The 57,671-nt window shown below is 67.4% G+C and carries 42 protein-coding genes, 1 tRNA gene and 1 pseudogene (1 of these 44 running past the window's edge); 23 read left to right on the plus strand and 21 right to left on the minus strand.

The window, feature by feature from the left end; translation table 11 throughout:
- A pseudogene (locus WJU27_RS18485) lies at nt 1-602 on the minus strand (phosphomethylpyrimidine synthase ThiC); the annotation flags it as partial.
- A 402-nt stretch (nt 603-1,004) separates the two neighbouring features.
- Here WJU27_RS18485 and WJU27_RS18490 point away from each other — a divergent pair.
- The 3 genes from WJU27_RS18490 (at nt 1,005) to WJU27_RS18500 (ending at nt 4,662) form a co-directional block, all read left to right on the plus strand.
- Nucleotides 1,005-2,201 (plus strand): porin, encoded by a 1,197-nt coding sequence (locus WJU27_RS18490; RefSeq protein ID WP_081629110.1) that lies wholly within the window; start codon nt 1,005-1,007, stop codon nt 2,199-2,201.
- Nucleotides 2,202-2,279: 78 nt separating this feature from the next.
- Complete coding sequence (locus tag WJU27_RS18495; RefSeq protein WP_341423040.1) at nt 2,280-3,971, plus strand: pyrroloquinoline quinone-dependent dehydrogenase; 1,692 nt, start codon at nt 2,280-2,282, stop codon at nt 3,969-3,971.
- Nucleotides 3,972-4,239: 268 nt separating this feature from the next.
- A complete protein-coding gene (locus tag WJU27_RS18500) occupies nt 4,240-4,662 on the plus strand; it encodes a c-type cytochrome (RefSeq protein WP_296813104.1) in 423 nt (140 codons plus the stop codon).
- Nucleotides 4,663-5,052: 390 nt separating this feature from the next.
- Here WJU27_RS18500 and WJU27_RS18505 read toward each other — a convergent pair whose 3' ends face one another.
- On the minus strand, nt 5,053-7,164 hold the full coding sequence (locus WJU27_RS18505) for a sigma-54-dependent Fis family transcriptional regulator (protein ID WP_341423041.1): 2,112 nt from the start codon (nt 7,162-7,164) through the stop codon (nt 5,053-5,055).
- A 298-nt stretch (nt 7,165-7,462) separates the two neighbouring features.
- Between WJU27_RS18505 and WJU27_RS18510 the strand changes: the two genes are divergently transcribed.
- The 8 genes from WJU27_RS18510 to WJU27_RS18545 all read left to right on the plus strand — a co-directional run bounded on the left by WJU27_RS18510 (nt 7,463) and on the right by WJU27_RS18545 (nt 14,598).
- Nucleotides 7,463-8,542: an ATP-NAD kinase family protein gene (locus tag WJU27_RS18510; RefSeq protein WP_341423042.1), complete on the plus strand. Its 1,080-nt coding sequence runs from the start codon at nt 7,463-7,465 to the stop codon at nt 8,540-8,542.
- A 139-nt stretch (nt 8,543-8,681) separates the two neighbouring features.
- A complete protein-coding gene (locus WJU27_RS18515) occupies nt 8,682-9,656 on the plus strand; it encodes a thiamine pyrophosphate-dependent dehydrogenase E1 component subunit alpha (RefSeq protein WP_304000568.1) in 975 nt (324 codons plus the stop codon).
- A 32-nt stretch (nt 9,657-9,688) separates the two neighbouring features.
- Nucleotides 9,689-10,699, plus strand: a complete 1,011-nt coding sequence (locus WJU27_RS18520; protein WP_304000567.1) for an alpha-ketoacid dehydrogenase subunit beta — start codon at nt 9,689-9,691, stop codon at nt 10,697-10,699.
- The gene (locus WJU27_RS18525; RefSeq protein WP_341423043.1) at nt 10,699-11,811 is read left to right on the plus strand and encodes an acetoin dehydrogenase dihydrolipoyllysine-residue acetyltransferase subunit; all 1,113 of its coding nucleotides are present in this window, start codon (nt 10,699-10,701) and stop codon (nt 11,809-11,811) included. The genes WJU27_RS18520 and WJU27_RS18525 overlap by 1 nt, the downstream gene beginning before the upstream one ends.
- A 55-nt stretch (nt 11,812-11,866) precedes the next feature.
- Complete coding sequence (gene lipA, locus WJU27_RS18530; RefSeq protein WP_020166040.1) at nt 11,867-12,817, plus strand: lipoyl synthase; 951 nt, start codon at nt 11,867-11,869, stop codon at nt 12,815-12,817.
- Nucleotides 12,810-13,028, plus strand: a complete 219-nt coding sequence (gene thiS / locus WJU27_RS18535; RefSeq protein WP_019916557.1) for a sulfur carrier protein ThiS — start codon at nt 12,810-12,812, stop codon at nt 13,026-13,028. The genes lipA and thiS overlap by 8 nt, the downstream gene beginning before the upstream one ends.
- 3 nt (nt 13,029-13,031) lie before the next feature.
- Entirely contained in the window at nt 13,032-13,838 is an 807-nt protein-coding gene (locus WJU27_RS18540; protein ID WP_020166039.1) for a thiazole synthase, read from the plus strand.
- 19 nt (nt 13,839-13,857) lie between these two features.
- Nucleotides 13,858-14,598, plus strand: coding sequence for an SDR family NAD(P)-dependent oxidoreductase (locus WJU27_RS18545; protein ID WP_341423044.1), 741 nt, complete (start codon nt 13,858-13,860; stop codon nt 14,596-14,598).
- 28 nt (nt 14,599-14,626) lie between these two features.
- Here the strand turns inward: WJU27_RS18545 and WJU27_RS18550 are convergent, their stop codons facing one another.
- Nucleotides 14,627-15,397 (minus strand): YdcF family protein, encoded by a 771-nt coding sequence (locus tag WJU27_RS18550; protein ID WP_341423045.1) that lies wholly within the window; start codon nt 15,395-15,397, stop codon nt 14,627-14,629.
- Nucleotides 15,398-15,508: 111 nt separating this feature from the next.
- Between WJU27_RS18550 and WJU27_RS18555 the strand changes: the two genes are divergently transcribed.
- The 4 genes from WJU27_RS18555 to recG all read left to right on the plus strand — a co-directional run bounded on the left by WJU27_RS18555 (nt 15,509) and on the right by recG (nt 19,345).
- Nucleotides 15,509-15,967, plus strand: coding sequence for a DUF2802 domain-containing protein (locus WJU27_RS18555; protein ID WP_341423046.1), 459 nt, complete (start codon nt 15,509-15,511; stop codon nt 15,965-15,967).
- On the plus strand, nt 15,964-16,770 hold the full coding sequence (locus WJU27_RS18560) for an SPOR domain-containing protein (protein ID WP_341423047.1): 807 nt from the start codon (nt 15,964-15,966) through the stop codon (nt 16,768-16,770). Before WJU27_RS18555 ends, WJU27_RS18560 begins: the two co-directional genes overlap by 4 nt.
- A gap of 116 nt (nt 16,771-16,886) precedes the next feature.
- A complete protein-coding gene (locus tag WJU27_RS18565) occupies nt 16,887-17,267 on the plus strand; it encodes a Rid family detoxifying hydrolase (protein ID WP_020166034.1) in 381 nt (126 codons plus the stop codon).
- A gap of 41 nt (nt 17,268-17,308) precedes the next feature.
- Nucleotides 17,309-19,345 carry an ATP-dependent DNA helicase RecG gene (gene recG / locus WJU27_RS18570; RefSeq protein ID WP_341423048.1) on the plus strand — a complete coding sequence of 679 codons (2,037 nt, stop codon included), beginning with the start codon at nt 17,309-17,311 and terminating at the stop codon, nt 19,343-19,345.
- A gap of 129 nt (nt 19,346-19,474) precedes the next feature.
- Here recG and WJU27_RS18575 read toward each other — a convergent pair whose 3' ends face one another.
- From WJU27_RS18575 to WJU27_RS18635, 13 genes are all read right to left on the minus strand, one after another.
- Nucleotides 19,475-20,863, minus strand: coding sequence for an alkaline phosphatase PhoX (locus WJU27_RS18575; RefSeq protein ID WP_341423049.1), 1,389 nt, complete (start codon nt 20,861-20,863; stop codon nt 19,475-19,477).
- Between the two features lie 178 nt (nt 20,864-21,041).
- Entirely contained in the window at nt 21,042-22,169 is a 1,128-nt protein-coding gene (locus WJU27_RS18580) for a response regulator (RefSeq protein WP_296813114.1), read from the minus strand.
- Entirely contained in the window at nt 22,162-23,268 is a 1,107-nt protein-coding gene (locus WJU27_RS18585; protein ID WP_020166030.1) for an HDOD domain-containing protein, read from the minus strand. The genes WJU27_RS18580 and WJU27_RS18585 overlap by 8 nt, the downstream gene beginning before the upstream one ends.
- The gene (locus WJU27_RS18590; protein ID WP_296813116.1) at nt 23,259-24,368 is read right to left on the minus strand and encodes a sensor histidine kinase; all 1,110 of its coding nucleotides are present in this window, start codon (nt 24,366-24,368) and stop codon (nt 23,259-23,261) included. The genes WJU27_RS18585 and WJU27_RS18590 overlap by 10 nt, the downstream gene beginning before the upstream one ends.
- A gap of 2 nt (nt 24,369-24,370) precedes the next feature.
- On the minus strand, nt 24,371-25,483 hold the full coding sequence (locus tag WJU27_RS18595; RefSeq protein ID WP_020166028.1) for an FIST N-terminal domain-containing protein: 1,113 nt from the start codon (nt 25,481-25,483) through the stop codon (nt 24,371-24,373).
- A gap of 78 nt (nt 25,484-25,561) precedes the next feature.
- Nucleotides 25,562-26,002 carry a DUF2721 domain-containing protein gene (locus WJU27_RS18600; protein WP_020166027.1) on the minus strand — a complete coding sequence of 147 codons (441 nt, stop codon included), beginning with the start codon at nt 26,000-26,002 and terminating at the stop codon, nt 25,562-25,564.
- Nucleotides 26,003-26,011: 9 nt separating this feature from the next.
- A complete protein-coding gene (locus WJU27_RS18605) occupies nt 26,012-26,857 on the minus strand; it encodes a 23S rRNA (adenine(2030)-N(6))-methyltransferase RlmJ (protein ID WP_296813118.1) in 846 nt (281 codons plus the stop codon).
- 49 nt (nt 26,858-26,906) lie between these two features.
- Nucleotides 26,907-28,610: a diguanylate cyclase gene (locus WJU27_RS18610; RefSeq protein ID WP_020166025.1), complete on the minus strand. Its 1,704-nt coding sequence runs from the start codon at nt 28,608-28,610 to the stop codon at nt 26,907-26,909.
- Nucleotides 28,611-28,635: 25 nt separating this feature from the next.
- Nucleotides 28,636-30,669 carry a methyl-accepting chemotaxis protein gene (locus WJU27_RS18615; protein WP_341423050.1) on the minus strand — a complete coding sequence of 678 codons (2,034 nt, stop codon included), beginning with the start codon at nt 30,667-30,669 and terminating at the stop codon, nt 28,636-28,638.
- Between the two features lie 92 nt (nt 30,670-30,761).
- Nucleotides 30,762-31,640 carry a TraB/GumN family protein gene (locus tag WJU27_RS18620; protein WP_341423051.1) on the minus strand — a complete coding sequence of 293 codons (879 nt, stop codon included), beginning with the start codon at nt 31,638-31,640 and terminating at the stop codon, nt 30,762-30,764.
- 3 nt (nt 31,641-31,643) lie between these two features.
- The gene (locus WJU27_RS18625) at nt 31,644-32,594 is read right to left on the minus strand and encodes a Nudix family hydrolase (protein ID WP_341423052.1); all 951 of its coding nucleotides are present in this window, start codon (nt 32,592-32,594) and stop codon (nt 31,644-31,646) included.
- Nucleotides 32,594-33,472, minus strand: coding sequence for an ATP-binding protein (locus WJU27_RS18630; RefSeq protein ID WP_020166021.1), 879 nt, complete (start codon nt 33,470-33,472; stop codon nt 32,594-32,596). Before WJU27_RS18630 ends, WJU27_RS18625 begins: the two co-directional genes overlap by 1 nt.
- Nucleotides 33,459-33,665 carry a hypothetical protein gene (locus WJU27_RS18635; RefSeq protein WP_296813123.1) on the minus strand — a complete coding sequence of 69 codons (207 nt, stop codon included), beginning with the start codon at nt 33,663-33,665 and terminating at the stop codon, nt 33,459-33,461. Before WJU27_RS18635 ends, WJU27_RS18630 begins: the two co-directional genes overlap by 14 nt.
- Before the next feature lie 44 nt (nt 33,666-33,709).
- Between WJU27_RS18635 and mltA the strand changes: the two genes are divergently transcribed.
- The gene (gene mltA / locus WJU27_RS18640; RefSeq protein WP_341423053.1) at nt 33,710-35,008 is read left to right on the plus strand and encodes a murein transglycosylase A; all 1,299 of its coding nucleotides are present in this window, start codon (nt 33,710-33,712) and stop codon (nt 35,006-35,008) included.
- Between the two features lie 144 nt (nt 35,009-35,152).
- Here the strand turns inward: mltA and WJU27_RS18645 are convergent, their stop codons facing one another.
- Together WJU27_RS18645 and WJU27_RS18650 are read right to left on the minus strand one after the other, a co-directional pair.
- Entirely contained in the window at nt 35,153-36,076 is a 924-nt protein-coding gene (locus tag WJU27_RS18645; RefSeq protein ID WP_232416084.1) for a ZIP family metal transporter, read from the minus strand.
- A gap of 49 nt (nt 36,077-36,125) precedes the next feature.
- On the minus strand, nt 36,126-37,394 hold the full coding sequence (locus tag WJU27_RS18650; protein ID WP_341423054.1) for a dicarboxylate/amino acid:cation symporter: 1,269 nt from the start codon (nt 37,392-37,394) through the stop codon (nt 36,126-36,128).
- 117 nt (nt 37,395-37,511) lie between these two features.
- On the opposite strand from WJU27_RS18650, the gene WJU27_RS18655 reads away from it, so the two are divergent.
- From WJU27_RS18655 to WJU27_RS18675, 5 genes are all read left to right on the plus strand, one after another.
- Nucleotides 37,512-38,174 (plus strand): S1 family peptidase, encoded by a 663-nt coding sequence (locus WJU27_RS18655; RefSeq protein ID WP_020166016.1) that lies wholly within the window; start codon nt 37,512-37,514, stop codon nt 38,172-38,174.
- 128 nt (nt 38,175-38,302) lie between these two features.
- Nucleotides 38,303-43,879: an excinuclease ABC subunit UvrA gene (gene uvrA / locus WJU27_RS18660; RefSeq protein ID WP_341423056.1), complete on the plus strand. Its 5,577-nt coding sequence runs from the start codon at nt 38,303-38,305 to the stop codon at nt 43,877-43,879.
- A gap of 244 nt (nt 43,880-44,123) precedes the next feature.
- Nucleotides 44,124-44,645, plus strand: a complete 522-nt coding sequence (locus WJU27_RS18665; RefSeq protein WP_341423057.1) for a hypothetical protein — start codon at nt 44,124-44,126, stop codon at nt 44,643-44,645.
- Between the two features lie 207 nt (nt 44,646-44,852).
- Nucleotides 44,853-45,374 carry a PepSY domain-containing protein gene (locus WJU27_RS18670; protein WP_296813129.1) on the plus strand — a complete coding sequence of 174 codons (522 nt, stop codon included), beginning with the start codon at nt 44,853-44,855 and terminating at the stop codon, nt 45,372-45,374.
- 215 nt (nt 45,375-45,589) lie between these two features.
- Nucleotides 45,590-48,112, plus strand: a complete 2,523-nt coding sequence (locus WJU27_RS18675) for a chemotaxis protein CheW (RefSeq protein ID WP_341423058.1) — start codon at nt 45,590-45,592, stop codon at nt 48,110-48,112.
- Between the two features lie 61 nt (nt 48,113-48,173).
- Here WJU27_RS18675 and WJU27_RS18680 read toward each other — a convergent pair.
- Nucleotides 48,174-48,250 (minus strand) — tRNA-Met (locus WJU27_RS18680).
- Nucleotides 48,251-48,352: 102 nt separating this feature from the next.
- Here WJU27_RS18680 and WJU27_RS18685 point away from each other — a divergent pair.
- Together WJU27_RS18685 and WJU27_RS18690 are read left to right on the plus strand one after the other, a co-directional pair.
- Nucleotides 48,353-49,519, plus strand: a complete 1,167-nt coding sequence (locus WJU27_RS18685) for a UbiH/UbiF family hydroxylase (protein ID WP_341423059.1) — start codon at nt 48,353-48,355, stop codon at nt 49,517-49,519.
- Nucleotides 49,520-49,567: 48 nt separating this feature from the next.
- Nucleotides 49,568-50,281 carry a DsbC family protein gene (locus WJU27_RS18690; RefSeq protein WP_020166010.1) on the plus strand — a complete coding sequence of 238 codons (714 nt, stop codon included), beginning with the start codon at nt 49,568-49,570 and terminating at the stop codon, nt 50,279-50,281.
- Between the two features lie 55 nt (nt 50,282-50,336).
- Here the strand turns inward: WJU27_RS18690 and WJU27_RS18695 are convergent, their stop codons facing one another.
- Together WJU27_RS18695 and WJU27_RS18700 are read right to left on the minus strand one after the other, a co-directional pair.
- Nucleotides 50,337-51,116: a FecR family protein gene (locus WJU27_RS18695; protein ID WP_304011504.1), complete on the minus strand. Its 780-nt coding sequence runs from the start codon at nt 51,114-51,116 to the stop codon at nt 50,337-50,339.
- An 11-nt stretch (nt 51,117-51,127) separates the two neighbouring features.
- A protein-coding gene (locus WJU27_RS18700) for a filamentous hemagglutinin N-terminal domain-containing protein (protein WP_341423061.1) crosses the window boundary here: on the minus strand, nt 51,128-57,671 show its 3' portion. Its footprint extends 13,337 nt past the window's final position; the window shows 6,544 of its 19,881 coding nt (coding positions 13,338-19,881); the start codon falls outside the window, past its right edge — the gene reads right to left on this strand; the stop codon is at nt 51,128-51,130.

Genomic DNA, 57,671 nt, shown 5'->3' on the forward strand with positions numbered 1-57,671 from the left:
TCCGCGGGGATCGACGCGCCGAAGCTCTGGCCCGGGTGCTGGCGGGTGAGCAGCTTGGCCATCTTCTCGCCGGTCGGACCGGTCGCGCGCAGACTCTCGACGTAGGCGGCGCGGTTCATGTTCTCGCGAATGGCGATGAACTCCATCTCCGGCGTGATGATGCCCTGACGGGCGTAGTGCATCTGGGTCACGTTGCGGCCGGCCTTGGCGCGGCGCGGGTGGCGGTGCAGGCCGGGGAAGCGCAGGTCGTCGAGCGCGGCATCGGCGGCACGGATGCGGCCGAACTCGGAAGAGAGGTCGGTGAGCTGCTCGGTGTCGCCGCGTTCTTCGATCCAGCGGGCGCGCAGCGCGGGCAGGCCACGGCGGATGTCGATCGAGGCCTTGGGGTCGGTGTAGGGGCCCGAGCAGTCGTAGACGAAGACCGGCGGGTTCTTCTCGCCACCGAAGCCGGTGGGCGTATCGGCCTGCGAGATCTCGCGCATCGGCACGCGGATGTCCGGGCGGGAGCCTTCGATGTGGATCTTGCGCGAATTGGGCAGCGGCGCGATCGCCGCTTCGTCGACGTGCGCCTGGTCGGCGAGGAAGGTGTCTTTGGCGTTCATTGAAACTCCTGTTCTTGCTGCAGTCCGGTTTTTCTTCGACTAGGTATGCGAGGGGTGCGTCTACCGCACCTCGTCGGTACGACAACGCAAGTTCCAGGCCACGCGACGTGGCCCGACCGTCGTGCCCGTAAGCCCCAGCCTGCGGCGCGTGCGCCGGCTGTCTCAACTATCTCACCACCGCCCCCTTCGATGTCGAGACAGCTGTCGCAGCTTTCAGGCGTCTCACCCGTACAGCTGTCGCAGCCCTCCGCGATCTCGTAGGCATACCACCAGTGTCCATGCGGGTTTGCGGGCAATTGCTTCAGTGGCATGAATGCTGCCTTAAGCCCTCCGACGGTGACCCGAACATGCAGGCGCCGCATTCAACCAGGACCAATCAACAGCATCACCTAGGAGGGGAACATGACAAGAACTGGACGCAAGTCGCTGAACAGCACCTTTACCCAAACCCGCAAGCTCACGGCTGGCGCTGCCGCCGTGGCTGCACTCTGTGTGATGTCGACGCCGGCGATGGCCGACATCGTCATTGGCGAATTCGGTGGTACCAAACTGTCGATGTTCGGCATCATCGACGTCGGCATGCTCTATAACAGCGATGCGAACGCGACCGGTGACAGCAAGACGTCGATGGAAACCAGCGGTCTGCGTCAAACGGTCATCGGCTTCAAGGGTGAGCGCGAGCTCGACGTGAACCTGACCGCCTTCTTCAACCTCGAATCGCACTTCGACACCAACAACGGTTTCCTGCACGGCACCGGCGACGCATCGGGCACCGGCCCCGGCGGCATCAACACCCCGCTGTTCCGTCGTCAGGCCAACCTGGGTGTGCGCGGTGACTGGGGTAGCCTGACCCTCGGCCGTCAGTACGGCCCGGCGCTGCTGGCCCACATCGGTACCGAACCGCGCGCGTTCAAGGAACAGTTCTCCAACCTGTACGCCTGGGCCTACGGTCAGCTGTTCACGACCTTCAACCCGAACAACGGCAGCGGTCGCAACACGAACAACGACGTCGGCATCTTCATGAACAACGCCGTGCAGTACCGCAACACCTGGGGTCCGGTCACCATGGGTGTGCTGTATTCCTTCGGCGGTCAGGCCGGCGACTTCAAGGACAATAGCGCCTACGCGCTGGGTCTGACCTACAACGGTCCGATCACGCTGTCCGGTTCCTACCAGGCCTTCCACGACGAGCAGTCCGGCAAGAAGGTGGTCGATCACACCTCGCTCGGCTTCGCCATTCCGTTCGGCGACTTCACCTGGAAGAACAACTGGATGAACGCCAAGAACGACAACACGGCGGGCAACCAGCTGTTCGACGTCAATGGCTTCGGTACCGGTCTGGACTGGAAGTGGAGCGCCAAGAACTCGGCTACGCTCGCCTTCTATCTGAACAAGGACGACGCCAACAAGAGCGATGAAACCAAGTTCATCGTGATCAGCAATGACTACCAGTGGCGCCCCGACACCACGCTTTACATTCAGGCCGCCTTCGCCGATGCCGACCCGGGCGCAACGCTGCGCACCAGCATCGTCGCAGCGGGCGTGACGGCGGGTGAGAAGAGCACGCTGCTCAACGTCGGTCTGAACTTCATGTTCTAAGGCGCTCGCGTCTGCAGCAAACGGCGGCAGGGTGTGGAAACCCGCCGCCGCATTCTAAAAACCAAGGAGACCTGATCGATGAATTCGATTCGCAAGCAGTTCCGCCTGACCGCATCCGCCGCCGCCGTAGCCGCTGCGTCGATGCTGTCGGTGTTTGCAGTGAGCCCGGCCGTTGCGCAGAGCGGCCCCGGCTTCGAAGATCCGAACAACTGGCCGCAATACCACCGCACCAGCAACGCCTGGCGCTTCAGCCCGCTGAACCAGATCAACCGTGACAACGTGAAGAAGCTCAAGGTGGCGTGGATCCACCAGCCGGGCACCATCACGCACGGTCTGCAGGCCACGCCCATCGTGATCGACGGCGTGATGTACTCGATCTCGGCCAACAACAACGTGTGGGCCATCGACGCGGCCACCGGCAAGACCATCTGGCAATACGCACCCAAGCTCGACAAGATCGTCGACCAGGTGTTCTACGGTGCGGCCAGCCGCGGCGTGACCGTGGGCCGCGGCAAGGTGTACGTCGGCACGCTGGACGGCCGCTTCATCGCGCTCGACCAGAAGACGGGCAAGGAAGTGTGGTCGACCCAGCTCACCGATCCGAAGAACCAGTACGGCGCACTGTTCTCGGCGCCGCCGCAGCTGGCCGGCAACGTGCTGTTCGGCGGCACCACCGGCGGCGACCAGCCGATCTCGGGCAAGATCTACGCGGTGAACGCCGACACCGGCAAGCCGGTGTGGACCTTCGACGTGATCAAGAACGATCCGAAGAGCTGGCCGGGTGAAAGCGGCAAGGTCGGCGGCGGCAGCGCCTGGATGCCGGGCACCTACGACGCCAAGACCGACACCATCTACATCGGTACGTCGAACGCCGCACCCGACTACTACAACTACGATCGCAAGGGCGACAACCTCTACACCGCCACGCTGCTCGCGCTCGATCCGAAGACCGGCAAGGTGAAGTGGCACCGTCAGGAAGTGCCGAACGATTCGTGGGATTACGACTCGGCCTACGAGGCGCTGGTGGTGCAGAAGGACGGCAAGGACGTCATCGTGCACCTGAACAAGGGCGGCTTCGTGTTCGTGATGGACAAGAAGGACGGCAAGCTCGAGAACGTGTGGCAGTTCGCCGAGAACGTGAACTGGGTCAAGGGCATCGACCCGAAGACCGGCGCACTGATCGATCCGATCTACCCGGAAGTCGACAAGGTGAAGACCTTCTGCCCGAATCTGCTCGGCGCGCGCAGCTGGAACCACGGTGCCTACAACCCGGGCACCGGCCTGTGGTACTCGCACGCGATGGAAGTGTGCAACGAAGTGGTCGCCGGCAAGGACGATCCGGACAACCTGAAGGCCGTGTCCTCGCTGTCGCTGGGTATCGAATCGATCAAGCTGGTGTCGCCGCCGAACAGCAAGCCGCACGGCCGTCTGGATGCGCGTGACCCGATCACCGGCAAGCGCAAGTGGTCGATCAAGTACGACCTGCCGCCGCTGTCGTCGGTGCTGACCACCGCCGGTGGCCTGGTATTCACCGGCGACATGGAAGGCAAGATCTACGGCTACGACGCCGACACCGGCAAGGAACTGTGGACCTTCAACGCCGGCTCCGGCCTGCGTGGCGGCCCGGTCAGCTACTCGGTCAAGGGCAAGCAGTACATCGTCTTCCCGACCGGTCTCGGTTCGCATGCCCCGGGCTTCCTGGCCGGTGCCTTCCCGCAGATCAAGGATCTGCCGGGCGGCGCGGCGATGGTGGCCTTCACGCTGGAGTAAGGAAGTAAGTGCGTCACCCACCCCGTCGTGCGGACACACGGCGGGGTGTTGTAAGTCTCCTCATTTACGGGCGGTAACGGGAGTGACCGCCTGTCTTTTTTTGTGCAGACTCCCTCGTCGCATACCCAGATTCAACCCTCCCGTCGTCCCGCGCGTTGAGCCTGCAGACAGGTTCGAGCGGATGGCGCATCCCGGTCTCGGGACGGGTGGGTTCAATGTGCGCATGAAAATCAGAACCATTGTTTCAACCGGGCAGGAAAGCAGAACCATGACTACACGCAAGCTCAGCGGCACGACCCGTGCCTTCTCCATCTCCGCCGGTCTTCGGACGGTCGTTTTTGCGGGCAGCGCACTCGTGCTGCAGACCCTCAGCGCGCCGGTGCTCGCCAATGCCGAAGCTGCCGCCGAAGCGCTGCCGCAACCGTCGTTCGAACTGACCGACCCCGAGCGCATCGCCGCCGGCAAGAAGCGTTTCAACAAGACCTGTGCCGGCTATTGCCACGGCTCCGAAGGCGTCGGCGGGCGCGCTCCCGACTTCAAGGGCCGCAAGGATCTGCCGGACGCCGAGGCCTTCAAGACGATTTTCCATGGTCGTCGCGGCTCCGACATCATGCCGCCCTGGGGCCAGGCCTTCTCGCCGGACCAGATCTGGGAACTGGTTGCCTACATCAAGTTCCTCGGCACGCAGTGATCGCCGGCGTTCACGGAACGCGAGAGCCTGTGGAAGCGGTCGCCGAATCTGCGGACGGTTTTCCGACAGCGCGCGGCATCCAGGACTGCGGCCCGCAAGCGCCGCGTCGCGGCCAAGGCCGCTCCCACAGGGGTCGCCTCTGATCCGTGACCGAGGCCCAGGTCGGGATTCTGTGGGAGGGGTCTTCTGACCCCGACTGCGGCCAATGCCGAAGCCGGCGGCCAGCAATCGCCGCGTCGCGGCCAAGGCCGCTCCCACTGGAGCACGCGCGCCAACTCGGACGTCATGCGGAAGCGGTCCTCTGACGCATGAAGCAGTGAGGCCTCACTCATCCAGATGCAAAAGAAAAGGGGCGCCTGATGCGCCCCTTTTCTCGTCCGTGCCGCGGACTCAGCCGTTCTCGATCATCCGCTCCTCACCGTCCAGATAGTTCGGTGCGACGATGCGCAGCCGTGCCATCTTGCGGTAGAAGGTGGCGCGCGACATGCCCAGCTGGCGCGCCGTTTCGGTCACCCGCCAGTGGTTGCGACGCAGCGCGTCGAGCATCTTCTGGCGCAGCTGCAGGCAGGCCTCGTTCAGCGGCTCGCCGTCGCGCAGTTCGCACGGATCGGGTACTGCACCGCCGACGCTGCGCGGTGCGGCAGGCTGCGAGGACGCGGCCGTGGGCGTCTGCTGCGCCGGTTGCGGAATCTGCTGCTGCGGTGGCGGCTGCAGCGTGGCGCGCGGGCTGTGGTTGTTGGTGCGCAGTTCCTGCGGGAAATGCTCGATCGTGACCTGAGTGCCGTCGGCGATCGCGCAGGCGTAGCGGATGGCGTGGCGCAGCTGGCGGATGTTGCCCGGCCAGTCGTAGCTCAGCAGCCGCGACATCGTCTCTTCCGCTATGCGCAGTTCCTCGCGGCCCATCGCCGCACATTCCTCGCGCAGCACCAGCTGTATCAGCTCGCGCTTGTCCTCGCGGTTGCGCAGCGGCGGCAGCATGAAGCTGGCGCCGTTGAGGCGGTAGAACAGATCTTCGCGGAAGCGTCCCTGGCGCACCAGCTCGGGCAGGTCCTGGTGGGTGGCGCAGACGACGTGCAGATTCACCGGCGTCGGCTGCTCGGCGCCCAGCGGCACCACTTCGCCTTCGGCCAGCACGCGGAGCAGGCGGCTCTGCAGCGACAGCGGCATGTCGCCGATTTCGTCGAGGAAGAGGGTGCCTCCGTCCGACTGCAGGATCTTGCCCTTGGCGCCCTTGCTGCGGGCGCCGGTGAAGGCGCCGTCGCGGTAGCCGAACAGTTCACTCTCGATCAGGCTTTCCGGAATGGCTGCGCAGTTCAGCGCCACGAAGGGCTGCTTCGCGCGGTCGCTGAAGTCGTGGATGGCGCGCGCGAACGCTTCCTTGCCGGTGCCGGTCTCGCCCAGCAGCATGACCGGGATGTCGCGGTTGGCCACCTTCACTGCGCAGGCCACGTTGGACTTGACCCGCGGATCGCCCAGCGCCAGGTGACGGAAGCCACGCGGTGCGGTCACGTCGTCGGCGGTGATGACCGGCTTGGCCTGCGTGACCTGGGCCAGGGAGCGCGCGTTCGGCGCGCGCAGCACGGCGAACAGGCGCCGCCCGGTGGCCATCATGCGCAGCGGGAAGGGCGTGCCCGGGCTGGCGTGCGCCGACACCATGATGTCGCTGGCGGTGCACTCGAACAGGTCGTGCAGGAACTCGGCGTGGCGACCGTTGTGATTGATCAGCTCCTGGCGGGCGCGGCGGTTGCCGCCGACGATGCGGCCGTCGTCGTCGAAGGCGATCAGGTAGTCGGTCTCGACCGGCATGAATTCGGCGACCTGGCCGAGCTGCAGTGTCCAGTAGGTGCGCAGGCTGTAGTGCGCGTAGGCGTCCTCGATCAGGCGCGCCTTGTCGCACACCATGCGGAACACCAGCAGCTGGCTTTCGCGGGCGTCCGGCGAATACAGCGCCGAGGCATCGAGCACGGCGATCGGCTCGTCCTGCAGCCCGAGTATCGGTGCCGAACTGCAGGTGAATTGCGTGTTGTGCGAACGGAAGTGCTCACCACGGTGGACCAGCGTGGGCTGACGGTCGGCCAGCGTGGTGCCGACGCCGCAGGTGCCCTCGTGTTCTTCCGCCCAGCAGGTGCCGTTGCGGAAGCCTTCGTCCTTGAACTCCTTCTCCAGCGCCGGCACGGTGCGGTAATCGACAGTGACGCCGGTGGCGTCGGTCAGCAGCACGCAGTAGTTGGCCGGCAGCAGTTCGTGGTGCAGCCGCTCCACGCCCTCACGGGCGATGCGCATGAAGGTTTCGATGCGCTCGCGGTGTTCGCGCAGCTCGTAGGCGGTGACCACCTTGGGAACTGAGGACAGACCCGGATCGATCGAGTGCTTGTTGAGCGACCTGCGCCAGGAGCGCGCAAGGCGCTCATAGGCCGGGTCGGTTTGAGTCGGGCGCGTTCGTCCTTCGACGATGTTCATCACGCGTCCGACATGATCGGCGATTTCTCGTCCTTGTCTCATGTCCGTCTCCTCCTAGGTGGACTTCTCGGTACCCCCGTCACCGGCGTGTGCCGTGTGCGGGATGGTTTCCCTTTTTGTTGCGTGAGGTTAGGCCCTGCGGCGTCCGAAAGCAACGCGACGAATGTCTCCAAAACGTGAGACAGCTGTCTCACTGCGCCGGATGTCCGGCGTCTCACGCCTGGGCGTCTCGTCCGGCTGATTGCGGTGCGTATGACGAAGGCGTCCGCAGACTGCTTACGAATCATCGGCTTGAGCGGACGCGCCCGACGATGGACGGGGCGCTGGCACGACAGATGCAATGAGGGCTCAAACCTCGTTCAGGAGTCGCATCGTCGTGTCGCCCAGTTCTTCCCCCCCGGTCAGCGTCGGCATCATTGCCAACCCGGCATCGGGCAGGGACATCCGTCGTCTGACCTCACGCGCCTCGGTATTCCCGAACGCCGAGAAGGCCAGCATGATCGTGCGCGCCATCGCCGGCCTCGAAGCGGCCGGTGTCGAGCACGTGCTGCTCATGCCGGACAAGGGCTCGATCTCCGGCCTGGTGTATCGCGCGCTCGGCCTCGACGGCCGGTCGACCGAAGGGCAGCGCGTGCGCTTCCTCGACATGACCGTGTCCGAATCGATCGACGACACGCTGCATGCCACCGAGGCGATGTGCGCGGCGGGTGTGTCCGCCATCATCGTGCTCGGCGGCGACGGCACTCACCGCGCGGTGGCCAAGCGCTGCGGCCAGGTGCCGCTGCTGGCGCTGTCCACCGGCACCAACAACGCGTTTCCGGAAATGCGCGAAGCCACGGTGGCCGGGCTGGCCGCTGGCCTGATCGCCACCGGCGCGGTGCCGGCAGCGGCCGGCCTGCGTCGCAACAAGGTGCTGCGCGTGCGCTGCGACGACCGCGACGACATCGCGCTGGTCGACGCCTGTTTCACCGGCCATGAGTACGTCGGCTCGCGCGCCGTCTGGGACAGCGCGCTGGTCGAGGAACTGTTCGTCACCTTCGCCGCCGCCGACGGCATCGGTCTGTCGGCCATCGCCGGGCAACTCGAACCGGTCACGCGCGCAGCAGCACATGGCCTGCATGTGCGCTGCGCGCCGACCGGCGACACGCCGCGCCGCGTCCATGCGGCGATCGCGCCCGGCCTGGTGGCCGAAGTCGGCGTGCGCGACTACACGCATCTGTCACCGCACGAACCGGTGGTGCTGACCGGTCGCAGCGGAACCATCGCGCTCGATGGTGAGCGCGAGATCGAGTTCCACACCGGCAGCCGCATCGAAATCAGTCTTGACCCGAACGGCCCGCAGACCATAGACGTCGCCGCCACGCTCACCCATGCCGCGCAGCACCGCTTGCTGCGCCACTACGCGGGAGGTGCCGCATGACGCGCGCGCTCCCCTTCATCGCTCTCCACGGAGCCGGCGCCAACGACGGCGCCGCACTCCGCCCCAGGCTCGATCAGCCATCCGCCCGCAGCTGCCGGAGAACCGCGGGTATTTCTGTCCACAACAAAGAGGAGCACTCATGACCAGTCCTTTGAACAGGGAAGCCCTTCTGCAGGCTTACCGGACCATGCGCACCATCCGCGATTTCGAGGAGCGCGTGCACGTCGATTTCGCCACCGGCGAAATCCCCGGTTTCGTCCATCTGTATGCAGGCGAGGAAGCTTCGGCGACCGGCATCTGCATGCACCTCAACCGCAACGACTACATCGCCTCGACCCACCGCGGTCACGGCCACTGCATCGCCAAGGGTGTTGATCCCGTCGGCATGATGGCCGAGATCTGGGGCAAGGCCACCGGCACATGCAAGGGCAAGGGCGGCTCGATGCACATCGCCGACCTCGAGGTGGGCATGCTCGGCGCCAACGGCATCGTCGGTGGCGGTGGCCCGCTGATCTGCGGTACCGCACTGGCGTCCAAGATCCGCGGCGAGAACAACGTCGGCGTGTGCTTCTTCGGTGACGGCGCATCCAACCAGGGCACCATTTTCGAAGCGATGAACCTCGCTTCGGTGTGGAAGCTGCCGGTCATCTTCGTGGCCGAGAACAACGGTTACGCCGAAGCGACCTCCAGCACCTTCTCGGTGGCTGTCGAGAACATCGCCGACCGCGCCAGTGCCTTCGGCATGCCGGGCGTCATCGTCGACGGCTTCGATTTCTTCGCGGTGTACGAAGCGGCCGGCGAGGCGATCAAGCGTGCCCGCGAGGGCGGCGGTCCGACCCTGCTCGAAGTGAAGCTGTCGCGCTACTACGGCCACTTCGAAGGCGACCAGCAGACCTACCGCGCACCGGGCGAAGTGCAGAAGCTGCGCGAAACCAAGGACTGCCTGATGCAGTTCGCCAAGCGCGTGACTTCGCGCGGCGAACTGACCATGGCTGACATCGAAGCCATCGACCGCGAAGTGAAGACGATGATCGACGACTCGGTGGTGAAGGCGAAGTCGGATCCGCTGCCGCCGCCCGAGGCCCTGATGGCCGACGTCTACATCTCTTACTGAACCCGCGCCATACGCCGACAGGAGAAAACAGAATGGCAAGAAAGATTACTTACCAGCAGGCCATCAACGAGGCGCTGGATCAGGAAATGTCGCGTGACCCGAGCGTCATCATCATGGGTGAGGACGTCGCCGGTGGCGAAGGCTCGCCCGGCGAGAACGACGCCTGGGGCGGCGTGCTCGGCGTGACCAAGGGGCTGTACGCGAAGCATCCGGGCCGCGTGCTCGACACCCCGATCTCGGAATCGGGTTATGTCGGCGCCGCCGTCGGTGCGGCCTGCAACGGCCTGCGTCCGGTCGCCGAGCTGATGTTCATCGACTTCATGGGCGTCTGCTTCGACCAGATCTTCAACCAGGCTGCCAAGTTCAAGTACATGTTCGGCGGCAAGGCCAAGACCCCGGTCGTCATCCGCGCGATGTATGGCGCCGGCTTCCGCGCCGCCGCCCAGCACTCGCAGTGCCTGTACAACGTGTTCACGCACATCCCCGGCCTGAAGGTGGTCATCCCGTCGAACCCGTACGACGCGAAGGGTCTGCTGATCCAGTCGATCCGCGACAACGACCCGGTCATCTTCCTGGAGCACAAGGCGCTCTACACGATGGAAGGCGACGTGCCGGCCGAGAGCTACATCGTCCCCTTCGGCGAAGCCGCCGTGGTGCAGGAAGGCGATGACGTGACCATCGTCGCGATGGGCCGCATGGTCCATTACGCGAAGGAAGCCGCCGGCAACCTGCGCAAGAAGGGCATCCAGTGCGAAATCATCGATCCGCGCACGACCTCGCCGCTCGACACCGACACGATTCTGGAAAGCGTCGAGCGCACCGGCCGCCTGGTCGTCGTCGATGAGTCCAACCCGCGCTGCAGCATGGCGTCCGACATTTCCAGCTTCGTTGCACAGGAAGCTTTCGGCGCACTGAAGGCGCCGATCCAGATGGTGACTGCACCGCACGTTCCGGTGCCGTTCGCCGCTTCGCTTGAAGATCTTTACATCCCCAGTCCGGCACGCATCGAAGAAGCCGTGATGAAGGTCAAGGAGTATCGCTGATGTCCGCAATCCATACCGTCACCATGCCCAAGTGGGGCCTTTCCATGCAGGAGGGGAAGGTCAACCTGTGGCTGAAGGAAGTCGGTGACACGATAGACCCGGGTGAGGAAATCATCGAGGTCGAGAGCGAGAAGATTTCCGGCGCCGTCGAGGCGTCGGTGTCCGGCGTGCTGCGCCGTCAGGTCGCCCAGCCGGACGAAGTGCTGCCGGTCGGCGCGCTGCTCGGCATCGTCGCCGACAAGGGCGCGTCCGATGCCGACATCGACGCGGTGATCGCCCGCTTCCAGGCCGAGTTCGTGCCGCCGTCCGCCGATGACGCTGACTCCGGTCCGCAGACGCAGACGGTCAAGGTCGGCAATGTCGAGGTGCGCTACCTCAAGCTGGGCGAGGACGTGGCCGGCAAGGACCCGCTGCTGCTGGTCCACGGCTTCGGTGGCGATCTGAACAACTGGCTGTTCAACCACTCGCCGCTGTCCGAGTCGCGTGCGGTGTATGCGCTCGACCTGCCGGGTCACGGCAGCACCACCAAGGTGACCGGCATCGCCTCGCTCGACGGTCTGGCTGAAGTCGTCATCGGCTTCATGGACGCAGTCGGTCTCGAGTGCGCCCACCTGGCCGGCCACTCGATGGGCGGCGGCGTCTGCCTGGCGATCGCCAAGCGCGCGCCGAACAAGGTGAAGTCGCTGTCGCTGATCGCCAGCGCCGGTCTGGGCAACGAGATCAACGGTGCCTACATCGACGGCTTCGTCGCCGCCGCTTCGCGCAACGCGCTGAAGCCGGTGCTGGCGCAGCTGTATTCCGACGAGTCGCTGGTCACCCGCTCGATGATCGACGACATGCTCAAGTTCAAGCGCCTCGAAGGCGTCGACAGCGCGCTCGCCACGCTGGCCGGCGGCCTGTTCGCCGGCGGCCGTCAGGCCGAGCAGCTTGCTTCGGCCGCGGCCGGCAAGCCGACGCTGGTGATCTGGGGCGAAAACGACCGTGTCATCCCGTCCTCTCACGCCACGGCGATCCCGGGCGCGACCGTGAAGGTGATGCCGGGCCAGGGCCACATGGTCCAGCTCGAAGCGGCAGGCGAAGTGAACAAGCTGATCGGCGAGTTCATCGGCTGATGCACCACCGGCCGCCGCAGCCTCTCCTGCGGCGGCCATTTTTACGGATTCCATCATGAGCACAGCTGTTGCAGGCGAAGGCCTGCGCGGACGCGACAAGCTCGCCCGCATTCCGGTCAAGGTGCGCGAGGATGTCGCCTCGCCGACCAAGCCCGCCTGGCTGCGCGGCCGCGACCAGGACACGCCGGCGGTGCGCGCGCTGCAGGGCGTGCTGCGCGAACACGCGCTGCACACCGTGTGCGAGGAAGCGGCCTGCCCGAACATCGGCGAGTGCTTTGGCCGCGGCACGGCGACCTTCATGATTCTCGGCGCCATCTGCACGCGCCGCTGCCCCTTCTGCGACGTGTCGCACGGCCGGCCGCTGCCGCCCGATGCCGACGAACCGCAGCGCCTGGCGCGCACGGTGGCGGCGATGAAGCTGCGCTACGTGGTCATCACCTCGGTGGACCGCGACGACCTGCGCGATGGCGGCGCGGCGCATTTCGCGCAGTGCATGGCCGACATCCGCGCATTGAGCCCCGACATCACGATCGAGGTGCTCACCCCCGATTTCCGCGGCCGCGAGGCGGCCGCACTGGACGCGCTGGCGGTGTCGCCGCCGGACGTGTTCAACCACAACATGGAAACCGTGCCCCGCCTCTACCGCGAGGTCAGGCCGGGCGCGAACTACGAAGGTTCGCTCAGGCTGCTGCGCGACTTCGGCCAGCGCTTCCCCGGCGTGCCGACCAAGACCGGCCTGATGCTGGGGCTCGGCGAAACCGAGGCGGAAGTGGTCGAGGTGATGCGCGACCTGCGCGCGCACGGCTGCGACCTGCTGACGCTGGGCCAGTACCTGCGACCGTCGCCGGCCCATCTGCCGGTGATCGAGTACATCACGCCGGAGCGCTTCGATGCGCTGCGTGCCATCGCGCTCGAACTGGGTTTCAGCGAAGTCGCCGCCGGCCCGCTGGTGCGCTCGTCCTACCGCGCCGACGTGCTGCACGCCGCGCATGAGCACCATGGCTGACGCCAGCGCCCACACCGTCATCGTGAACGGCCAGCACGAGCCGCTCGACGATGCGCGCACGGTGGGCGATCTGCTCGACCGCATGGCCTTGCGCGGCAAGCGCATCGCGGTCGAGCGCAACGGCGAAATCGTGCCGCGCAGCGTGTTCGACCATGCGGCGCTGAGCCCGGGCGACCGCGTCGAAATCGTCATCGCCGTCGGAGGCGGCTAGACCATGAATTCACCCGCTGCTACACCGCTGACCGATCCGCTCGTGATCGGCGGCCAGCCCTTTGCGTCGCGCCTGCTGGTCGGTACTGGCAAGTACCGCACGCTGGACGAAACCGCCCGTGCGCTCGACGCCAGCGGCGCCGACATCGTCACCGTGGCGATCCGGCGCACGCCGCTGAACCGCAACAACGGCGAACCCGGCCTGCTCGACGTGCTGCCCACCGGGCGCTACACGCTGCTGCCCAATTCGGCCGGCTGCTACACCGCCGACGACGCGGTGCGCACGCTGCGCCTGGCGCGCGAACTGCTCGACGGCCACGACCTGATCAAGCTCGAAGTGCTGGGCGATCCGAAGTCGCTGTACCCCAACATGCCGGAAACGCTGCGCGCCGCCGAAACGCTGATCCGCGACGGCTTCCGCGTCATGGTCTATTGCTCGGACGACCCGATACAGGCGCGCGTGCTGGAAAGCATGGGCTGTGTGGCCATCATGCCGCTGGCCAGCCTGATCGGCTCCGGCATGGGCATCCTGAACCCGTGGAACATCGGAATCATCATCAACGACGCCAAGGTGCCGGTCATCGTCGATGCCGGCATCGGTACCGCGTCGGACGCCGCGGTGGCGATGGAACTGGGCTGCGACGGGGTGCTGATGAACACCGCCATCGCGCACGCGCGCGACCCGGTGCGCATGGCCGCGGCGATGCGCCACGGCGTCATCGCCGGCCGTGAGGCCTTCCTCGCCGGCCGCATGGAAAAGCTGCCTTACCGGGCCGCGGCCTCGTCGCCGCAGACCGGCCTCATCCAATAAACATAAGGGAGGAATCACCATGTCTGCATCGAAGAAGCGCCGTGTCGCGCTGGTCACCGGCGCCTCGCGCGGCATCGGCGCGGCGATTGCGCAGCGGCTGGCACGCGACGGCTTTCACGTCGTCGTTCATTACGCCCACGGTGCCGCAGAGGCGCGCGACGTGTGCGCGGCGATCGAACGCGCAGGCGGCAGCGCCACGCTGCTGCAGGCCGATCTGTCGATGTCCGACGGGCCGCAGTATCTGGCGGACACGCTGACCGAACCGCATATCGACGTGCTGGTGAACAACGCCGGCATCGCGCCCTTCGAGGCGATCGAGGACATGAGCGAAGGCAGTTACGACCGCCTGTCGAACGTGAACATGCGCTCGCTGTTCTTCGTCACCAAATACCTGTTGCCCAAGCTGCGCGATGGCGGTCGCATCGTGAACCTGTCCAGCATCGTCGCCCGCACTGCCTTTCCTGGCATTCCGGCCTACTCGGCGACCAAGGGCTTCGTCGATGTGCTGACGCTGCAACTGGCGGCGTCGCTCGGCGAGCGCGGCATCACGGTCAATGCGGTGGCGCCCGGCGTGATCGAGACGCGGCTCACCACCGGTCTGCTGGAGAATGGCGGCGCGGAGGCGGTGCAGTCGATGCAGGCACTGGCCGGCGTCGGCACGCCCGACCGCGTGGCCGGCGTCGTGTCCTTCCTGGTCGGCCCGGATGGCGCATGGACCACCGGTCAGGTGATCGACGTCAGCGGCGGGACGAAGCTCTAATTAGGAGCTGGGGGCTAGGGGCTAGGGGCTAGGGGCTAGGTGTTTGGGGCTGGGGGCGCAGTTTCTGCGCCAGCCAGCCCAGCCACTCGTGCAGTGCCCAGCCGGACTGCTGCAGCGCGCGCGACGATGGGATGAAGTCGCTGAATTCCCATGTGCCGGGGCGGCGGATCATCGTTGGCGCAGCGACCGGGTCCAGTCCGGCACGACGGAATTCCTCCATCGAACGACGCATGTGCATCGCATGCGTCACCAGTGCGACGCGGGTGATCCCGGCGTCGCGCAGCAGCAGCGCCGACAGCCGCGCGTTGTCGGCGGTGTCGCGCGAGGCCGATTCGACCCAGCGCACGTCCACGCCGAAGTCGCTCATCGCTTCGCGCATCAGTTCGCCTTCCGGGCGTCCGTCCCACACCACGCCGCCGCTGACCAGCACCGGCAGGCCGGTGCGCTTCGCCAGCCGCGCACCGGCGCGCACGCGCTCCAGCGCCCAGCCATTCACCGTCTGTCCGTCATAGTCCACCAGGTTGTCGGCGGTGCCTGCACCGAGTACGACGATGGCGCCGGCTCCGGTCAATGGCTGTGCCGCGCCGCTGTAATAGGTGCTGCGCTCCAGCCATCCGGCCAGCGCCGGCAGGCACAACGCATACAGCGTCAGTACACCGGTGGCGGCCAGCGTCATGCCGGCCCGGCGGTGGCGGCGCATCAGCAGCAGGCCGAGCACGGCCATCAGCAGCAGGCTGGTCGGCGGCAGCAGCAACACCGCCACGGTCTTCTTCAGCAGGAACAGCAAGGAACTCGGCATGGGCGCGTGCCAGTGAAAAAGCCTTATTATCCGGGCCAACACGCCGCACGGCGGCGTTGCATGCACGCAGCGACGCGCCGGACGCGCGCGCAGACCACACGGAGCGGGGATTTGATCGATCTGTCGGCAATCGGCTGGAAGGAAGCAGCGCTGGTCGCGCTCGTCATTCTTGCCGGCTACATGGGCTATGCGCTGGTGCGCCTGTCCATGCTCAACGCCCGCCGCACCGCCGAAGCCGCACCGCCGCCCGTACCCGAGGCTCCCGTGCCACCCCCACCGGTGGACCTGCAGGCCGAACTCGACATGCTGCTCGATGCCCGGCTGGCGCCGCTGATGCAGGCGCTGGAAACCCGGCTCGACCTGATCGAGGACAGGCTGGACGGCGTCAGCCGCCGGCTCGAAACCGTCAATCAGCTGCCGCCGGTCGCGCCGCAGTACAGCGAGGCGCTGTCACTGGCGGCGCGCGGCCTCAGTGCCGAGGACATCGCGGAGCAGTGCGACATGTCGGTCGGCGAGGCCGAACTGGTACGTACGCTGGCGCAGAGCCGTGGCATGGGAGACAGGACATGAGTGCGACCGACAGCGTGACCGTGCGCGGCAACGACGAACAGGAGGCGGCCGAACAGCGCAGTGCGCTGCTGCGCCGGGTGATCGTTGCCGGCGGCCTGATCGCGATGCTGATCGGCGGACTGGCCCTGTTCGACGCCAGCCGCCGCGCCCCGGAGACCGACGACGAACCGGTGGCCGCGGTCACGCCGCCGCCCGCCGAGACGCCGGCGGCCGAGGAGGCCACCGCCCTGCCGACGCTGCCGCCCGCCGAGACGCCGGCGGCCGAGGAGGCCACCGCCCTGCCGACGCTGCCGCCCGAGGAAACGCCGGCGGTCGACGCGACGACGGCGTCCATGCAGGACGCGCCGCCGCCGCCGCCGCTGCCCGATGCCGCCACCGATGCGCAGCCTGCGCCGGCTGCGCAGCCGGAACCGGCGGTGCCCGAATCGACCGCGCGCCCGGGTGCTCCGATGCCGCCCCGTGCCGCGCCCTCCGCTGCAGCGCCCCCTGCCGCGGCGCCGTCCAGGCCGGCCGCCGCGCCGGCCGACGCCGCGCCGCAGCCGGCACCGGCCATCGCCCGTTCGCCGGCGGTCGCCGGCTCCGGTTATGTCGTGCAGGTGGGCGTGTTCAGCAACGTCGCCAACGCCGAAGAGATCCGCGCCCGGCTTGCGCTGAACGGCATTCCGTCGCAGATCGAGGCGCGCGTGCACATCGGGCCGTTCAAGTCGCGCGCCGAGGCCGACCAGGCACGGCAGCGCCTGCGCGCGCTCGGCATGGACAGCGGGCCGCCGACCGCGCTGCGGCCGGCCTCGGCGCCGCGCTGAGTGCCGACGCCCCCGTCGCCACCGAATCCGCGATAATCCGGCGACGTCCGGCACACTGGCCTTCCGCGGCCGGTATGCCGCGCAGCATTCACCCACAACGCTTCCGGAGACTTCACATGTCGCGCACCATTGTTTCGACCCCCGACGCACCCGCCGCGATCGGCACCTATTCGCAGGCGGTCAAGGTGGGCAACACCGTCTACATGTCGGGCCAGATCGGCCTCGATCCGGCCACCATGACCATGGCCGACGGCATCGACGCGCAGATCGCCCGCGTGTTCGACAACCTGAAGGCGGTCGCCGCGGCGGCCGGCGCCACGCTGGATAACGCGGTCAAGGTGAACGTGTTCCTGACCGACCTCGGCAACTTCGCCAAGGTGAATGAGGCGATGACCCGCTACTTCAACCAGCCCTTCCCGGCGCGTGCCGCGGTCGGCGTGGCGGCGCTGCCACGTGGTGCGCTGGTCGAGGTCGATGCGGTGCTGGTGATCGACTGACACTGCTTGGCCAGGCCTGTCCCGGCCGTCCTGCCCTCCGCATGAGTACCCGCAGCGAAGCGCTTTCGGCCGCGCTCGACAAGATGGGCCTCGGCTCGGATGCCGCGCTCGTCCTGCATTTCCCGCTGCGCTACGAGGACGAGACGCGCATCACGCCGGTGGCGCTGGCGCGCGCCGGCCAGCCGGTGCAGGTCGAGGTCGAGGTGACGCAGGCGGAAGTGAAGTTCCGGCCGCGCCGCCAGTTGGTGGTGACCGCCGCCGACGACAGCGGCACCGTCACGCTGCGCTTCTTCAACTTCTATCCGTCGCAGCAGAAACAGCTGGCACCCGGCAAGCGGGTGCGCCTGTTCGGCGACATCAACCCCGGCTTCTTCGGCGCCGAAATGCTGCACCCTCGGGTGCGCAACGTCGGCGACGACACACCGCTGCCGGACCGGCTGACGCCGGTCTATCCGGCCACCGCGGGCCTGTCGCAGGCCAGCCTGCGCCGCGCCATCGACGACGCGCTGGAGCGCACCGATCTCGCCGACAGCCTGCCCGACGCGCTGCGCCGCCACTACGCGCTGGTGCCTTTCGGCGCCGCGGTGCAGGCACTGCACCGGCCACGGCCGGGCGAATCGCTGCGCGACCTCGACGAGCGGCTGGCGCCGGCCTGGCGCCGCATCAAGTTCGACGAGCTGCTGGCGCAGCAACTGAGCCTGAAGCGCGCGCACGCCGCCCGGCGCAGCCGCGACGCGCCGGTGCTGCCGCAGCCCGCGCAGACCGACGGTTCGCTGATAGACCGCTTCCTGCAGCAGCTGCCGTTCGCGCTGACCGGCGCGCAGGCGCGCGCCTGGGCGGAGATCGCCGCCGACCTGTCGCAGCCGTATCCGATGCAGCGGCTGCTGCAGGGTGACGTCGGCTCCGGCAAGACCGTGGTGGCGGCGCTGGCCTGTCTGCGTGCGGTCGAGGCCGGCTACCAGGCGGCCTTCATGGCGCCGACCGAAATCCTCGCCGAGCAGCACTTCCGCAAGCTGGCCGACTGGCTGGCGCCGCTTGGCATACAGGTGGCCTGGCTGTCCGGCAGCCTGAAGGCGCGCGACAAGCGGGCGATGAAGGAGGCCATCGCCAGCGGCGCGGCGCCGATCGCGGTCGGCACGCACGCGCTGATCGAGGACGCGGTCGATTTCGCGCGCCTGGGCGTCGCGGTGGTCGACGAACAGCACCGCTTCGGCGTGCGCCAGCGGCTCGCGCTGCGTGCCAAGGCGGGCGACGTGAGCCCGCACCAGCTGATGATGAGCGCGACACCGATCCCGCGCACGCTGGCGATGAGCTATTACGCCGACCTCGACGTGTCGGTGATCGACGAACTGCCGCCCGGCCGCACGCCGGTGCTGACCAAGCTCATTTCGGCGGCCCGCCGCGAGCAGGTGATCGAGCGCGTGCGCGACGCCTGTGCCGCCGGCGCCCAGGCCTACTGGGTGTGCCCGCTGATCGAGGAATCGGAAACGCTGCAGCTGCAGACCGCGATCGACACCCACGCGCAACTGCTGGCCGCCTGCCCGGAACTGAAGGTGGGGTTGGTGCATGGCCGCATGAAACCGGACGAGAAGGCGGCGGTGATGGCGGGCTTCGTCGCCGGCGACACGCATCTGCTGGTCGCCACCACGGTGATCGAGGTCGGTGTCGACGTGCCCAATGCCAGCCTGATGGTGATCGAGCACGCCGAGCGCTTCGGTCTGTCGCAGCTGCACCAGCTGCGCGGCCGGGTCGGCCGTGGCAGCCGTGAATCGGCCTGCGTGCTGCTGTACGAGGGGCCGCTGTCGCAGACCGCGCGTGAGCGGCTGCGCGTCATCCACGCCTATACCGACGGTTTCATGATCGCCGCCGAGGACCTGAAGCTGCGCGGCCCCGGTGAGTTCATCGGCAGCCGCCAGTCCGGCCAGCCGCTGCTGCGCTTTGCCGATCTGGTGATCGACGAGACGCTGGTCGAACTGGCGCGCGAAGCGGCCGACACGCTGCTGCGCGATCACGTCGCGGCCGCCGACCGTCATCTGGAACGCTGGCTGGCCGGGCGCGAGGATCTGCTGAAGGCGTAAAAAAGGGAGGGCCTGAGCCCTCCCGATGTCCCGCGTGCGGGGCCCGGTCAATGTCCGGTCCCTGCCTCACAGCGCGTTCATCCGCGTGCGACGCATGGATCGGGTGTCGACCGATCCCGGCAGCGACGTTCAGACGCGGCTGCGACGGCGCGCGATCATGCCCAGCAGGCCGAGGCCGGCGAGGAACATGGCGTAGCTTTCCGGTTCCGGCACCGCGGTGATCTGCAGCAGCGTGTCGTTGCCGCTGTTCGGATGCTGGATGTTCACATAGGCGACGTTGGGGTTGAACTTGTCGAAGTACAGGCCCGTCGGTTCGGCACCTTCGGTCGACAGCGAGGCCCAGCGGCTCAGCGATTCGGCGACGCCGTCGCGATCGGCATCCTGTGCGAACCAGATGTCGGCACGACCGCCCGGCTGGTCTTCGATGATGTAGATGTTGCCGTTGGCATCGATTGCGATGTTGTCCGGGTTGGTGAATTCGCTGCCGACGGCGGCACCGGTGACTGAACTGAAAGTCGCCCGGCTGGCGAACAGCTTCATTTCGTTGGTCGCCAGATTGAGCGAATACACCTCGTGGGTGGTCGTGGTGGCGATGTAGAGCACTTCGTCGCCATTGGCCAGCACCTGCATCTCCAGGTCCTCGGGGCGCTGGTAGTTGGTGCCGCCGACCATGTCGGCTGCGGCACGGCCATCCATCGAGAAGGTGCCGCCACCGACGTTCACCATGGCGTTCACGGTGCCGGCCAGCGGGGTGCCGGTCGCGGTGGTGATGGCTTCCCAGCTGGCGGCGCCGACGGCGTTGGCGTTGTTGCCGCCATTGGCCTTCAGCACGAAGGTCTGGCCCTTGTCGAAGTAGCTGTCACCGGTGGTCGCGCCCGGTGCGGCCGACACGTACTTGTAGATCGAGCCGCCGTTGAATTCGTCGATGAAGTAGAAGCTCTTGTTCTTGTCGAACGCACCGCCTTCGTGCGACACGCGCGGCACCACGTTGCGGTGGATGAAGCTGGCGCTGGAGGTGTCGGCCAGCGGATTGGTCACTTCGAACAGACGACCGTAGGGGCTGCCGCTGCCCCACGACTCTTCGGCGGTCAGGTAGGTGCCCCACGGCGTCCAGCGCGAGAAATCGCCAGCCACGAAGCCCTGGGTGCCGGACTGCACGATGGTCTTGGTGATGCCGGTCCACAGGTCGGTGCGTTGCACGCCACCGGCGCCGGTTTCGAACGGCATGAACAGGTAGCGACCGGCATCGGCGCCGTTCTCGTTGGCGGTGATCATGTCCCAGTTGCCGCTGTTCGACTGGCCGTTGGCGAGCTGCGTGACGCGGTCGGCCAGTACCTTCTGCGAGAACAACGGCGAGGACAGCTGCAGCGGCGCGCTTTCCGGCAGCGAGCCGGCGGCGACGTTGCCGGGCAGGGCGGTGAAGTTGTCGAAGTAGGTGTTGTCGGCCGCAGAAGCCTGCTGGGCGGAAACGCCCATCAGGCCAATGGCGGCGGCTATGGCGAGCTTGCGGGGCTGCATTGTCGGACTCCCTGATTGAATGAACGCCTTGCAGAAGACAAGGTGAGGTTCAGGGTAGCCAGCGCGCGTTCAAATCCCGTGATGCAGATCGGCCGGCGCGCTGCGCCGAACGGCGCATGATTTGTTAACCGTTCTTAATGCGCTGGCCGGCGATCCGTGATGCAGGTCGGCCGGCGCTTCAGTCGGCGCGGCTGCGCACACGTATCGGTTCGCGTATGGCCTGGGCGGCAAGCAGGCGACTGAGCGCGGCGATCGCGGTATCGGTCAGTTCGTGGCCGCGCGACAGCACCATCATGCCGTTCGTGCAGCGTACGTCTTCGTCCACCACCCAGCCCGGCACCAGGTCGCGCACGCGCGCCGCGCGGTGGTGGTTCACCTCGCTGCGGAAGTCGGCCAGTGCCCTGACGATGTAGTCGGGCACCGGCGGCTGCACGGTGCGCAGCACTTCGCGCGGGCTGCGCGCCGCTTTGGTACGCGACCAGTCGCGCTCAAGTTCGAGCGCCGCGCGCAGCAGCGGCGCCCCGCGGATCACTTCGAGCGGCGCATCGGGCGGCGGGTTGTCCGACTGGTAGCGGATGATCTCGGCGGCCAGGTCCAGCCGCGGAATGGCGGCCACGAGCCGGCTCGCCACCTCGGGGTGTTCGCGCAGCAGCTTCTTTTCGTCGGGGCCGAGATGACGTTGCGCGGCATCGGCCTGCATCAGTTCGGGCGGTATGCCGACGCAGCCGAGCTGGCTCAGCGCAGCGGCGATGCTGTAAATCCAGCCGTCCGACCAGTCCAGCCGCGACAGCGCGTGCTGCACTGCCGAGTGCGCGAAGGTGGCGCGCTGGAAGGCCCAGGGCGCCACCATGGCGAGCACTTCAGTCAGCGTATTCACCGCCGCGGTGAGCGTGGTTTCGAGCAGTTCGCGCTCGGCCCGCATGCGGTTGTAGTGACGCACGGCGTCGTCCAGCGCAGCGATCAGCACGTCGGACGGGCAGGGCTTGCACAGGTAGCGGAAGATGGCGCCGCGATTGATGGCGGCGATCGACGACTCGACGTCGGCCTGACCGGTGAGCAGGATGCGCACGGCATCGGGCGCCTGTTCGCGCGCTTGTGCGAGGAAGGTGGCGCCATCCATGCCCGGCATGCGCATGTCCGACACGATGACGGCGAAGGGCTCGCCGAGTTGGATGGCGTCGAGCCCGGCAGTGCCGCCATTGGCGGTTACCACGTCGAATCGGCTGTGCAGCGTCCGTTCCATCGCGGCCAGCAGGTTCGGTTCGTCATCGACGCAGAGCACGCGTGGCAGGGTGTCTTCAGTCATCGTCATGGTCCGTGGTGAGTGCTGCGTTATAGGCCTGCCACTGCGGCCACTGATCGATCACGCCGGCGCGTTCGAGATAGGCGAGGTCCGGCGTCTGGCCGTTGGCCAGTGCGACCGCGACGTGCACGGTGCCGGCCAGACCGAAGCCGGTGGCGGCTGCGCGATCCGGGTGGGTGTGCCGCGCGACGGCGTCGACGATGTCCATCGGCAGGCCCCACAGGCCCAGCAGATAGGCGCCGACCGCGGCGTGCAGCGGTGTGTCGCAGACGGTGGTGGCGTCCTGCATCGTTTCGCTGCGCAGCGGCTCCACCAGCAGGCCGATGCGCGCCAGCAGCGCGGCCGTGGCGGCGACGCCGCCGCGGCGGCCGGCGGTGATGCGGTCGGCCAGGCAGGACGCCTGCAGCGCGCGTCGCTGCAGGTGATCGACGAAAGGATCGGTCGCGGCGTCGGCGAACACCTGCGAGGCGAGCACGAGCAGCCGCACCTGATCGATGCCGAGACGGGTGATGGCGTCGTTGATGCTGGTGATGCGCGCGCCCAGCGTGAAGTAGGCGGAACCGGCCAGTTGCATGATGCGCGCGCTGAGGGCGGGGTCGCTGCTCAGCAGGCGGGCGACGTGACGGCTGTCGCTGGCCGGATCGGCAAGCAGCCGGGTCAGCTCGGCAAAGATGCGCGGCGCGCTGGGCAACCGGTTCACGCGACCGATCACGTCGATCACCGAGGCGTCGCGGAACATCGCGCGCAGCGCCAGCGCCGCCTCTACCGCGGCCAGCAGCACCGCGTTGTCGCAGGGCTTGGATACGAACTGGTGGGCGACGTCGAGCATGCGCAGCGTCGACGCGGTGTCGCACTGGCCGGACAGGATGATGCGCAGCGTGCCCGGCCAGCGGTCGCGCACGGCGCCGAGCAGTGCGGCGCCGTCCATGAAGGGCATGCGCATGTCGGACACGACGACGTCGGCCGGCTCGGTTTCCAGCGCGTCGAGCGCCGCCTGGCCGCTGGTGAAGAAGCGGCACGCCCAGTCGGTTTCGCGCATCACCAGCGTGCGCTCGATGCCGGCCAGCACGCGGCTTTCGTCGTCTACGAACACTACCTGCATGACGCTGCCTCGTCGTTGTCGATGCACAGCGGCAAGCGCATCGTGAAGCGGGTGCCACGACCGACGTCCGATTCGCACAGGATTTCGCCGCCGTGCTGGTCGACCACAGTGGTGTAGACCATGGCCAGACCCTGTCCGGTGCCCTTGCCGACCGGCTTGGTCGTGAAGAAGGGTTCGAAGATGCGTTCGCGTATGTCCGGCGGGATGCCGGGGCCGTCGTCGGCGACACTGAGGTCGATGTGCCGGTCGCCGAAGCGTGTCGCCGTGATCCGGATCAGTCCCTTGTCGCGCACGCCCTCGGACAGCGTTTCGGCAATGGCGTGCGCGGCGTTCACGACCAGGTTCAGCAGCGCCTGACCGATCAGGTCACGTCGGCAAGGCAGGTCCGGCAGGTCGTCATCGACCTGCGTCTCGATCTCGGCCACATACTTCCATTCGCTGCGGGCGACGGTGACCGTGGTTGCGATGACCTCGCGGATGTCCACCGCGACCTTGTCGACGCCCGACGGATGCGAGAAGGCCTTCATCGCGCTGACGATGCGCGCGATGTGTTCCAGCCCCTCCTTCGACTGGGCGAGCGCGTCCGGGATCTGCCGGCGCAGGTAGTCGAGCTTGGTGCGGCGAAGGGTGGCGTCGAAGTCCGTCAGCAGCGCGGGGTCGGAGTCGCCGGCACGCAGGGCGGCGATGACCGCGACGCTGCGGTCGGCCAGCGCCAGCAGCGAGGTGGTGGCCATGTCGATGAAGCTCATGTTGTCGGCCACGTACTGCGTCGGGGTGTTGATCTCGTGCGCGATGCCGGCGGCCAGCTGGCCGATCGATTCCATCTTCTGCGACTGCAGGAGCTGCGTCTGCGTCTGTCGCAGCTCGCCCAGCGTTTTCTGCAGCGCCTGTCTTTCCTGCTCAAGTTCACCGGTCTTGCGGGCGACCACGTTGGCCAGGCTGATGTTCTGTTCGAGCAGCGCGAACGGCGAGTTGCGCATGCCTTCGTCCTGCTGGGCGAGGCGCCGCTTCAGTGCGTCTATCGTCTTGTCGCGCGCGAGCAGCTTGTGCTCCAGTTCGCTCAGGCGCGCCTCGATATCGGATTGTGGCAGGCTGGGCATGTCTATCCTCCGATCGCCACGGCGGTCAGCGTCTGATTCACGTGCAGGCCGTTGTACTGCTCGCCATAGGTGTAGAAGCCGAACAGCCGGTTGGCTGCCATCAGGCTGCTCATGTCGCCATCGATCGCTGTCTGCTCGAACTCCAGCCGACGCAGTATGCAGTCGCAGCCGAGCACCAGTGCCGGATCGGGCACCGTGCGGTGCAGCTCGGCCATCGCGTCGGCGACCGTCTGCAAGGGGTCGAGTACATGGCCGATGGATACGACGAGACCTTCGTCGATGGCGCAGTAGCAGGACAGCGACAGGTCATCGTTCACCTTCTGGATCGATCGCACATAGGCATCGCCGCCGAGCTGCAGCACCAGAGGATGGCGCGAGAACACCGCGGGCGTCAGCGCCTCGATGCGCTGATCTATCGCTTCAGCATAGGCGGTGGCGGCGGGTTCGCCATTCATTTCATGAATGATGCGCCGCTCGGGGTCGGCGCTCGTGATGACCAGCTCCGTGTCGCCGGCCGCGAAATGCTGGGTCTTGATGGTAGCCACCGGATGGGTGGTCTCGAACAGCGTGAACACTGCGGCATCGCTCAGGAAGAGGCCATCCGTGTAGACGTAGGTGTGTTCGAACTTCAGGTTGTCGCCGGCCGAACCGCCGATCAGCGGCAGGTTGCCGACGTGCTGGTAGAGCGCGGCGACCAGCCTTTCCTCGGCCATCGACAGGCCATCCACCAGCAGCATGCCGAAGCGGTTCAGATCGGGTGTCGCGTCCGACCGGGCGCGGATGTCCTCGGCGATGCAGCTCACCTGGTCGACGTAGGCGGCCAGCGGGGTCACCGGATAGGTGCGCAGGCGCAGTCCGCCGCCCGAAAAGGTGACGCCGATGATGCCCGAGCGCTGGAAGCCTGCCGGGCCGAAGTGGCCGGACGAGGTGCAGCCGACCGTCGGGCACCTGTAGGTCCGCGCCAGTTCGCGACCCAGCGCCGCGAGGTCGAAATCCGGCGAGCAGAAGAACAGCAGTCCGTCCTTGTCGGTGCTGCCGGTCTGTGCCGCCAGTTCGGCCACCGCGCGGACCGGATCGGCCGACGCGCTGGCGCCGTAGCAGGTGTTGATCGCCATGGAGCCCTCCGTCGACCTTGTGCACAGGGTCAACGGCCGGCGCTCTGGAGGGCTTTAGATGCCGATTGTGTCGGGTTGTCAGCGGTTGGCGTGGGTGGCGGTGAAGACCGCGACGAACACTTCGCGCAGGAAGAGGCTCAGCGACGTGATCAGCGCCAGCATGGCGAGCACGAAGAAGCCGGCCAGCAGATCGGCCAGCACCACCGTGAACAGCACGCCGAAGAAGGCGCAGGACACGACCAGACAGACCATCAGCGCCGAGGCGACGGCAAACAGGATGGCCAGATAGACCAGCTTCGCACGCCGCGACAGCAGTTCGAGCTCGGTGGCATTGCTCATCGTTTCGTCTTCGCATTGCTGGCCACCGCGCGCCAGCACGACGCGGCGGCGGTCGATGATGCGACCGAGCCGGTTGTTCAGCGTGGTGATCAGCGTGGCGATGGCGGTGAGCAGAAACACCGGGGCCACGGCGAGGCCGATGGCATGGGTGATCGCGTCGATCGAGGTCTGCAGCACCATGGCAGGGCCTTACGGAATCTTGAAATCGAGTTCGAACTTCGCACCGGCGTCGATGGCCAGCGTCTTCGTGAGCCAGGGCATCGTTGCCTTCAGCGTGGCCGGCAGCGTCCACGGCGGATTGACGATGAACAGTCCGCTGCCGTGCATGCCGAAACCGTCGGCCGACGGTGTGCGCGTGGTCAGCGACACGTGCAGCCAGGCGTCTATCTTCATGCGCTTGAGCTTGGCCGGCAGGTCGCGCGACTCCATGCGCTGCAGCTGCGGGTACCACAGGCAGTAGGTGCCGGTCGGAAAGCGGGTGACTGCGTCGCGCAGCGTTTCGAAGGCGTAGCGGTAGTCCTCGCGCATTTCGTAGGGCGGGTCGATCAGCACCAGCGCGCGCCGCGGCGGCGGCGGCAGCAGCGACCTGAGGTTGGAAAAACCGTCCAGCTTCTCGATGCGCACGCTGCGGCCGGCGTCGGCGAAGGCGGCGTTGAGCAGCTTGTTGTCGGTCGTGTGCAGTTCGAACAGCTTCATCCGGTCGTGCTCGCGCAGCAGGGCGCGCGCGATCATCGGCGAACCGGGATAGGCGCGCAGCGCCTCGCCTTCATTGAAGGCGCGCACGACGTCGACATAGGTGCCGAGCGCCGCCGGCAGGTCGGGCGCGGCCCACAGCTTGCCGATGCCCTCGGCGTACTCGGCGTTCTTTGCCGCGTAGCCGCTGTCCAGCGCATAGCCGCCGGCGCCGGCATGCGTGTCGATGTACCAGTAGGGTTTGTCCTTCTGGTTCAGGTACTGCAGCAGTTCGACCAGTACGAAGTGCTTCAGTACGTCGGCCGGATTGCCGGCGTGGAAGGCGTGGCGGTAGCTGAGCATGGTGTGTCGATGTATGGGCGAGCGCGAGTATACGCTGCGCCGCCGACGCTCAGGCGGCGATGGCCGGGCTGCCGCTCTCCGCCAGGTGTGCGCGGTTGCGTCCGTTCCGCTTGGCGATGTACAGGGCCTGGTCGGCGGCCCGCATCAGATCCGTCGGCGAGTGGCCGTGTCGCGGGTAGAGGGCGACGCCGATCGAGACGGTCAGCGTGCCGAGCGCGTTGCCATGAAAGCTCAGTTCGAGGTTCTCGACGGCGGCCCGCAGCATTTCGGCGCGGGCAAGCGCGGCGTCGCGGTCGGCTTCCGGCAGCACCAGCGTGAATTCCTCGCCGCCGTAGCGCGCGGCGATGTCCGATTCGCGCGCATGGTCGCGCAGCAGCCGGCCGACCGTGCGCAGCACGGCGTCGCCGGCTTCGTGGCCGTGCCTGTCGTTGAACTGCTTGAAGTGATCGACGTCGATCATGAATACCGCGACCGGCAGGTTCTTGCGCTGCGCACGCGCGCATTCGCGCGCCAGCGATTCCTCGAGGTAGCGCCGGTTGGACAGGCCGGTCAGCGCGTCGCGCACCGACTGCTGGCGCAGCGTCTCGCGCAGCTGCAGGTTGCCTATGGACAGTGCCACCTGCTCCAGCGTCTGCGCCAGCTGTTCTTCGCTGAGCGCGTGCTCGTGACCGCGGCCATGCAGGCTGATCAGACCGATCACCTCGCCGTGCGCGGTGATCGGCAGGCAGCGGCTGCCGGCGTTCTCGGGGGCGTGCAGGTGAGCGCAGCGGGTGGGTGCTTCGGTATCCGGTTGCGTGTAGGGCTGGCCGCGGCGCAGGCCCCAGCAGTCACCCGGTTCGAAGAATTCGTCGTTCGGAATGTCGCCCCACTGGCAGGCCAGTCGCAACTGGTTGCGCGATGCGGCGGTCAGGTAGAGCGCGCCGGCCGGTATTGCGAAGACCTGGGGCAGGTAGTGGTCGAGCAGCGCCATCGCCTCGTCCATGTCGCGTGACGACTGCAGGAAGCGCCCGAGTTCGGACAGCGCATTACTGTGCGCGCTCTGCCGTGCCGTGCTGTCCAGTGCGTCGGCGAGCGCATGGTTGCGCGACTGCAGTTCCGCTTCCGCCTGCGCGCTGCTGCGTGCCGAATTGCGTATCAGCCAGGCGACCAGTACGACCAGCAGCACGCTGATCGCGGTCGAAATTGTGAAGGTGAGATAGGCGTGGCGGATGGCTTCGGCCTGGCGGGCGAAATGCACGTCGAGGATGGCCTGTTCGGCGGTGCGGTAGTCGTCCATCAGCCGACGCACCCGTTCCATCCGCTCGCGGCCGTGACCTTCGGCCACGCGCTGCAGTGCGGCCTCACGGTCTCCCTGAATGTAAAGCGTCGCCTTCTCGTCCAGTTCGGCCAGCTTGTCGTCGATGGCCTGGTCCAGTTCCGGCACGCGGCGCGCGTGTGCCGGGTCTTCGGACATCAGCCGCGACACCTCGCCGCGTACGCGTTGCAGTGTGGTCAGGGCGCTGTGATAGGGCTGCAGGAAGCGCCGGTCACCGGTCAGCAGGTAGCCGCGCAGGCTGGACTCCGCTTCGAGCAGCGTTTCCAGCAGCACGCGGCTGGTGCGCAGCCGGTTCTGTACGTGTTCGACCGGGGTCTTGGCCTCGACCAGGGTGTCCATGCTCTGCAACACCCAGGCCGAGTTGCCGGCGATGACCAGCAGGCAGAATATCCAGATGACGCCGCGTCGGCGCAGGCTGGATCGAAGCAGGCTGGACAAGACGCGGGGGTCCGGTTGGCGGCGCTCAGACCACGAAGCGGCCGACGTTGTCCTGCAACTGGCCGGCCAGCACTTCGAGTCCGTGTGTCTGGCCGTCGGCGCGACGGGTGATGTCGGCGTTCTGCTCGGCCATGCCGGCGATGCGTTCGACGCCCTGCGCCACCGACTGGCTGGCGCTGCTCTGCTCGCGCGTCGCGGCGGCGATTTCCTTCATCGCCGCAGCGGTGCGTTCGCTCTGTTCGCTGATCACGCGCAACACCTCGCCCGCTTCGGTGGCCAGCGTCACGCCGGCGCCGACCTGACCGCTGACCTCGCCGATGCGGCGTACCACCTTGTCGGCGTCCGCCTGCACGCTGCTCACCATGTTGGCGATCTCCTGCGTCGACGCGGCAGTGCGCTCGGCCAGCTTGCGCACCTCGTCGGCGACGACCGCAAAGCCGCGGCCGGATTCGCCGGCGCGCGCCGCTTCGATTGCCGCGTTGAGCGCCAGCAGATTGGTCTGTTCGGCGATTTCCTGAATGATGCGGCCGACGTTCGAAATTTCCCGCGTGCGGCCGGCCAGATCGGTCACCGCCGACGAGGCGTCGCCGATCTCGGCGGCGATGCGCTGCATGCCCTCGACCATGCTGGACAGCTTCTGTTCGCCCTGGTTGGCGGCATTGCGCGCCTCGCGGGTGATACCGTCGGCGACACCGGCGCTGTCGGCCACGTGCGTAATGCTGACCGACAGTTCCTCGATGGCGGCGGCCAGGCCGGCGGCCGCACTGCTCTGCTCGGTCGAACCATTCACCACTTCGCTCGATCCGGCGCGCAGTTCGCGCGCCGCATTGCCGACCGCCCGCGCTGCCTCGGCGGTGGCGGTGATCAACGCGGCGGTCTTGCGCGTCGCCTCGTTCATCTGGATCGAAATCAGGTCGAGTTCGTTGTGCGTCTCGCCGCTCACCACATCCAGGCGCTGGCTGAAGTCGCCGTTGCCGAGGCGGGTCATCGCCGCCGACACCTTGTTCAGGCGACTGAGGCGGCTGCGTGCCAGCCACCAGGTCAGGCCGGCGAACATCAGCGCCGAGACGACGCAGATGCCGATCAGCAGATTGCGCAGCTGGATGTTCGAGCGCGTGAATTCCTCGACGTGAGCGCCGGACGACACGATCCAGCCCCAGTTGTCCGACAGGCGGTAGGCCGCGATCTTCGGCGCCAGCGAGCCGTCTTCCCTCGGCCAGTCGTAGATGTGGTCGCCGTTCTTCTTGCTGATCTGTTCGCCGATGATGCGGGTCAGCGTGTCGTTGCCGATTTCCTTCACCGTCTTGCCGGCATGCACCGGATGGAACAGCATGGTCGAGTCACCGGCGCTTTCGCCCGGTCGGAGCACGTGGATATAGCCAGTCTCGCCGACGCGGATGGACTTCAGCGATTCGAACAGTTGATCGATGCCCTGCTGCACGTCGACGCGTGCGGACAGTGCGCCGACCACGCGACCGGCGGCGTCCTTGATCGGTTCGAGCGAGGAAATGTAGAAGCGCCCGTTGCGCATCACGACGCCCTGGTAGCTGTCGCCCTTGAGCAGCGCCGCGGTATCCGGTCCGCTCTTGATCGCGACGCCGGCCTGCGAACGGCCCTCGGCGTCCTTGAGCAGCGTCGCCACGCGGACGAATTCGTCGCCGACGCGCACCATCACGGCCGGATCGGCGCCGATCAGGTCGCGCGTCGATTTCATCCGGGCTTCGTCGCCGTTCAGTACGTTGCCGCCCGCACGCGCCACGCGCACCGCCGGGTACTTGCCCATGGCCACCGTGTCGTCGTCGATGGTGACCGTGCCCAGCGCTCCCCTCAGGGCGGCCATGCCCTTGGCGGCGTTGGCGAGCGCGTTCTCGTAGCTCAAGTCGAGCAGTTTTGCCGTCGCGTCGGCCTGATCGCCGAGGGCGCTCTGGGTCTGCTCCATCGCAGCGCGATTGCTCGATACCGACACGACCGCAATCAGTGCGACAAAAATGACCGCGCAGAGCAGGCCGATCGATATCGAGAGCTGGCTGACAACCGACATACGGTTGAATGAAATCATGGCTCGTCTCCTGTGCATCCGTGCTGGGCGGAATGCCCAGCCGAACGATTCATCGTGTCTGGATTACGGCACGATTGTTAAAAACTGGAGCGTCAAGTCACTGATTCGATTCGACAGCCGGCCGCAGCGAGGCGCGCGAGCACCCCGTCGGGGCCTGCAAGGTGGGAGGCGCCGAAGGCGGCAAAGACGCCGCCGACATGGATTTCCGGCAGCAGCCGCTCGGCGAAGCGGGCGTTGCGCGCGCCGAGCAGGGACTGCATGAACAGCCGGGCATGCTCGCGCAGCGCCAGGTCTTCGGACATCAGCCCGCTGTTGATGCGCGACAGTTCGCCCACCTCGCCGGCCAGCCAGGCGACGGTCATCGGCTCGATGGCGGCCTGCAGGCGGTCGTGCCGGCGCGCGGCGTCGATCAGCAGCGCGATCTGGGTCTTCTCCGGCAGCAGCGCGATGGCGTCGATCTGTTCCTGCACCTGCTCCAGCGGCCGCACGGCCACCTTCTGCGCGCGCGCCAGCGTGATCAGTGCTTCGTCGAGCGACGGTTGCTGTGCGGCCACCGGCTGCAGCAGCGTCAGCAGCGCCGCCCACGGGCGCAGGCGCACCGCGACTCGCGGATCGACGCCGTGCAGTGCCAGCATTTTCTCGATGCGCGGCCACTTCGCCCGGCCGACCCGGCGCGGCAGGTCGTCGCTGCCGTAGACGCTGGCCGCTTGGTAGATGGATACCGCCTCGGCGTCGGTCACCAGTTCCGGCATGAAAAGACGGGCCTCGGCAATGCGCGCGCGCAGTGGTGACGCACGCGCCAGCACGCGCGGATCGCCACTGTGCAGCGTGCCGTAAAGGTGGCTCACCGGCGCGTCGCCGCTGCGCACCGCCCACAGCAGCCCGCGCGAATAATCCGCTTCCGCCGCGCGCAGTCGCGACGGCAGGGCGGCGAGCGCGGCCAGCTGCAGCAGGAAGCGGCGGCGATCCATTGTTTACAGCACCCAGGCGCCGCGGATGGCGGCAATGCCGTGCGCACCGCAGTCCTGGGCGCGCGCAAGATGGCTGTCGTCGAGGCCGCCGATGGCGAACACCGGCAGCGGGCTGCCGGCGATCAGCGCCGCAAGGCCGTCCCAGCCCAGGGTGTCGCCCTCGGGGTGGCTGGCGGTCGGCAGCACCGAACCGGCGACCGCGTAGTCCAGGCCCAGGCGAACCGCCTGCGCCAGCTCGTCCGCCGTGTGGCAGGAGGCGCCGACCCACTCGAAATCGGGCCGCACGGCAAGCCCCGCCAGCTGGGCGGCCTTCAGGTGCACGCCGTCGGCGCCCAGTTCCTTCGCCATTTCGACGTTGCCATTCAGCACCGCCGGGCAGCCGTGCTCGTGCGCAATCCGTATCGCCTCTCGCGCGAAGCCGAGCGCCGGGGAGTCAAGCACCGGCTCGCGGATCTGCAGCAGCAGTCGGCCGCGGCGGCAGGCCTGGTGGATCGCGTCGAGCTGGGCGGCAGCGCCGATCTGGAAGGCGTGCGTCACCGCCATCCGCGACGGCAGGCGCAGCGATTTCATGACCGGGCCGTTGGCCGGCAGCATCGGCGACACGGTGAGCGCATCGGCGGACTGCCAGGCCAGCGCACTGTGCACGTGGTCATGCACGCGGCCGCTCCAGCGCTCGACGCGGAAGAAATGCAGCCGCACGTGCGCGTGCTCGTACTCGTGTGTCAGCGTGATCCACGGCGTGCAGTGTTCGACGTGGATGCCCAGTTCCTCGTCCAGTTCGCGCTTCAGCGCGTCGACCGGCGCCTCGCCCTTTTCCACCTTGCCGCCCGGAAACTCCCAGTAGCCCGGGTAGAAGGTGCCGGGCGCGCGCTGGCCGAGCAGGAACTCCCGGCTGTGCGGTCCGTCGCGGAAGATGACGGCGGCCGCCACGGCCACCTGCTTGCGTTCGCTCATTACTTGCCCCGCGCGGCGTGCTGGCCGGCCCAGTCGCGCGCGAACTGCCAGGCGACGCGGCCGCTGCGGGCGCCGCGTTCGAGCGACCACAGCAGTGCGGCGCTGCGCGCGGCTTCGATGTCGGCCGCGCTCAGGCCGAATCTCTTGAGCCAGTGGTTCACGATGTTCAGGTAGGCGTCCTGGTCGAAGGGGTAGAAGGACAGCCACAGCCCGAAACGTTCGGACAGCGACACCTTTTCCTCGATTGCCTCGCCCGGGTGCACTTCGCCGTCGACGTGCTTCGCCTCCCGGTTCTCCGAGAAGTACTCGGGCATCAGGTGGCGGCGATTGGAGGTTGCGTAGATGAGCACGTTGTCGAGCACCGCCGACACCGAGCCGTCGAGGATGCTCTTCAGCGCCTTGTAGCCGGGTTCGCCGGATTCGAAGGACAGGTCGTCGCAGTAGATGATGAAGCGCTCGGGCCGGCTGGCGATCAGGTCGGTGATGTCCGGCAGGTCGGTCAGATCGTCGCGGTCGACCTCGATCAGACGCAGGCCCTTCTTCGCGTATTCGTTCAGCAGCGCCTTCACCAGCGAGCTCTTCCCGGTGCCGCGGGCGCCGGTCAGCAGCACGTTGTTGGCCGGTTTGCCATCGACGAACTGCTGCGTGTTGGCCTTGATGCGCGCCTTCTGCACGTCGATGTCGCGCAGGTCGGTCAGGCGGAGCTTGTGCGGATGGGCGACCGCTTCCAGACGGCCACGGCCGTTGCTGCGACGCCAGCGGAAGGCGATCGCCTTCCAGTCCGGTTCGACCGGTGCCGGCGGCAGGATCTGCTCCAGCCGGTCGAACAGCGCGTGCGCGCGCGCAATCAGGCTTTCGAAACCATCACGGTTGTTCACGGTCACCCTCCTTGTTGCCGGACGGGGTGGTGCCGTTGTCGTCGGCGGAGTCCTTTTCCTTCTTGGGCAGGGTCCACCACAGGATGAACAGGAAAAGCGCCAGCGCGGTGCCGGCTTCAAGCAGGAATAACCACATGGGAATGAAGCTTTCGTTGTCGTCGCACCCGCCTCTCGGGCGGGTGCTCGTTATCATTGCGCACTCGGCGCTCGCGGGCGCACCAATCTAAATAAATCCCGATGTTCCAGCAAATCCGCCTGCGCAGCGCAGGTGTCCTGATGTGTGTGTCTTTGCTGCTGGCGGCCTGTGCCGGCACGCCGAAGCCGGCGCCCCGCGTGGAGCCGGCGCCGGTCGCAGCCCCGGTGTGTCCGCCTGCGCCGCAGCCCGTTCCGCAGAGCTGTCCGGCGTGCCCGGCTTGCGCCGCCTGCCCGGTGTGCCCGCCGCCGCCGGCTCCCGAGGCGAAGCCGCTGCCACCGAAGCTGGTGGCAGCCGAGTGGGCCGCGCTCGAAGGCTGGAGCGACGACGACCTGCGCGAATCCCTGCCGGCGCTGCGCGCGTCGTGCAGCGCGGTGGCGAACAAGCCAGGCTGGGCGGAGCCCTGCGCCGCGCTGGTCATGCTCGATGCGACAGACCGCGCCGCGGTGCGTGCGTTCTACGAATCCTTCTTCCGCCCCTGGCAACTGCTCAATGGCGACGGCAGCGACCAGGGTCTGGTCACCGGCTATTACGAACCGCTGCTGAAAGCCAACCGCACGCGCGGCGGCGCATACAAGTACGCGATCCACGGCGTGCCGGACGACTTGCTGGTGATCGATCTTGCCAGCGTGCATCCGGATCTGAAGAACATGCGGCTGCGCGGCCGCCTCGACGGGCGCAAGGTCGTACCCTACTGGACGCGCGCCGAACTGGATGCCCGCGCCGCTGAACTGGACCGCAAGGCGCTGTTCTGGGCAGCCGATGCGATCGACGTGTTCTTCCTGCAGGTGCAGGGTTCGGGCCAGGTCGAATTGCCGGACGGCAGCCGGGTGCGCGTCGGTTATGCCGACCAGAACGGCCACCCCTACCAGTCCATCGGTCGCTGGCTGGTGGATCAGGGCGAACTGAAGCTCGAACAGGCGTCGATGCAGGGCATACGCGAGTGGGCGCGCGCCAATCCGTCGCGTGTCGCGACGATGATGGCGGCCAATCCGAGCTATGTGTTCTTCCGCGAACTGCCGATAGGCAAGCAGGCGCCCGGCCTGCCCGAAGGCCCGCTCGGTGCGCTCGGCGTGCCGATCGCGGGTGGTCGCGTCATCGCGATCGATCCGCGCAGCGTGCCGCTTGGCGCGCCGGTGTGGCTGGATACCACGCGCCCGAACAGCAGCCAGCCGCTGCGCCGGCTCATGATGGCGCAGGACACCGGCGGCGCCATCAAGGGCGGCGTACGCGCAGACTTCTTCTGGGGTTTCGGCCCGGAAGCCGGCGCCCTGGCGGGGAAGATGAAGCAGCAGGGCCGGATGTGGGTGCTGCTGCCGAATGGCGTGACGCCGGGTAACTGAGCGGACCGCAGCAAGGGTTTCTGTGAGAGCGAGCTTGCTCGCGATGGCGGCCTGGATCGAAGCCCGCGGCCGGTCGAAGCCGTATCGCGACCAGAGGTCGCTCCACAAGAAAACACGCCCCCGATCGCGGCCGGAGTAAGACCCTCAGCCCAAGGTCGTATCGAGCACCATCATCACCATGAAGCCCGCCATCAACCCCAGCGTGGCCGCTTTCTCGTGGCCGTTGCGGTGGGTTTCCGGGATGACTTCGTGCGACACGACGAAAATCATCGCGCCGGCGGCGAGGCCGAGCCCGCCGGGGTAGAACAGCGCGAAGCTGCTGGACAGCCCGACGCCGATCAGCGCGCCCAGCGGTTCCATGAAACCACTCAGCGCGGCGATGCCCACCGCCTTCAGCGGCGACATGCCGACCGCGCGCAGCGCGACCGCGACGGCCAGGCCCTCCGGAATGTCCTGTATTGCAATCGCGGTCGACAGCGGCAGGCCGACCGCCATGTCCGCCTGCGAGAAGGACACGCCCATCGCCATGCCTTCCGGCAGGTTGTGCAATGCGATGGCATTGACGAACAGCCAGACGCGGCCCATCCGCGTTTCCGGGCCGCAACTGCCGCAGTGCTCGTGCTCGTGCGGCGTCATCGCGTCGAGCATCATCATCAGCCAGACGCCGAGTGCCATGCCGGTGACCACCACCGCTGCGCCCAGGCTGCGTGAGCCGGTCAGGTCTTCGCCGGCGGCCAGGCCGGGCACGATGAGCGAGAAGGAGGAGGCGGCCAGCATCATGCCGGCGCCGAAGCCGAGCAGCACGTCGGAACCGCGCTGGCCGAGCGAGCGCAGGCCCAGCGCCGGTGCTGCACCGATGGCGGTGGCGGCGAAGCCGGCCAGTCCGGCCAGCAGGCCCAGATGCATGGCCTGCGGTGCGCGCGAGTCGGCGAAGGCCCAGGACAGCAGGGCCAGCACCGCGGCCAGCCCTATCATCAGCAGGAACTGCAACGCCGGGTCGAGACGCATCCACGGAAAGAGCGGGCCGGGGCGCGGTGCGCCCGGCGAGGTGGCGGGGGTCGGGTCCATGGCGGTCATCGCGAAGGCGTGTTCGTGCACTGCATCATAAATGCGCCCCTCAGGCGCGCGCCTCAAGATTCGCTGGATCGTGAGGCGCGTCTGCGCCGGCGACGTGGTCGACCACGATGCTGCCGACGATGTCGCCCTCGACATTGACTACCGTGCGGACCGCATCGAGCAGCCGGTCTATCGGCAGCAGGATGGCGATCGCCTCGGCCGGCAGCCCGACCGACTGCAGCACCATCACCATCGTGACCATGCCGGCACTCGGGATGCCCGGTGCGCCGACCGCAGCCAGCATGGACATCACGCAGACGACGATCTGCTGGCCGGCGCTCAGTTCGATGCCGACCAGGCTGGCAATGAACAGCGCTGCGGCCGCCTCGTACAGCGCCGTGCCATCCATGTTCATCGTCGTGCCGACCGGCACGACGAAGCCGACGGTGGCCGGGCGCACGCCGAAGTTCGTCTGCGTCACGCGCATCGTGATCGGCATCGTTGCAGAACTGGAGCTGGTGGCCAGCGCGGTCAGGAAGGATTCGCGACCGCCGCGCCACAGCGCCAGCGGTGTGACGCGGGTGATCAGCCACAGCAGGCCGGGCAGCACGACGACGCCGTGGAACAGCGTGGTGCCGAGCACGACCGAGACGAAGCGCGCCATCGTTTCCAGCAGCGCCAGATCCTGTGTCGCGATCAGTCTGGCCAGCAGCGCGGCGATGCCCCAGGGGGCCAGTTTCATGATGGCGCCGACGATGCGCAGCGACAGGTCCTGCATCTCCTCCATGCCGCGATTGATGATCGGGTAGCGGTCGCCGGCCTGCACCAGCGCGATGCCGAGGATGAGCGCGAACACCACCAGCGCGACGATGTCGCCGCCGGCCAGTGCGGAGAACGGGTTCTTGAACAGACCGGTCAGGAACTGCTGGACGAAGTCGGGAAACGGCAGCTGCTTGGCCTGAAAGCCGGCCAGCGCGTCGGCGAACATGTCAAGGTGCATGCCGGCGCCGGGCTTGAATACATTGGCCGCCGTGATGCCCAGAATGACGGCGATGGTGACGGTGAGCAGGTAGAACAGCAGCGTGGTCACCCAGACGCGGCGGATGTTGCCGTGCTCGCGCAGGTGGGCCACACCGACGACGATGGACGAGAACACCAGCGGCACCAGCACCATCTTCAGCAGCGCGATGAAGATGCCGCCGATCAGCCCGGCGAGGTAAAGCCCCTGCACGCGTGTCGTGGCATTGTCCGGCTGCGCGCCGAGGGCGAGGCCAAGACCGACGCCGACCAGCGCGCCGATCAGGATCTGCGTGTTCATCGTCAGCCGCATGCGCATTTTCTCCGCGATTTTTCCCGACCATACCATTGGCGCCCACCGATGAAACCAAGTGCGTGGGCCGAAGTCGGAAGCGCAGCCAGCATTTGAGCCTGCCGACCGGAGCCCGCTATGAGAACAACGATCGCCGCCCTCGGATTCGCCTTTACCGCCTGTTCGGCGCAGGCGATGAATATCGCCACCGCTATCCAGACGACCGTGCGGGTGCAGGCGGAACAGCCGGACGGCTCCATTTCGATCGGCAGCGGCGTCGTACTGCCGGGGCAGCGGGTGGCGACCGCCTGTCACGTGATCGCCGGCGCGAAGTCGCTGAAGGCCAGTTATCAGTACGTGGCGAAGCCGGCCAGCGTGCTGCGCCGCGACGACTGGCGCGACCTGTGCGTGCTGTCGGTGCCGGAACTGGCGGCCCCGGCGGCCAAGATCGCCCGTGCCGGTGACCTGAAGCCGGGTGACCGGCTGCTTGGCTTCAATGGCGCCTACGGCGTGGATGTGCGTCTGCTGGTCGGCGCGCTGGACAAGACCTTCGACATGGACGGCGCGCCGGTGATGCAGGTGAGCGTGCCATTCGCGATCGGTGACAGCGGCGGCGGCCTGTTCAACGTGGCCGGCGAACTGGTCGGCATCCTCGCCTTCGTCGCGAAGACCGCCGGCGAGGAGCGCTACGCGATCCCGATCGAATGGCTGGAGGCCGATATCGACGCCGCGCGCACGGTACCGTTCTGGAGGGCCGCGCCGGCCGACATGCCGGACTTCCTGCGGCCACGGGAACGCTGATTGCACGCGATCGCGGCCGCGGTTTCGACCGCCGGCGCGTGCCCGGTTGCCCATCGCCGTTGGCGCCGCGCCTGCAGAATCCGTCGTCGCTGCTAAGCTCGCGACCAACTCACCGAACTCCGTCCATCGTGTCCCGCAAAAGCTATCGTCCCGTGGCCGCCGCGCCCGAAGCCGCCATCCGCCTGCGTGGCGTGCGGCAGAACAATCTGAAGAACCTCGACGTCGACTTTCCGCTCGGCAAGCTCACGGTCGTGACCGGCGTGTCCGGTTCCGGCAAGTCCTCGCTGGTGTTCGACACGCTGTATGCCGAAGGCCAGCGCCGCTACGTCGAAACCTTCTCGCCCTACGCGCGGCAGTTCCTCGACCGCATGGACGCGCCTCAGGTGGACCGCATCGAAGGCGTGCCGCCGGCCATCGCGATCGACCAGACCAACCAGGTGCGCACTTCGCGTTCGACGGTCGGCACGATGACCGAACTGAACGATCACCTGAAACTGCTGTTTGCCCGGGTGGCCACGCTGCACTGCCGCTGCTGCGGCAAGCCGGTGCAGGCCGACAGCGCCGACCGCATCGCACACCGGATCGCCGAACGTGCCGCAGCCGCCGGTGATCCGCGGCTGGCGGTGACCGCGCCGGTCACCGTGCCCGACAACTTCACCGACGCCGAAGTGCAGGGCTGGCTGGAGCGCCAGGGCTACACCCGCATCCACGCGCGCGAAGGCAATGTGCTGCAGGTCGTGCAGGACCGTTTCCGCGCCGGCAATGCCGGCGAATCGCGCATCGCCGAGGCGGTCGAGGCGGCGCTGAAGCTCGGTCACGGCCGCATGCACGTGCAGCTGCTGGACAGCGAGGGCGGCGAGCGCTGGGCCTTCTCGAACACGCTGCACTGCGCCGACTGCGACATCGCCTACAGCCCGGCCATGCCGGCCACCTTCTCGTTCAATTCGCCGATTGGCGCCTGCGAAACCTGCCGCGGTTTCGGCCGCGTCATCGGCATCGATTTCGGCCTGGTCATTCCGGACGGCCGCAAGACCTTGCGCGGCGGTGCGGTGAAGCCCTGGCAGACCGAGTCCTACAACGAGTGCCAGACCGACCTGGAAAAGCTGGCGCCGAAGTACGGTGTGCCGCTCGATGTACCGTTCAACGAGCTGTCGCCTGAACACCGCCAGTGGGTGCTCGAAGGCGACCCGAAATGGAAGAGCTGGCAGAAGTCCTGGCCGGGTACCTGGTATGGCGTGCGTCACTTCTTCGAGTGGCTGGAAACCAAGGCCTACAAGATGCACATCCGGGTGCTGCTGTCGCGCTACCGGGCCTATACGCCGTGCCCGGCCTGCGGCGGCAGCCGGCTCAAGCCGGACGCGGCGCTGTGGAAGATAGAAGGCCAGTCGATACATGACCTGATGCGTTGGCCGGTGGTGAAGCTGCGCGCGATGATGGACGCGCTGGTCCTGCCGCCGCCGCTGGATTCGGCCACCGAAGAACTGATGGCGGAAATCCGTACCCGGCTCGGCTATCTGTGCACGGTCGGCCTGGGCTATCTGAACCTCGACCGGCAGTCGCGCACGCTGTCCGGCGGCGAGGTGCAGCGCATCAACCTGACGACCGCGCTCGGCACGTCGCTGGTGAACACGCTGTTCGTGCTGGACGAGCCGTCGATCGGCCTGCATCCGCGCGACATGGAGCGGGTGATCGGCGTGATGCAGCGACTGAAGGACGCCGGCAACACGCTGGTGGTGGTCGAGCACGACCCGCAGATCATGCGTCACGCCGACCGCCTGCTCGACATCGGCCCGGGTGCCGGCACGCGCGGCGGGCACATCGTGTTCGACGGCGCGCCGGCCGCGATGGCCGGCGCCGACACGCTGACCGCTGACTATCTGGCCGGCCGCCGCAAGGTGGACGCCGCGCTCGGCAGCCGCCGGGCGGTCGATGCCGTCACGCCGCGCCTGCTGCTGCGCGGCGCGCGTGCGCACAATCTGAAGAACGTCGACATCGCGATTCCGCTCGGCCGCCTGGTCGCGGTGACCGGCGTGTCCGGCTCCGGCAAGTCCACGCTGATCCAGGACGTGCTGCACCCGGCGCTGCTGAAGCATTACGGCCGGCCGACCGAAGCGGCCGGCGAACACGACGCACTCGAAGGGCTGGAACATATCGCCGACGTGGTGATGGTGGACCAGTCGCCGATCGGCAAGAGCGCGCGCTCCAACCCGGTCACCCACGTCGGCGCTTTCGACCCGATGCGCGAACTGTTCGCGCTGCAGGCCGAGGCGAAGCAGCGCGGCTACACCGCCGGCACCTTCTCGTTCAACGCCGGCAAGGGCCGTTGCCCGACCTGCGGCGGCACCGGTTTCGAACACGTCGAAATGCAGTTCCTGTCCGACGTGTACCTGCGCTGCCCGGACTGCGACGGCAGCCGCTACCGCGCCGAAGTGCGTGAGATCCGGCTCGACGGGCGCAGCATTTCCGACGTGCTGGCGATGACGGTGCGCGACGCGCGCGACTGGCTGTCCGAACTGGCCACGCACGAGCGCACGCTGAAGCGCCACGTCGACGCGGCGGTGAACGGCCTGCAGGCGCTGATCGACGTCGGTCTGGACTACGTGACACTGGGCCAGCCGGTGCCCACGCTGTCCGGCGGCGAGGCGCAGCGGCTGAAGCTGGCCGGCTTCCTGGCCGAGGCGGCGAACGTGAAAGGCGCCAAGGGCGCGAAGAAAGGTTCTGCAGAGGGCGGAAAGCTTTTCCTGCTTGATGAGCCGACCACCGGCCTGCACTTCGACGACATCGCACGCCTGCTCGGCGCCTTTGCCAAGCTGCTCGACGCCGGCCACACGGTGCTGGTGATCGAGCACAACCTCGACGTGATCGCGGCGGCCGACTGGCTGATCGACCTCGGTCCCGAGGCGGGCGAGGACGGCGGCCAGCTCGTGTTCGAAGGCACGCCGGCGCAGATCATCGGCTGCGCTGCATCGCATACCGGGCGCGCGCTGGCCGAGTACCGGCTGGCGGATACCTTCTCGCAGGCCGCGCACGAGGTGGCGCCGGTCGAGCAGCAGGACGCGGCGCACAGCGCATTGCGCGCCCGCGCCGCGAACAGCATCGTCGTGCACCGTGCACGCGAGCACAACCTGAAGAACATCGAGGTCGACATTCCGCGCGAGCGCTTCACCGTGGTGACCGGCGTGTCCGGCTCCGGCAAATCGACGCTGGCTTTCGACATCGTGTTCGGCGAGGGGCAGCGGCGCTACCTCGAGTCGCTGAACGCCTACGCACGCCAGTTCGTGCAGCCGGAGAGCAAGCCCGACGTCGACGGCGTGTTCGGCATTCCGCCGGCGGTGGCGATCGCGCAGCGCACCAGCCGCGGCGGTCGCAAGAGCACGGTGGCCACGCAGACCGAGATCTACCACTTCCTGCGCCTGATGTACGTGAAGCTGGGCGTGCAGCACTGCCCGGACTGCGGCTGTGCGATCGCGCCGCAGAGCGAGGACGCGATGGTGGCGCGCATCCTGCGCGAGCGGCGCGGCCAGCATATCGGCCTGCTGGCGCCGCTGGTGATCAACCGCAAGGGCTACTACACCGAACTGGCGCGCTGGGCGAAGTCGCACGGCCATACCCATCTGCGGGTCGATGGCGAATTCCTGCCGACCTCGCCCTGGCCGCGGCTGGACCGCTTCAAGGAACACACGATAGAACTGCCGATCCGCGATTTCGTCGTGAACGAGCGTGACGAGCGCACGCTGCGCGACGCGGTGCGGCAGGCGCTGGAACACGGCAAGGGCGTGCTGCACCTGATGTCGCCGCTGGACCGCCTCGGTCAGCCGGACGCGCCGCTGCCGACCGTCGAGGTGTACTCGACCCAGCGCGCCTGCCCGAGCTGCGGTACCGGTTTCGCCGAGCTCGACCCGCGCCTGTTCTCGTTCAACTCCAAGCACGGCTGGTGTCCGAAGTGCATGGGCACCGGCCTCAAGCTGCAGGGTTTCGACGCCGAACAGACCGGCGAGGAAGCGACCTGGAACGAGTGGCAGGAAGGGGAACCGGAAGAATGTCCGGCCTGCCACGGCGAGCGGCTGAATCCGGTCGCGCGCAACGTGAAGCTGTTCGGCCAGTCCATCGCGCAGCTGAGTGCGCAGCCGGTGTCGGCGCTGCAGACCGCCATCGCCGGCTGGTCGCTCGAAGGCCGCGAGGGCGAGATCGCGCGCGACGTGATCGCGGAGCTGAACAGCCGGCTGCACTTCCTCAGCGAAGTCGGCCTCGGCTATCTGTCGCTGGACCGCGCCGCGCCCACGCTGTCCGGCGGCGAGGCGCAGCGCATCCGCCTCGCGGCCCAGCTCGGCTCGAATCTGCGCGGCGTCTGCTACGTGCTGGACGAACCCACCATAGGCCTGCATCCGCGCGACAACCAGGTACTGCTCGACACGCTGGTGAAGCTGCGCGACAAGGGCAACACGCTGCTGGTGGTCGAGCACGACGAGGACACGATCTTGCGCGCCGACCACGTGATCGACCTCGGCCCGGGCGCCGGCCGGCTCGGCGGCGAGGTGATCGCCGAAGGCCACGCCAGCGATCTGGCAAAGCAGCCGGAATCCATCACCGGCCGCTTCCTCGCCCGCCCGCTGGATCACAGCTTCAGGGCGCGCCGGCCGGTCACCGACGACACGCCGTCGCTGCTGGTGCGCGGCGCCACGCTGCACAACCTGAAAGGCATGGACGTGCAGGTGCCGCTCGGTCGGCTGGTGGTGATGACCGGTGTGTCCGGCTCCGGCAAGTCCTCACTTGCGCGCGACGTGCTGCGCGATGGCGTGGCTGCGCGGCTGAACGACCCCAAGGCCACACTGACCGGCTGCGCCGACATCGAAGGCTGGGGCGCGCTTGGCCGCGTGCTCGAAGTCGACCAGACGCCGATCGGCAAGACGCCGCGCTCCTGCCCGGCCACCTACATCGGCTTCTGGGACCAGATACGAAAGCTGTACGCCGACACCCAGGACGCGCGCGAGCGCGGCTTCACCGCTGCGCGCTTCTCGTTCAACACCGGCCCCGGACGCTGCCCGGTGTGCGAGGGGCAGGGCCTGCGGCAGATCGAAATGTCCTTCCTGCCGGACGTGCGCGTGCTGTGCGAGGCCTGCAACGGCGCGCGCTTCAACTCGGAAACGCGCGCCGTCATCTGGCGCGGCAAGAGCATTGCGGACGTGCTGGCGATGAGCGTGGACGAGGCAGTCGAATTCTTCGCTGTCCATCGCAAGCTCGCCGACACGCTGAAGCTGATGCAGGAGGTGGGGCTGGGCTATCTGACGCTGGGCCAGCACAGCCCGACGCTGTCCGGTGGCGAGGCGCAGCGCATGAAGCTGGTGACCGAACTGGCGAAGTCGCCGGCCGACGCCAGCGACCCTGCCAACGCGCGGCGCGGCCGCGGCAATCCGCACACGCTTTACGTGCTGGACGAGCCGACCACCGGCCTGCACATGGCCGACATCGCCAAGCTGATCGGCGTGCTGCACAGGCTGGTCGATGCCGGCCATTCGGTCGTGGTGATCGAGCACGACCTCGACCTGATGGCCGAGGCGGACTGGATCATCGATCTCGGCCCGGAAGGCGGCGACGGCGGGGGGCGCGTGGTGGCGGCCGGTGCGCCGGCCGATCTGCTGGCGCACGCTGCCACATCGCACACGGCTCGCGAACTGGCGCGTTTCCGCGCCGCGCGGCATCGCTGACAGCTCGCACCGTTTCCTTGTCGATCGGCCACTCGGGCAGGTGACGTCGGCCGCCGCCGCCGCCCGGCTTCGCCGATTCCTACAAGCCGGGCGACGGCCGGCAACCAGAATGCAGGGTGTGACAGCGGGTCTGGAGTCTGGCGCGCGTCCGGTAACGATTTGAAGCATGTCGATTACACGTGGCAGTCTGCGCCCAGCCCTCCGCACCCGTTGAAATCACTGTTTATTACGCGGAGACACGACGATGAAAAAGATGATGATGACTGCCGCTCTGGCCCTGTCCGCACTGTCGGCGCTGGCCGCCGACGTCGGTGTGTCGATCTCGATCGGACAGCCTGGCTTCTATGGCCATATCGACATCGGTGACTATTACCCGCGCCCGCGTCTGATCTACCCGCAGCCGGTGGTCATCGTGTCCGGCCCGCATCTGCCGCCGCCGGTCTATATGCACGTGCCGCCGGGCCATGCCAAGAACTGGCGCAAGTACTGCGGTCGTTACGAGGCCTGTGGGCGGCCGGTCTATTTCGTGCAGGACAGCTGGTACAACGACGTCTATGTGCCGCGCTACCGCGAGCGCCACGCTTACCGCGAGGTGCGCCACGATCACCACGACGGGCATCGGCATTACGATCGGCACGACCGCGACGATCACCGCCGTGGCGGCTACGACGACCATCGCGGTGGCAAGCACGACAAACACGACAAGGGCGGTCGCGGGCACGGTGGCCCGGGCAACGGAAACGGCAATGGCCGGGGGCGCGACTGATTTGCTGCAGGGGCACACTGTTCGACCCGGGAGCACTGTGTCCCGGGCGACAGGGATATTTTCCCGATATAGCCGGGAAAATATCCCAATTTGTCACGCTTCTGAGTGGCTTCCGGGAAACTTTCCCGGGTGAGGGCTAGACTTCGAATACTGCAGCGCAACACGCTGCGGACCCCATTCTGGCACACCGAAAAAGGAGAACACACCATGAAGAGCGCTCACCTGCTGGCTACCCTGCTCATCACTGCGGGCATCGCCGCCCCCGCATTCGCGGAACATCACATGCCGAAGACCTCGGCAGGCCTCGAAAAGTGCATGAAGGCGGCACTGAAGGCCAAGACCGGTCAGATCGTCAAGGTCGAACTGAAGAAGGAAGCGGGCGAAGGTTACATCTACGAATTCGATATCGAGACGCCTGATGGCAAGGCCTGGGATGTCGAGTGCGCAGGCAAGTCGGGCAAGGTGGTCGAGGTCGAGGAAGAAGTGACCAAGGATCACCCGAAGTTCGCCGGCGCCAAGGTGAACGAGGCTGCGGCCCGTGAGATCGCGCTGAAGAAGGTGCCGGGCGAGATCGTCGAGGTCGAGTACGAAATCGAACCGGACGGCAAGGGTTCTTACGAGTTCGACATCAAGACTGCCGACGGCAAGGAAGTGAAGCTGGAAGTCGATACCGAATCCGGCGAAGTGGTGTCGCAGTCGGACGAGAAGTGGCAGATCGGCAAGGAGTGATGCCGGTCGGCAGGTCCGCGGCGCGGACCTGAGAGACAGGGCGGTCACGACCGCCCTGTTTTTTTGCCCTGCAACGGGGCGTGCTGCCTCTCAAAGGCGCCGGAAGTGCGCCCAAGTGGTGCATCAATGCACCTGAAAAGTGATTTTCAATCAATTGCTTAACTTCCAGAGTTCGTTGCCGTTCTGAGCTGTAATCCACCAGAACGGAGCGACCGATGTACTGTCCGCAATCCTTGCTTCCACACATGCGCAGCGTGCTCGCCTGCGAGCGTGAACTGTCCGAACTGCGCTTCACCTGGCGACTGATAGAGACCACGGCCAAGATGGTCTGCCCGGCCGAGGCCAAGACCATCCTGCCGGCCATGGCCAGCACCCGCGAGGCCTTCGGGCGGCTGGAAACCGAACTGGTTCGCGCGCTGGCTGCCGAGAACGTCAACAAGGTGGTGCTGCAGATGCGCGCACGGGCGCGCGCGGTCGTCGATGTGGTGGTGCGCAATCTGTATGAGCGCACGGCCGACGTCGGCTTTCTCGCGACTGACGACGACATCCGCAGTTTCCTTCGCGCCGGCGCGAACGGCCGTGAGCGGCTGGAGGCACGTCTGCACGAGTACATCCGAAAGTACTCGGTGTACGACGCCATCTTCGTGCTCGATCTGCGCGGTGAGGTACGTGCTGCCATCGGCGCGTCGGCCGAAGCGATGGCCGGCGATCCGTCGCTGCTCGAACGCGCGCTCGCGGCACCGGGTTACATCGAACACTTCGGGCGCTGCGCGCTGTTGCCGGGACGCGAGCGCGCGCTGGTGTACGCGCGACGCATCGACGACACCGACGGGCGGGCGCTGGGCGTGCTTTGTCTGTCCTTCCGCTTCGACGACGAAATGGCCGGCATCTTCCGTACCTTCCGTCGCCCGCGCGATCGGGCGGTCATGCTGCTGCTCGATGCCGGCGGACACGTCATTGCCAGCAGCGATCCCGACCACGTGCCGCTGGGCCGCACACCGGAGGCCGCGACCGGCGCCGACGGTGCGCTGATCGACTTCGGCGGTCGCGAGTACATCGCCTGCACCTGCGAGGCGACTGGCTACCAGGGCTACGCGGGCCCTGGCTGGCGCGGTCATGTCATGGTGCCGGCCGAATCGGCCTTTCGCGAAGAGGCGGTCGCGCTGCAAGGGGCGGGGGCACAGTCGTCCGGCCTGAACTGCGGCGAACTGGCAGCCATCGAGGCGCAGGCGGGGGCGATCAAGGACGCGCTGAACCGGGTCGTCTGGAATGGACAGGTGATGGCCGGCGGACGTCGTGGCGATTCGCTGAAGCTGAAGTCCATGCTGCAGCAGATCAGCGAAACCGGCGAGCGCATGCGCGCAGTGTTCTCGCGTGCGCTGGCTGCACTGTCCGACACCATCATGTCGTCGACGCTGCAGGATCTGCAGTTCGTGTCGCGGCTGATGATGGACGTGATGGACCGCAATCTTTACGAGCGCGCCAACGACTGCCGCTGGTGGGCGCTGGCGCCGGCCTTGCGCGAGGCGCTCGCCAGCGGTCGCGGCGGCCCATCGCTCGGCGCACTGCTTGACGACATCAACCGGCTCTACACGGTGTATGACCGGCTCTTCGTATATGGCGCGGACGGGCGCATCGTCGCGTCCAGCACGCTGTCCGGCGCGGCGGACGACACCATCGGCCGGCAGGTCGACGGGCGTGTCGTTGATGCGGTGAACCGGCTGACCAGCACGCAGAGCTATGCCGTGTCGCCATTCGAGGCCAGTCCGCTGCATCGCGACGCGCCGACCTACATCTACCACGCGGCCATCCGCGCGCCGGCCGACGACACGCGCGTGGTCGGCGGCATCGGCATCGTGTTCGAATCGGCGCGCGAGTTCAGGGCCATGCTGAGTGAACTGCTGCCGGCGCGCGACGGCGTGTGGGCGGCCTTCTGCGAGCGCGATGGCCGCGTTGTCGCCAGCACGCGACCGGATCTCGCGCCGGGAAGCCGGCTGGATCTGGGCGAGCTCGCGGTCGGTCTAGACGCCGGCTCCAGTCGCCACGCGCTGATCGATTTCGATGGCGTGCGCCATATGGCCGGTGTCGCGCTGTCGGCGGGCTATCGCGAATACAAGACGACCGGTGATTACCGTAACGATCTGGTCGCCGTCGTCGCTCTGGCGCTGCCGGAGGCCTCCGCGACTGCCCGCGACACGGACGCCGGCCCGGGTGAAACGGAAAGCGGCGTCCGCCCCGGCGAGGGCGAAGAGTTCGCGGTGTTCCGCCTCGACGACCGGCATCTCGCGGTGAGTGCGGCCCGGGTGCTGGAGGCCGCCGACATCGATCGCGTGCGCCGGATCGGCAGTGGCGAAGGACTGGTGGCCGGCGTGCTGCCGCTCGACGATGCGGGCGGGCTGGAACACGTGCCGGTGGTCAATCTGCGGGTGTTCTTCGACCTGCCGCGCGCAGACGGCCGCGGTCACGTCGTCGTCACGCACTGTGCGCGTGGTCGCCTCGGGCTGGTGGTGGACGATCTGATCAGCGTGACCGAGTGCGGTCCGAACGACATCCGGCCGGTTCCCGAGATGGTCGCCGGGCGCTTCCGCTGGCTCGACCGTCTCATCATCACCGGCCGCGACCGCCCGCTGGTGTCCGCACTCGACCTCGACGCGCTCTACGACATGCTGCGCGACCAGGTCCGTGGCGAGCTGTCGGACGCCGACTGCATGCTGCAGGACGAAGTGCTGAGCGCCTGATCGCGGCAGCTGGACGAAAAAAAGCCCGATCCGCGGATCGGGCTTTTCTCTGCAACCGGAGTGGTGGTGATGGGGGGACTTGAACCCTCGACCTACGGATTATGAATCCGTCGCTCTAACCAGCTGAGCTACATCACCACGCGAAAGGACGCGGATTGTCGTTTAGACACCGGTACTTGTCAAGGACGGCGCAGCGGCCGGACAATCGCGGGTTGATTTCTCCTGGATGGGTTCGCACTGATGCAGCGGGACCTTGAATTCGATGTCGTGGTGGTTGGCGCCGGCCTGCCCGGACTCGCGCTGTGCGCGGCCTTGCGCCGTTCGCAGCTGTCGGTGGCGCTGGTCGAGGGGCGCATGCCCGAGTGGCCGGTCGGTGGCTGGGATGCGCGGGTGTATGCGGTCAGCCCGTCGAGCGCGCGCTTTCTTGATGCGGTCGGCGCCTGGGCGCATCTGGACAGCGGCCGCCTGCAGCCGATGACGCGCATCGAGGTGTTCGGCGACCGCGGAGCGCGGCTCGACTTTTCCGCCTTCGACGTCGGGGTCGGCGAACTGGCGTGGATCGCCGAATCCAGCCTGATCGCCCGCGAACTGTGGGAAGGCGTCAAGCGGCAGGCCAACGTGACCCTGCTGTGTCCGGCGCGGCCGCTGTCGCTGACCGTTGCCGACGGTCGCTCGCGGCTGGCGCTGGAGGATGGCCGGGTACTCGACGCCGCGCTGGTGGTCGGGGCCGATGGCGTCAATTCCTGGGTGCGCGCGCAATCGGGGCTGGAGGCGCGCTTCACCGATTACGAGGAACTGGGCGTCGTCGCCAACTTCCGCTGCGAGAAACCGCATCTGGGCACCGCCTGGCAGTGGTTCAGGCCTGACGGCGTGCTCGCCTTCCTGCCGCTGCCCGATCAGCACATGTCCATGGTGTGGTCCGCGCCGGAAGCGACCGCGCGCGAATTGCTGCAATACGACGCCGCTACGCTGGCAACACAGGTAGCCGCTGCCGGCGATCACGTGCTCGGTGCGCTCGAAGTGGTGACGCCGGCAGCCGGGTTTCCGCTGCGGCTGATGCAGGTGCCCAAGGTGGTCGCGCCCGGCGTGGCGCTGGTCGGCGACGCGGCGCATGCGATCCATCCGCTGTCCGGTCACGGCGTCAATCTGGGGTTTGCCGATGTGCGCGTGCTGGCCGAAGTGCTGGCCGGCGCCGACCGCAGCGTGCTCGGCGACGTGCGGCTGCTGCGCCGTTACGAACGCAAGCGGGCGGAAGAGGTGAATGCGATGCAGCTCACCACGCACGCGCTGCACGAGCTGTTCCGGCCGCAGTGGCCGGCGCTGTCCTGGCTGCGCAACAGCGGACTGAACCTGACCCGGCGCCTGCCTGTCGTAAGGAATGCGCTGGTACGCTACGCACTCGGCTGAGTACTCACAACCGGCGCGCAACGATGCGCGCCCTCACAAGGAAACTACATGTCCATCAAGCACACCGCAGCGCTGCTGTGCGCACTGGCTGCATCGACCGCCTGGGCGGGGCCGGAAGACACGATCAAGGCTGCAGTCGAGTCCACGCTGGGCGCCGGTGCCAAGGTCGAAGGCGTGACCAAGACGCCGTATCTGGGTCTGTATGAAGTGCGCGTCGGCGGAGAAATTCTCTACACCGACGAGAAGGCCAACTACCTCATCCTCGGCGAAATCCTCGACGCGAAGACGCGCCAGAACATCACCCAGGCCCGCGTGAACCAGCTGTCGGCGATCAACTTCGCCGAGCTGCCGCTGGACGTCGCGATCAAGCAGGTGCGCGGCAACGGCAAGCGCGTCATCGCCACTTTCGAAGACCCGAACTGCGGCTACTGCAAGAAGCTGGCGAAGGAACTGCTGACGCTGAACGACGTGACCGTCTACACCTTCCTGACGCCGGTGCTTGGCCCGGATTCGCAGAAGAAGTCGGAAGCGATCTGGTGTGCCGGTGACCGCCAGAAGGCGTGGAGCGACTGGATGACGGCCAATGTCGCGCCGGCCGCCGCAACGGCCGCGTGTGACACCGCCGGTCTGCAGAAGTCGGTTGCGCTGGGTGAAAAGTATCGCGTGCGCGGCACGCCGACCATCTTCCTCAGCAATGGCGAGCGCATTCCCGGCTACGTGCCGGTGGCGCAACTCGAAAAGCGCATGGCGGGTGTGAAGTAAGGTCCGTTTGCGCGTGAAAGGGCGCCGCCGGCGTCCTTTCTTTCAGAAGTGCGCGTTACTGCACCGTGCAGGACGCGTCTGAATCGCTGCCCAGGCCAGTGCTGCCATTCATCCCGGCCGGACCTGGACGGGCCGCGGTGGACGAGGGCAGCGACTCGTTCAGACCCGGATTTTCGGGCAGCGGCTGCGGCGCCGACTTGCTGCTCGACACGACGCCGGCTTGGCCGACTTCGAAGGTCTTGCTGCCGGCGTCGTTCTTCACTTCGATACTGCCCTCCTCGACGTCGAACACCAGCGCCGGCTCGCCCGACTTGCCGTCCTTCGCTTCTTCCAGCGCCTTGAGGCAGGCCGGATCGTCCTTCGTATTCTCGTCGCACAGCAGCATGCCGAAGCGCGTGCCGCGTATACCTATGGTGGCGGTGACCGTGCTCGCGCGATAGCCCTCGCGGTTGCGTTTGCCGATCAGGCCGGTCACCGCACGCAGGCCGCCTTTCACCAGGCTGTACAGCAGGCTGTCCTTTTCCGGCTTCGCCTCGTCGAAGGCGTAGCCGTCGATCTTCACCTGGCTGCGTGGCTTCAGCGCGAGCGACGAGCCGTCACCGAATTCGATGCGCGCCACCGTGGTCTTTTCGGTGGTGATGACGTCGCCGCTGTAGATCGACGAATCGCGACCGAGGATGCGCGTCTTGTTGTCGGCGGTCTGCACGTACATCGTGCCGGACAGATAGCTCACGCGGCCGGCGGCCGGCGTCGGCGTGGTCTGCGCAGCCAGCGGCGCGGCGACGAATGCCGCTGCCAGCATGAGCATTCGGGGGTTGGGAATGCGGGCGTTCATTGACGGACTCCTTAACGGCACTGCAGGCGGCTGGCGCGGAAGTCGCGCAGCGGCTGGTCGAACTGCGGGCCCGACGCGGTGGCGATGTCGCTCAGTGCATCCACGCTCGCGACATTGATCGGCGCGCTGATTTGCGGCGGCGTCGACGGCAGCACGATGCGCGGCGGCTGGAACACTTCCGGCAGCAGCGTGGTGGCGATCACTTGCACCTGCGGCTGTGTCACGGCCGGTTCCGACGTGACGGCAAAACTGATGTTGAACACGGCCGTGCCGCTGCCCAGGCTCAGCGTGAAGCGGGCGCTGTCGGTGCCGTTGAAGCCAGCGTTCGCCGTATAGATCCAGCCGGCGGCTTCTCCACTGACCGTGCCGTTCTGCGGCAGACCGGTCAGCACGGCGCCCGAGCGCAGACTGAAGCTGAATGGCGTGCCGCCCTGCGCGGCGTAACTGCGGTTGATCACCGGCTGTGATGTCGGCGAGAAGCTCAGCGTGCCGGCGCCGCCGATGCGGTCGAAGATGTCCGGAGGCAGGTCGCCGCCCAGTTCCATCGTCGCGTCGGCACCGATGACGAAGCTGCCGGCACCGGTATTCGCGATGCCGCCAGTCAGGCCCAGATTGCCCGAACTGGCGCTCACTTCACCGAAGTTCGACAGCAGCACGCCGATGTTCGAGCTGCCACCACCCACGGTACCTTCGAGCGTGCCGCGGTTCACCAGACTGCCGCTGCCACCGACCGCGGCGTTGCTGCCCACGCCGAGCGACGCGCCGCTGGCGACGATGAGTTGCGCGCCGCTGCTCATGTTGAGCCGGGTGCCGGCATCGATCAGCCCGCTGTCGGCGATCGTCAGGCGTGCACCCGCGAGGTTGAGCGATGCGCCGTCCAGCAGCGCATCGCCATTGACGATCACACTGCGGCCGGCGCCGCCGATCGAACCAGAGGTCCAGACGAGGTTCTCGGCAACGGTCAGCGTGCCGGTGCCGCCGATGTTGCCGGCCAGATCAAGCGTGCCGAAGCTGGCGTTGCTGTTGAAATTGACCAGCGTATTGCCGCTGACGCGCGTGGTGCCGCCGACCGAATAGACGCCGTTGACGTTGAACAGGCCGCCGGAGAAAGCGGTGAATTCGACGTCGCCGCCACCGGTGATCGACGAACCCGGACCGAAGTCGCGGAAGGCGTCGCGGAAGCGCAGCGTGGCACCGGCGTTGACCGTGTAGTCGCCGCTGTCGGCGCCGGGACCGGACAGGTCGGTGTCGTGAGCGAGCACCGACAGCGTGCCGCTGCGCACCTGCACGTTGCCGTCGTTGGCGAAGATCATGCCGCCGCCGCTGCCGAACTCGACCGTGCGGTTGGCATCGACGACGATGCTGCCGGTATTGTTCAGCCGTGTCGTCGTCAGGTTGCCGCTGCTGCCCGGCAGCACGTTCAGCGTGCCGTTGTTGGTGAACAGATTTCCGGTCAGCGTGCCACCGGCGTAGTTCAGCGTACCGGCGTTGTTCAGTGCGGCGCCGAAGTTCAGCGTGCCCCCGGTCAACGACAAGGTGCCGCCATTCAGGATCGTGGTCGGCGCGTTCAGCGTGCCACCGGTCAGCGTCAGTGAGTTGGCGTCGCCTATGGTCAGACCGGCCAGGGTGAGGGCCGGGTTCGCGTTCAGCACGACGTCGGCGCCGCCGGCGAGGTTGATGAACACCAGATCGTTCAGGCCGGGCAACACGTCACCGGTCCAGTTGGCCGCATCCAGCCAGTTCGACGTGCCGGCCCCACCGTCCCAGCAGATGCCGATGGCGCAGTTGGTGAAGCCCAGGCGGACCGTCGACGCGGTCCGTGTCAGCGAGTAGTTGCCGCTGGGTGCAGACAGCGCCAGCGACGACGCCTCCAGCGTGCCGCCGGCCGTCACCATCGCCAGCCCCATGCTCTCGGACGGTTGGGCGCCATTGATCGCCTGGATCGCCAGCACGCCGTCGAGCAATGTATTGCCCCGCACATCGAGTACGTCGTACTGGCCGGCGGCCGTGCCGGCGAATTCCGCTTCGATGCGGCCCAGCTCGTCCTGCTGCAGTCCGCCGATCACGGTTAGCGTGCCGACTGCGCCGGCGCCGCCCGGCTGCAGTACGCCCCGGTTGGTCAGCAGTGCACCGCCGAGGTCCAGCGTACCGTTGCCGGCGATGATGCCGCCGTTGCTCAGGGCCCCGGTAACGATGCGCGCCCCCGCTGCGATGTCCATCCGGCCGCTCAGTGTGGAGAGCGCGGACAGGTCGAGCGTGCCGCTGTCGGCGCGATAGCTCCCGCCCTGGTCGACCAGCCGGACGAAACTGGCGAAGCCGCTGCGACCCGTGCCGCTTGTCTTGGCAATTGTGCCGCTGTTGTTGAAGTTGCCGCCGGAGCCCGAGTTCTCGGTGATGTCGCCGTCGGTGGTGAAGTTGAAGCGACCGCTGTTGTTGAAGGTTGTGCTGTCGTTGATCAGCAGCTGGCGACCTTCGCTGGCGTAGTTCACGGTGCCCATGTTGTTGACGGTGACGCCGCTCAGCGTCAGGTGGCCGCCGTTGGTGTGCGCGCGCAGCGTGGCGATCGTGCCGGCCAGCAGATTCAGTTCGCCGCCACCGGATATGCTGGCGGCGCTGTCCCAGTTCATCGTGCCGGCGATGTCCAGCGCGCTGTTCCGGGCCAGGTTGAGCGTGCCGCCCGACAGATTCAATGCGCCCTGAATGCGGGCGCCGGACAGATTGACCGTCGCGCCGCCGAAGTTGGCGATGCCGTTCAGCGTGGCGCCGGTGGCGAAGGTGTGCGTGCCGGCGTTGAAGCGCACATTGCTGCCGACGATGTTGAAGACGCCGGCGTGGTTGCCGCCAGTCTGCAGCAGCAGGCTGCCGGTGCCCGAGTCGACCGTCCCGCCGTCGAGATTGTTGAAGCGGACGAAGCTGGCGAAACCACTGCTGCCCGAACCGCCGGTCTTGGCGAGCGTTCCGCTGTTGTTGAAATTGCCGCCGAAGCCCGAGTTTTCGGTGACGTCGCCGTCCGTCGTGAAGTTGAAGCGACCGCTGTTGTTGAAGGTCGTGCCGTCGTTGATCAGCAGCTGGCGACCTTCGCTGGCGTAGTTCACGGTGCCCATGTTGTTGACGGTGACGCCGCTTAGCGTCAGGTGACCACCGTTCGTGTGGGCGCGCAACGTGGTGCTGGATCCTGCCAGCAGATTCAGCGTGCCACCGCTGATCGTCGCACTGGCGTCCCAGCGCATCGCGCCATCGACGTTCAGTGCCGTGCCTGCCGCCTGGTTGATCGTGCCGCCTTGCAGATTGAGCTGACCGTCCACTGTGGCGCCGGACAGATTGACCGTCGCGCCACCGAAGTTGGCGATGCCGTTCAGCGTGGAGCCGGTGGCGAAGGTGTGCGCGCCACCGTTGAACCGCACATTGCTGCCGACGATGTTGAAGGCGCCGGCATGATCGCCGCCGGTCTGCAGCAGCAGGCTGCCGGTGCCCGAGTCGACCGTCCCGCCGTCGAGATTGTTGAAGCGGACGAAGCTGGTGAAAGCGCTGTTGCCGCTGCCGCCGGTCTTGGCGACGGTGCCGCTGTTGTTGAAGTTGCCGCCGAAGCCCGAGTTTTCGGTGACGTCGCCGTCCGTCGTGAAGTTGAAGCGACCGCTGTTGTTGAAGGTCGTGCCGTCGTTGATCAGCAGCTGGCGGCCTTCGCTGGCGTAATTCACCGTTCCCGCGTTGTTTATGGTGATGCCGCTGAGCGTCAGGTGGCCGCCGTTGGTGTTCGCGTTCAGTGTCGCGGTCGAACCGCCGAGCAGGTTGAGCGTGCCGCCGGCAAGCGTGGCGGCGCTGGTCCAGTTCAGCGTGCCGCCGAAATCGACGGCGACGTCGTTGCCGAGCGTGACACGCGCACCGCCACCGAGCGTGAGATTGCCGCCCAGAGTCGAATCGAGGCTGGCCAGCGTCAGCGACGCTCCGTTGATCGTCAGGTGGTTGCCGGCGCTCGTATTCAGGCCGGCGATGGTGTGCGAGCCGCTGTTCAGCAGCACGCTGCTGCCACCACCGAGCGCAATGAATACCAGATCGTTCACGCCGGGCAGCACGTCGCCGGTCCAGTTGGCCGCGTCGGTCCACAGATTGGTGCCGGCGCCGCCGTCCCAGCAGATGCCGCCGCACACGAGCGCGTTGTAGCTGAGACGGAGGGCATTGCCGGCAATCGAGGTCGCGTAGCCGGCGTCGGGCAGCGTCACCGTGGCGAAGCTGTTGCTCACACCAGCGCCGGTGGTGATCAGGTCGATGGCCACCGTTTCGCGAACGTAGCCCGGCGCTTCCGATACGACCAGTGCGCCGCCGAGCGTGGCGCTGCCACTGACGGCCAGCTGGTCGTACTCGCCGGCCGCGTTGCCGCCGATGGCCATCAGCAAGCGCCCGCCGCTGCCCTGAACGAAGTGGCCGGTCACCCGCATCGTGCCGTGCGTGTAGACACCGTTGAACAGATCGCCGACATGCAGCGTGCCGTCGTTGCGCAGTGTGTTGCCGGCCCCCACGTCTATCGTGCCGAAACCTTCGATCAGCCCGCCGGCGGCGTTGGTGAAGCCGCCAATGCGGCGCAGGGTCGCGCCGCTGTCGATGAAGGTGACGCCGTTGTGCGTGAGGCTGCCGCCGAACTCGAGCAGCGCGCCGGCGAACACGTCGATCTGACCGTTGTGCGTGAAACTGCCGCCGCCCGGGGCGCCGGCGTAGCCGATGCCGAAGCGCAGGCTGCCGCTGGCGACGTCGATCCGGCCGTTGTTGGTCACGACTGCATAGTTCGCCGTGCCGCCGGGGATGCCGAGGGTGCCGATGCTGGTTTCGCCGCCGCCGTTCTTGCTGATCGTGCCAGTGGCGAGGTTGTTCAGCGTCAGCGTGCCGACGCCGACCGAGCGGTCGCCGAAGCTGAAGTTGCCGGTGATGTCGACCAGCCCCGCGTTATCGACGCGAGCGTTGCCGACGACGTCGATGTGGCCTTCCTGCCAGGCCAGCGTGCCGAAGTTGCTGAGTGAACCGGCGCCGAAGCGCTTGTAGCTGGTGCCCTGTACGTCGTCGCTGCCGGTGGTGCTGAGGGTCAGCGTGGCCCCATTGGCGATGACGAGGTTGCCGGTCAGGGTGCCGCGCGTCCAGCCGCTCTGTCCGGTGAGTGTGGCGCTGCCGCTGCCAGCGAAGGTGCCGCCGTTCCAGTTGTAGCGGCCGATGGCCGATGCCGCATTCACCGTCAGCGTGCCGCCGGACTGCGTCACGTTCGCCGCCTGGAAGCCGGCCTGGGCAATCGCCTGGGCGTTGCCGGCCAGTTCGAGATTGGCGATCGAGGTCGGCGCGGTCATCGTGAAGCGGGCCGAGTCCTGCACGCGCACGGTGAAGCTGCCGTCGGCGATCGCCGGTGCGGTCGACGCCGCGGTGGCCACCGCCGATTCGATGAATTCGATGCGACCGCCGCCGTCGAACTGGCCGGTCGTGTCGAGCAGGTAGCTCGCGCTGCCGCCATAGCGCACGGTGGCACCGAGCGCGACGTCGATGACGCCGGCGTTGGTCGCGCCGCCGGTCAGCGTCATCGATCCGCTCGCGTTACGGACGGTCGCACCCTGGCGGACGTCGACGCGTCGGGTCGAACTGCGCGTGCCGGCTGCGTATTCGAAGGTCGACCCGGCAGCGAAGATGGAACTGCCGCTGCCGACCATGTCGCCACCGGTCCAGCTCGATCCGGCGCCGGTGAAGGTGACCGCGCCGCTGCCGCCGAAGCTGCCGGCGGACAGCAGCAGACGGGCGATCGAGGTCTGTGCGTTGGCGGTGAAGCTGCCGCCGCCGATGACCAGATCGCCGGCCAGCGCGGACGCCGCCTGTCCCGAGGTGCCGCCACTCAGCGTCAGGGCGCCGCCGCTCAGCGTGAGCGTGTTGCCGACTGTCGTCGTCAGCGACGCAATGGTGTGTGTGCCGCCGGTGAGCTGCACATTGACGCCGTTTTCGAGGTCGATGAACACCAGGTCGGTGGTGCCGGGCAGCAGATCGGTCGTCCAGTTCGCGGCGTCCGTCCACAGCAGTGTGCCGGCGCCGCCGTCCCAGCAGACGCCGCCGCAGATCGCGCCGGCATAGCTGAGCACGTGGCGGTTGCCGACCGTCAGCGTGCTGTAGCCGGAAGGCAGCGTGACGCTGGCGAAGCTGCCGCTCAGTGTGTTGGCGCTGACGATGTCGGTCTGCAGCGCTGCCGGCTGGTAGCCGGCCAGCTGAGTGACCGCCAGCGTGCCGCCCAGCGTGGCCGCGCCACTGACGATCAGCGCGTCAGTGCCGGCGCTGCCGCGCTCGATCTGCAGTGTGCCGTCGGCGCCCTGCACGTACTGCCCGGTGATGCGCAGCGTGCCGACGGTGTCCGCGCCGCCCGGCGCGACGACGCCTCGATTGAGCAGACCGGTGCTGCCGACGATCAGCGTGCCGTGGCCGGCGATGGTGCCGGTGCTGGTCAGTGCGCTGCCGCTGGTACTGAAGCTGGTGCCGGACAGCAGTTGCAGCACACCCGGGTTGTTCGTGAAACCGTCGGCCATGACAGCGCCCTGC

The sequence above is a fragment of the Methyloversatilis sp. NSM2 genome (assembly GCF_038066675.1).
GTDB lineage: Bacteria > Pseudomonadota > Gammaproteobacteria > Burkholderiales > Rhodocyclaceae > Methyloversatilis > Methyloversatilis discipulorum_A.

Coding starts and splice junctions, on each gene's coding strand:
- WJU27_RS18490 (WP_081629110.1), top strand. CDS start 1,005: ATGACAAGAACTGGACGCAAGTCGCTGAACAGCACCTTTACCCAAACC.
- WJU27_RS18495 (WP_341423040.1), top strand. CDS start 2,280: ATGAATTCGATTCGCAAGCAGTTCCGCCTGACCGCATCCGCCGCCGCC.
- WJU27_RS18500 (WP_296813104.1), top strand. CDS start 4,240: ATGACTACACGCAAGCTCAGCGGCACGACCCGTGCCTTCTCCATCTCC.
- WJU27_RS18505 (WP_341423041.1), bottom strand. CDS start 7,164: ATGAGACAAGGACGAGAAATCGCCGATCATGTCGGACGCGTGATGAAC.
- WJU27_RS18510 (WP_341423042.1), top strand. CDS start 7,463: ATGAGGGCTCAAACCTCGTTCAGGAGTCGCATCGTCGTGTCGCCCAGT.
- WJU27_RS18515 (WP_304000568.1), top strand. CDS start 8,682: ATGACCAGTCCTTTGAACAGGGAAGCCCTTCTGCAGGCTTACCGGACC.
- WJU27_RS18520 (WP_304000567.1), top strand. CDS start 9,689: ATGGCAAGAAAGATTACTTACCAGCAGGCCATCAACGAGGCGCTGGAT.
- WJU27_RS18525 (WP_341423043.1), top strand. CDS start 10,699: ATGTCCGCAATCCATACCGTCACCATGCCCAAGTGGGGCCTTTCCATG.
- lipA (WP_020166040.1), top strand. CDS start 11,867: ATGAGCACAGCTGTTGCAGGCGAAGGCCTGCGCGGACGCGACAAGCTC.
- thiS (WP_019916557.1), top strand. CDS start 12,810: ATGGCTGACGCCAGCGCCCACACCGTCATCGTGAACGGCCAGCACGAG.
- WJU27_RS18540 (WP_020166039.1), top strand. CDS start 13,032: ATGAATTCACCCGCTGCTACACCGCTGACCGATCCGCTCGTGATCGGC.
- WJU27_RS18545 (WP_341423044.1), top strand. CDS start 13,858: ATGTCTGCATCGAAGAAGCGCCGTGTCGCGCTGGTCACCGGCGCCTCG.
- WJU27_RS18550 (WP_341423045.1), bottom strand. CDS start 15,397: ATGCCGAGTTCCTTGCTGTTCCTGCTGAAGAAGACCGTGGCGGTGTTG.
- WJU27_RS18560 (WP_341423047.1), top strand. CDS start 15,964: ATGAGTGCGACCGACAGCGTGACCGTGCGCGGCAACGACGAACAGGAG.
- WJU27_RS18565 (WP_020166034.1), top strand. CDS start 16,887: ATGTCGCGCACCATTGTTTCGACCCCCGACGCACCCGCCGCGATCGGC.
- recG (WP_341423048.1), top strand. CDS start 17,309: ATGAGTACCCGCAGCGAAGCGCTTTCGGCCGCGCTCGACAAGATGGGC.
- WJU27_RS18575 (WP_341423049.1), bottom strand. CDS start 20,863: ATGCAGCCCCGCAAGCTCGCCATAGCCGCCGCCATTGGCCTGATGGGC.
- WJU27_RS18580 (WP_296813114.1), bottom strand. CDS start 22,169: ATGACTGAAGACACCCTGCCACGCGTGCTCTGCGTCGATGACGAACCG.
- WJU27_RS18585 (WP_020166030.1), bottom strand. CDS start 23,268: ATGCAGGTAGTGTTCGTAGACGACGAAAGCCGCGTGCTGGCCGGCATC.
- WJU27_RS18590 (WP_296813116.1), bottom strand. CDS start 24,368: ATGCCCAGCCTGCCACAATCCGATATCGAGGCGCGCCTGAGCGAACTG.
- WJU27_RS18595 (WP_020166028.1), bottom strand. CDS start 25,483: ATGGCGATCAACACCTGCTACGGCGCCAGCGCGTCGGCCGATCCGGTC.
- WJU27_RS18600 (WP_020166027.1), bottom strand. CDS start 26,002: ATGGTGCTGCAGACCTCGATCGACGCGATCACCCATGCCATCGGCCTC.
- WJU27_RS18605 (WP_296813118.1), bottom strand. CDS start 26,857: ATGCTCAGCTACCGCCACGCCTTCCACGCCGGCAATCCGGCCGACGTA.
- WJU27_RS18615 (WP_341423050.1), bottom strand. CDS start 30,669: ATGATTTCATTCAACCGTATGTCGGTTGTCAGCCAGCTCTCGATATCG.
- WJU27_RS18620 (WP_341423051.1), bottom strand. CDS start 31,640: ATGGATCGCCGCCGCTTCCTGCTGCAGCTGGCCGCGCTCGCCGCCCTG.
- WJU27_RS18625 (WP_341423052.1), bottom strand. CDS start 32,594: ATGAGCGAACGCAAGCAGGTGGCCGTGGCGGCCGCCGTCATCTTCCGC.
- WJU27_RS18635 (WP_296813123.1), bottom strand. CDS start 33,665: ATGATAACGAGCACCCGCCCGAGAGGCGGGTGCGACGACAACGAAAGC.
- mltA (WP_341423053.1), top strand. CDS start 33,710: ATGTTCCAGCAAATCCGCCTGCGCAGCGCAGGTGTCCTGATGTGTGTG.
- WJU27_RS18645 (WP_232416084.1), bottom strand. CDS start 36,076: ATGGACCCGACCCCCGCCACCTCGCCGGGCGCACCGCGCCCCGGCCCG.
- WJU27_RS18650 (WP_341423054.1), bottom strand. CDS start 37,394: ATGCGGCTGACGATGAACACGCAGATCCTGATCGGCGCGCTGGTCGGC.
- WJU27_RS18655 (WP_020166016.1), top strand. CDS start 37,512: ATGAGAACAACGATCGCCGCCCTCGGATTCGCCTTTACCGCCTGTTCG.
- WJU27_RS18665 (WP_341423057.1), top strand. CDS start 44,124: ATGAAAAAGATGATGATGACTGCCGCTCTGGCCCTGTCCGCACTGTCG.
- WJU27_RS18670 (WP_296813129.1), top strand. CDS start 44,853: ATGAAGAGCGCTCACCTGCTGGCTACCCTGCTCATCACTGCGGGCATC.
- WJU27_RS18675 (WP_341423058.1), top strand. CDS start 45,590: ATGTACTGTCCGCAATCCTTGCTTCCACACATGCGCAGCGTGCTCGCC.
- WJU27_RS18685 (WP_341423059.1), top strand. CDS start 48,353: ATGCAGCGGGACCTTGAATTCGATGTCGTGGTGGTTGGCGCCGGCCTG.
- WJU27_RS18690 (WP_020166010.1), top strand. CDS start 49,568: ATGTCCATCAAGCACACCGCAGCGCTGCTGTGCGCACTGGCTGCATCG.
- WJU27_RS18695 (WP_304011504.1), bottom strand. CDS start 51,116: ATGAACGCCCGCATTCCCAACCCCCGAATGCTCATGCTGGCAGCGGCA.